This window comes from Bacillus sp. MN7755 (assembly GCF_054771475.1).
The window spans coordinates 1-57,671 of sequence record NZ_BTRL01000025.1 but is presented as its reverse complement, the minus strand read 5'-3'; the positions used below and the strand labels follow the sequence as shown (position 1 = coordinate 57,671).

The 57,671-nt window shown below is 35.2% G+C and carries 48 protein-coding genes, 3 pseudogenes and 1 riboswitch (1 of these 52 running past the window's edge); of the genes and pseudogenes, 37 read left to right on the top strand and 14 right to left on the bottom strand.

The genetic code is table 11. The features are described 5' to 3' along the window. From ACYVEC_RS24580 to ACYVEC_RS24570, 3 genes are all read left to right on the top strand, one after another. On the top strand, window positions 1–696 hold the 3' portion of the coding sequence (locus tag ACYVEC_RS24580; protein WP_063222304.1) for a YitT family protein. 144 nt of this gene lie to the left of the window's left edge; only the last 696 of its 840 coding nucleotides appear in the window; its start codon lies beyond the left edge, outside the window; it ends in the stop codon at window positions 694–696. Window positions 697–842: 146 nt separating this feature from the next. Next, on the top strand, window positions 843–1,520 hold the full coding sequence (locus ACYVEC_RS24575) for a response regulator transcription factor (RefSeq protein WP_000781967.1): 678 nt from the start codon (window positions 843–845) through the stop codon (window positions 1,518–1,520). Window position 1,521: 1 nt separating this feature from the next. Beyond that, a complete protein-coding gene (locus ACYVEC_RS24570; RefSeq protein WP_063222303.1) occupies window positions 1,522–2,898 on the top strand; it encodes a sensor histidine kinase in 1,377 nt (458 codons plus the stop codon). A gap of 183 nt (window positions 2,899–3,081) precedes the next feature. Here the strand turns inward: ACYVEC_RS24570 and ACYVEC_RS24565 are convergent, their stop codons facing one another. Further along, window positions 3,082–4,341, bottom strand: coding sequence for an MFS transporter (locus tag ACYVEC_RS24565; protein WP_063222302.1), 1,260 nt, complete (start codon window positions 4,339–4,341; stop codon window positions 3,082–3,084). 69 nt (window positions 4,342–4,410) lie between these two features. After that, window positions 4,411–5,034 (bottom strand): ArsR/SmtB family transcription factor, encoded by a 624-nt coding sequence (locus ACYVEC_RS24560; RefSeq protein WP_460508798.1) that lies wholly within the window; start codon window positions 5,032–5,034, stop codon window positions 4,411–4,413. A gap of 184 nt (window positions 5,035–5,218) precedes the next feature. On the opposite strand from ACYVEC_RS24560, the gene ACYVEC_RS24555 reads away from it, so the two are divergent. Together ACYVEC_RS24555 and ACYVEC_RS24550 are read left to right on the top strand one after the other, a co-directional pair. Continuing rightward, window positions 5,219–6,283, top strand: coding sequence for an ABC transporter permease (locus ACYVEC_RS24555; RefSeq protein WP_098556327.1), 1,065 nt, complete (start codon window positions 5,219–5,221; stop codon window positions 6,281–6,283). Further along, window positions 6,283–6,954 carry an ABC transporter ATP-binding protein gene (locus tag ACYVEC_RS24550; RefSeq protein WP_063222299.1) on the top strand — a complete coding sequence of 224 codons (672 nt, stop codon included), beginning with the start codon at window positions 6,283–6,285 and terminating at the stop codon, window positions 6,952–6,954. The genes ACYVEC_RS24555 and ACYVEC_RS24550 overlap by 1 nt, the downstream gene beginning before the upstream one ends. A 64-nt stretch (window positions 6,955–7,018) precedes the next feature. On the opposite strand, the gene ACYVEC_RS24545 is transcribed toward ACYVEC_RS24550, so the two are convergent. Continuing rightward, complete coding sequence (locus ACYVEC_RS24545) at window positions 7,019–8,137, bottom strand: LPXTG cell wall anchor domain-containing protein (RefSeq protein ID WP_460508793.1); 1,119 nt, start codon at window positions 8,135–8,137, stop codon at window positions 7,019–7,021. A 150-nt stretch (window positions 8,138–8,287) separates the two neighbouring features. After that, window positions 8,288–8,869: an ATP-binding protein gene (locus tag ACYVEC_RS24540; protein WP_063222297.1), complete on the bottom strand. Its 582-nt coding sequence runs from the start codon at window positions 8,867–8,869 to the stop codon at window positions 8,288–8,290. A 356-nt stretch (window positions 8,870–9,225) separates the two neighbouring features. On the opposite strand from ACYVEC_RS24540, the gene ACYVEC_RS24535 reads away from it, so the two are divergent. The 5 genes from ACYVEC_RS24535 (at window position 9,226) to cuyA (ending at window position 15,350) form a co-directional block, all read left to right on the top strand. After that, complete coding sequence (locus ACYVEC_RS24535; RefSeq protein WP_063222296.1) at window positions 9,226–9,699, top strand: DUF4188 domain-containing protein; 474 nt, start codon at window positions 9,226–9,228, stop codon at window positions 9,697–9,699. Window positions 9,700–9,889: 190 nt separating this feature from the next. Beyond that, the gene (locus ACYVEC_RS24530; protein ID WP_080468419.1) at window positions 9,890–10,810 is read left to right on the top strand and encodes a class I SAM-dependent methyltransferase; all 921 of its coding nucleotides are present in this window, start codon (window positions 9,890–9,892) and stop codon (window positions 10,808–10,810) included. 214 nt (window positions 10,811–11,024) lie between these two features. Beyond that, window positions 11,025–12,566, top strand: coding sequence for a serine hydrolase domain-containing protein (locus tag ACYVEC_RS24525; protein WP_063222294.1), 1,542 nt, complete (start codon window positions 11,025–11,027; stop codon window positions 12,564–12,566). A 196-nt stretch (window positions 12,567–12,762) separates the two neighbouring features. Further along, a complete protein-coding gene (locus ACYVEC_RS24520; protein ID WP_063222293.1) occupies window positions 12,763–13,995 on the top strand; it encodes a DUF4073 domain-containing protein in 1,233 nt (410 codons plus the stop codon). A gap of 359 nt (window positions 13,996–14,354) precedes the next feature. Then, on the top strand, window positions 14,355–15,350 hold the full coding sequence (cuyA, locus tag ACYVEC_RS24515) for a D-cysteate sulfo-lyase (protein ID WP_460508786.1): 996 nt from the start codon (window positions 14,355–14,357) through the stop codon (window positions 15,348–15,350). A gap of 170 nt (window positions 15,351–15,520) precedes the next feature. Here cuyA and ACYVEC_RS24510 read toward each other — a convergent pair whose 3' ends face one another. Further along, window positions 15,521–15,811 (bottom strand): hypothetical protein, encoded by a 291-nt coding sequence (locus tag ACYVEC_RS24510; RefSeq protein WP_063222291.1) that lies wholly within the window; start codon window positions 15,809–15,811, stop codon window positions 15,521–15,523. Window positions 15,812–15,911: 100 nt separating this feature from the next. Between ACYVEC_RS24510 and ACYVEC_RS24505 the strand changes: the two genes are divergently transcribed. The 3 genes from ACYVEC_RS24505 to ACYVEC_RS24495 all read left to right on the top strand — a co-directional run bounded on the left by ACYVEC_RS24505 (window position 15,912) and on the right by ACYVEC_RS24495 (window position 19,289). Further along, window positions 15,912–16,331, top strand: coding sequence for a hypothetical protein (locus ACYVEC_RS24505; protein WP_063222290.1), 420 nt, complete (start codon window positions 15,912–15,914; stop codon window positions 16,329–16,331). A gap of 933 nt (window positions 16,332–17,264) precedes the next feature. Further along, window positions 17,265–18,710 carry a L,D-transpeptidase family protein gene (locus ACYVEC_RS24500; RefSeq protein WP_063222289.1) on the top strand — a complete coding sequence of 482 codons (1,446 nt, stop codon included), beginning with the start codon at window positions 17,265–17,267 and terminating at the stop codon, window positions 18,708–18,710. 363 nt (window positions 18,711–19,073) lie between these two features. After that, the gene (locus ACYVEC_RS24495; protein WP_063222288.1) at window positions 19,074–19,289 is read left to right on the top strand and encodes a hypothetical protein; all 216 of its coding nucleotides are present in this window, start codon (window positions 19,074–19,076) and stop codon (window positions 19,287–19,289) included. Window positions 19,290–19,481: 192 nt separating this feature from the next. Here ACYVEC_RS24495 and ACYVEC_RS24490 read toward each other — a convergent pair whose 3' ends face one another. After that, window positions 19,482–20,855 (bottom strand): sensor histidine kinase, encoded by a 1,374-nt coding sequence (locus ACYVEC_RS24490; RefSeq protein WP_460508780.1) that lies wholly within the window; start codon window positions 20,853–20,855, stop codon window positions 19,482–19,484. Further along, complete coding sequence (locus ACYVEC_RS24485) at window positions 20,852–21,526, bottom strand: response regulator transcription factor (protein WP_063222286.1); 675 nt, start codon at window positions 21,524–21,526, stop codon at window positions 20,852–20,854. Before ACYVEC_RS24485 ends, ACYVEC_RS24490 begins: the two co-directional genes overlap by 4 nt. A gap of 176 nt (window positions 21,527–21,702) precedes the next feature. Here ACYVEC_RS24485 and ACYVEC_RS24480 point away from each other — a divergent pair, with 176 nt between their 5' ends. The 7 genes and pseudogenes from ACYVEC_RS24480 to ACYVEC_RS24450 all read left to right on the top strand — a co-directional run bounded on the left by ACYVEC_RS24480 (window position 21,703) and on the right by ACYVEC_RS24450 (window position 28,843). After that, entirely contained in the window at window positions 21,703–22,173 is a 471-nt protein-coding gene (locus ACYVEC_RS24480; RefSeq protein ID WP_063222285.1) for a hypothetical protein, read from the top strand. 20 nt (window positions 22,174–22,193) lie between these two features. Next, a complete protein-coding gene (locus tag ACYVEC_RS24475; protein ID WP_063222284.1) occupies window positions 22,194–22,517 on the top strand; it encodes a PepSY domain-containing protein in 324 nt (107 codons plus the stop codon). Between the two features lie 882 nt (window positions 22,518–23,399). After that, window positions 23,400–23,657 (top strand): annotated as a pseudogene (locus ACYVEC_RS24470) (serine hydrolase domain-containing protein); the annotation flags it as partial. A 90-nt stretch (window positions 23,658–23,747) separates the two neighbouring features. Then, a complete protein-coding gene (locus ACYVEC_RS24465) occupies window positions 23,748–25,823 on the top strand; it encodes a serine hydrolase domain-containing protein (protein ID WP_063222283.1) in 2,076 nt (691 codons plus the stop codon). A 415-nt stretch (window positions 25,824–26,238) separates the two neighbouring features. Continuing rightward, entirely contained in the window at window positions 26,239–27,525 is a 1,287-nt protein-coding gene (locus tag ACYVEC_RS24460) for an APC family permease (protein ID WP_199678011.1), read from the top strand. After that, on the top strand, window positions 27,509–28,105 hold the full coding sequence (locus tag ACYVEC_RS24455) for a bifunctional transcriptional activator/DNA repair enzyme AdaA (protein ID WP_063222281.1): 597 nt from the start codon (window positions 27,509–27,511) through the stop codon (window positions 28,103–28,105). The genes ACYVEC_RS24460 and ACYVEC_RS24455 overlap by 17 nt, the downstream gene beginning before the upstream one ends. A 264-nt stretch (window positions 28,106–28,369) precedes the next feature. Continuing rightward, a pseudogene (locus tag ACYVEC_RS24450) lies at window positions 28,370–28,843 on the top strand (DUF1203 domain-containing protein). 332 nt (window positions 28,844–29,175) lie between these two features. Here ACYVEC_RS24450 and ACYVEC_RS24445 read toward each other — a convergent pair. After that, window positions 29,176–29,553: a hypothetical protein gene (locus ACYVEC_RS24445; RefSeq protein ID WP_063222280.1), complete on the bottom strand. Its 378-nt coding sequence runs from the start codon at window positions 29,551–29,553 to the stop codon at window positions 29,176–29,178. 284 nt (window positions 29,554–29,837) lie between these two features. On the opposite strand from ACYVEC_RS24445, the gene ACYVEC_RS24440 reads away from it, so the two are divergent. Continuing rightward, window positions 29,838–30,224, top strand: a complete 387-nt coding sequence (locus ACYVEC_RS24440; protein WP_063222336.1) for a DUF1259 domain-containing protein — start codon at window positions 29,838–29,840, stop codon at window positions 30,222–30,224. 242 nt (window positions 30,225–30,466) lie between these two features. On the opposite strand, the gene ACYVEC_RS24435 is transcribed toward ACYVEC_RS24440, so the two are convergent. After that, window positions 30,467–31,069 carry a hypothetical protein gene (locus ACYVEC_RS24435; RefSeq protein ID WP_063222279.1) on the bottom strand — a complete coding sequence of 201 codons (603 nt, stop codon included), beginning with the start codon at window positions 31,067–31,069 and terminating at the stop codon, window positions 30,467–30,469. Window positions 31,070–31,509: 440 nt separating this feature from the next. Between ACYVEC_RS24435 and ACYVEC_RS24430 the strand changes: the two genes are divergently transcribed. From ACYVEC_RS24430 to ACYVEC_RS24400, 7 genes are all read left to right on the top strand, one after another. Then, window positions 31,510–32,988, top strand: coding sequence for a DHA2 family efflux MFS transporter permease subunit (locus tag ACYVEC_RS24430; RefSeq protein ID WP_199678012.1), 1,479 nt, complete (start codon window positions 31,510–31,512; stop codon window positions 32,986–32,988). 496 nt (window positions 32,989–33,484) lie between these two features. Further along, complete coding sequence (cypD, locus tag ACYVEC_RS24425; protein WP_460508770.1) at window positions 33,485–36,682, top strand: bifunctional P-450/NADPH--P450 reductase; 3,198 nt, start codon at window positions 33,485–33,487, stop codon at window positions 36,680–36,682. A gap of 295 nt (window positions 36,683–36,977) precedes the next feature. Then, on the top strand, window positions 36,978–37,397 hold the full coding sequence (locus tag ACYVEC_RS24420) for a MarR family winged helix-turn-helix transcriptional regulator (RefSeq protein ID WP_098556335.1): 420 nt from the start codon (window positions 36,978–36,980) through the stop codon (window positions 37,395–37,397). A gap of 327 nt (window positions 37,398–37,724) precedes the next feature. After that, on the top strand, window positions 37,725–38,075 hold the full coding sequence (locus tag ACYVEC_RS24415) for a DoxX family protein (RefSeq protein ID WP_000153831.1): 351 nt from the start codon (window positions 37,725–37,727) through the stop codon (window positions 38,073–38,075). A 188-nt stretch (window positions 38,076–38,263) separates the two neighbouring features. Continuing rightward, window positions 38,264–38,569 (top strand): monooxygenase, encoded by a 306-nt coding sequence (locus ACYVEC_RS24410; RefSeq protein ID WP_000323771.1) that lies wholly within the window; start codon window positions 38,264–38,266, stop codon window positions 38,567–38,569. A gap of 652 nt (window positions 38,570–39,221) precedes the next feature. Next, the gene (locus tag ACYVEC_RS24405; protein WP_098556336.1) at window positions 39,222–39,626 is read left to right on the top strand and encodes a BlaI/MecI/CopY family transcriptional regulator; all 405 of its coding nucleotides are present in this window, start codon (window positions 39,222–39,224) and stop codon (window positions 39,624–39,626) included. Further along, on the top strand, window positions 39,626–41,485 hold the full coding sequence (locus tag ACYVEC_RS24400; RefSeq protein ID WP_199678014.1) for a M56 family metallopeptidase: 1,860 nt from the start codon (window positions 39,626–39,628) through the stop codon (window positions 41,483–41,485). The genes ACYVEC_RS24405 and ACYVEC_RS24400 overlap by 1 nt, the downstream gene beginning before the upstream one ends. Before the next feature lie 145 nt (window positions 41,486–41,630). Here the strand turns inward: ACYVEC_RS24400 and ACYVEC_RS24395 are convergent, their stop codons facing one another. Together ACYVEC_RS24395 and ACYVEC_RS24390 are read right to left on the bottom strand one after the other, a co-directional pair. After that, a complete protein-coding gene (locus tag ACYVEC_RS24395) occupies window positions 41,631–41,828 on the bottom strand; it encodes a hypothetical protein (protein WP_063222273.1) in 198 nt (65 codons plus the stop codon). Window positions 41,829–41,963: 135 nt separating this feature from the next. Continuing rightward, complete coding sequence (locus ACYVEC_RS24390) at window positions 41,964–42,356, bottom strand: VOC family protein (RefSeq protein ID WP_063222272.1); 393 nt, start codon at window positions 42,354–42,356, stop codon at window positions 41,964–41,966. A 113-nt stretch (window positions 42,357–42,469) separates the two neighbouring features. Between ACYVEC_RS24390 and ACYVEC_RS24385 the strand changes: the two genes are divergently transcribed. Both ACYVEC_RS24385 and ACYVEC_RS24380 read left to right on the top strand, forming a co-directional pair. Further along, window positions 42,470–44,779, top strand: coding sequence for an AAA domain-containing protein (locus tag ACYVEC_RS24385; RefSeq protein ID WP_063222271.1), 2,310 nt, complete (start codon window positions 42,470–42,472; stop codon window positions 44,777–44,779). Between the two features lie 75 nt (window positions 44,780–44,854). Beyond that, window positions 44,855–44,956: riboswitch (SAM riboswitch) on the top strand. An 88-nt stretch (window positions 44,957–45,044) separates the two neighbouring features. Next, window positions 45,045–46,250 carry a M20 family metallopeptidase gene (locus ACYVEC_RS24380; protein WP_063222270.1) on the top strand — a complete coding sequence of 402 codons (1,206 nt, stop codon included), beginning with the start codon at window positions 45,045–45,047 and terminating at the stop codon, window positions 46,248–46,250. A gap of 169 nt (window positions 46,251–46,419) precedes the next feature. Here ACYVEC_RS24380 and ACYVEC_RS24375 read toward each other — a convergent pair whose 3' ends face one another. Then, window positions 46,420–46,860 carry an Lrp/AsnC family transcriptional regulator gene (locus ACYVEC_RS24375; RefSeq protein ID WP_001178571.1) on the bottom strand — a complete coding sequence of 147 codons (441 nt, stop codon included), beginning with the start codon at window positions 46,858–46,860 and terminating at the stop codon, window positions 46,420–46,422. A 168-nt stretch (window positions 46,861–47,028) separates the two neighbouring features. Between ACYVEC_RS24375 and ACYVEC_RS24370 the strand changes: the two genes are divergently transcribed. The 7 genes and pseudogenes from ACYVEC_RS24370 to ACYVEC_RS24340 all read left to right on the top strand — a co-directional run bounded on the left by ACYVEC_RS24370 (window position 47,029) and on the right by ACYVEC_RS24340 (window position 56,562). Next, window positions 47,029–47,793, top strand: coding sequence for an SDR family oxidoreductase (locus ACYVEC_RS24370; protein ID WP_142332800.1), 765 nt, complete (start codon window positions 47,029–47,031; stop codon window positions 47,791–47,793). A 238-nt stretch (window positions 47,794–48,031) separates the two neighbouring features. Continuing rightward, window positions 48,032–48,628 (top strand): TetR/AcrR family transcriptional regulator, encoded by a 597-nt coding sequence (locus tag ACYVEC_RS24365; RefSeq protein ID WP_063222269.1) that lies wholly within the window; start codon window positions 48,032–48,034, stop codon window positions 48,626–48,628. Window positions 48,629–48,690: 62 nt separating this feature from the next. Next, window positions 48,691–49,833 carry an MFS transporter gene (locus ACYVEC_RS24360; protein ID WP_063222268.1) on the top strand — a complete coding sequence of 381 codons (1,143 nt, stop codon included), beginning with the start codon at window positions 48,691–48,693 and terminating at the stop codon, window positions 49,831–49,833. 358 nt (window positions 49,834–50,191) lie between these two features. Continuing rightward, a complete protein-coding gene (locus ACYVEC_RS24355) occupies window positions 50,192–50,758 on the top strand; it encodes a TetR/AcrR family transcriptional regulator (RefSeq protein WP_063222267.1) in 567 nt (188 codons plus the stop codon). Window positions 50,759–50,816: 58 nt separating this feature from the next. Continuing rightward, window positions 50,817–52,673 (top strand): alpha/beta fold hydrolase, encoded by a 1,857-nt coding sequence (locus ACYVEC_RS24350; protein WP_460508758.1) that lies wholly within the window; start codon window positions 50,817–50,819, stop codon window positions 52,671–52,673. Between the two features lie 552 nt (window positions 52,674–53,225). Beyond that, complete coding sequence (locus ACYVEC_RS24345) at window positions 53,226–55,007, top strand: M60 family metallopeptidase (RefSeq protein WP_063222265.1); 1,782 nt, start codon at window positions 53,226–53,228, stop codon at window positions 55,005–55,007. A 138-nt stretch (window positions 55,008–55,145) separates the two neighbouring features. After that, a pseudogene (locus tag ACYVEC_RS24340) lies at window positions 55,146–56,562 on the top strand (IS4 family transposase). 250 nt (window positions 56,563–56,812) lie between these two features. On the opposite strand, the gene ACYVEC_RS24335 reads toward ACYVEC_RS24340, so the two are convergent. Beyond that, a complete protein-coding gene (locus ACYVEC_RS24335; RefSeq protein WP_460508755.1) occupies window positions 56,813–57,199 on the bottom strand; it encodes a DUF5412 domain-containing protein in 387 nt (128 codons plus the stop codon). A gap of 55 nt (window positions 57,200–57,254) precedes the next feature. Beyond that, window positions 57,255–57,434: a DUF4083 family protein gene (locus tag ACYVEC_RS24330; RefSeq protein ID WP_016113507.1), complete on the bottom strand. Its 180-nt coding sequence runs from the start codon at window positions 57,432–57,434 to the stop codon at window positions 57,255–57,257. Window positions 57,435–57,671: the final 237 nt, after the last annotated feature.

The following is a 57,671-nucleotide window of genomic DNA, read 5'->3' as shown; positions in this document are numbered from 1 at the left end:
TGGTCACCAGGTTTAGTCAACTTAATATTAAATGCGATTTTGTTAATAGCTGGTTATAAATTTTTAAATAAGATTACAACAATTTATACGATTATCGCTGTAGTTACAAACTCGCTATTTCTTCATTTAACAGAAGGATGGACGATTGCTTCTGATGAAATGCTCGTAAATGCCATTTTCGGTGGAATATTTATCGGGTGCGGGATTGGTCTCATCATTCGCGTTGGTGGTACGACAGCAGGTACTACCATCTTAGCGAGGATGACACATAAATACTTAGGCTGGAGCATTAGTTATGGTCTACTGTTCTTCGATCTAATCGTTGCGTTTTCATCTTATTTCATCATTGGTGCAGAAAAACTGATGCTGACAATTATTATGTTATATGTAGGAACGAAAGTGATGGAATTTGTAATTGAAGGGTTAAATCCGAAAAAGGCCATTACGATTATTTCTGATAATCCGGATGAAATTGCCGGGAAGGTGACAACCTTAATGGGCAGAGGGGTTACCGTGTATTCAGGTCATGGCTATTACACGAAAACGCCGAAGGACATTCTTTATGTTGTTATTAATAAGCAAGAAGTAGTGAAGCTAAAGAGGATTGTTCAAACTACGGATCCGGCTGCGTTCATCGCTATACACGATGTTCGTGATGTGTTCGGAGAAGGGTTTGTTGATATTTCGAAGGCTTAAAAATTGTTTTTGATTAAAATAATCTAAATACTAAAACGTGAGAATCTATTTTGAATCATCTTTTTTCAAAATAGATTCTTTTTCTTGCAAAAAATCCAATTGTTTCTTAATGTAGTGATGTAGAAGGATGAACAAGAGAGGGTTTAATGAAGATGATACATATTTTATTAGCTGATGATGATAAGCATATTAGAGAGTTGCTACATTACCATTTACAAAAAGAGGGGTTTAAAGTTTTTGAGGCTGAAGATGGAAAGGTAGCTCAAGAAGTATTAGAGAAGGAAAATATTCATCTTGCGATCGTAGACATAATGATGCCTTTTGTTGATGGCTATACGTTATGTGAAGAAATACGGAAGTATCATGATATTCCTGTTATTTTATTAACGGCGAAAGATCAGTTAGTGGATAAAGAAAAAGGATTCATTTCTGGTACGGACGATTATATTGTAAAACCATTTGAACCGGCTGAAGTAATTTTTCGTATGAAAGCTTTATTACGTCGTTATCAAATGCTGAGTGCTGACATGATTACACTCCATGGAACGACAATTGATCGTAAAGGTGTTGAAGTGAAGTGTAACGGTCAGACGATTTTGCTTCCATTAAAGGAATTTGAGTTATTATCACAACTTGCTAGCTATCCTGGAAGAACATTTTCAAGAGAAGAATTAATTGAGCTGGTGTGGGGAATGGATTTTGAAGGGGATGAACGAACAGTTGACGTTCATGTGAAGCGACTAAGAGATCGTTTCTCAAAACGAACGGATGATTTTCAAATTACGACAGTGCGCGGACTCGGTTATAAGTTGGAGCTGAAATAAAATGAAATCACTATATTCTAGATTTGTATTTATGACAGTCGGTATTATGATTCTTAGTAGTATTATCGGCTTTTTATTAACGAACGTATATTATCAGGTGAAGTTAAAACCATACAATAGTGAAAAGATTTTAAAGTATGCTGAAGAAGTTAAATCGTTATATGAAAAGCAAAGCGAAGAAAATCAAGAGGCGTACTTACAATCTATTGCGAAGTTAGGGTATGAAATTTATATTGTCGATGATCAAAAGAATGGAAAGCGTATCGGCAATGCGTTTCGTAAGACGACGATAAGTGATGATACCGTCCGTAAAGTGTTGAATGGCGAAACGTTTAATGGTGTTTCCACATATCCGACTCGCCTATTTATTACTGGTTTTTTCGATAATGAATTAATAAATAGTGTCGGTGTACCAGTGCAACACGGTGATAAACAGTACGCTTTATTTATTCGTCCCGACATTCAGAACCAATTTGGCGAGATGAGAATTTTCTTAGCGGTATTACTTGGGTTTATCGTACTATTAAGTATTATTTTTATAGCGATTGCAGCAGGGTATATCGTTCGTCCAATTCGTAAATTTACGAACGCTACGCAAAAAATTGCGAGTGGGGAATATGAAATTGAATTAGACGTAAAACGAAAAGATGAGATTGGTACGTTATCTACAAGCTTCCAAAAGATGACGAAAAGTATTAAAGAACTAGATGAAATGAGACAAGAATTCGTTTCGAACGTTTCACATGAATTCCAGTCACCGCTTTCTTCCATACAAGGTTTTTCGAAGACGTTGCAAACAGAAAAGATGAGCGTGGAAGAAAGAAACCATTACTTACAAATTATTGAGGGCGAAAGTAAGCGAATGTCTAGTTTATGTAAACAGTTACTTACGCTTGCTTCATTAGATAAAGAGGAAAAGGTTCTACAAATAAGAGAGTTCAATCTACAGAAGCAAATTAAAGACGTCATTTTTATGCTCGAATGGAAATGGCGTGAGAAAGATATCGCCGTTGAATTTGATGTACCGGACATTACAATACAAGGTGATGAAAACTTACTTCATCAAGTATGGAGTAATATTTTCACGAATAGTATTAAGTTTTCAAACGATGCTGGGATGATTGAGTTTTTCGTCGAAGAGTTAGAGTCTAGTGTCATTATCTCTATATCTGATAACGGAATCGGTATGGAAAAAGAAGAAATGGATCGTATTTTTGACCGTTTTTACAAAGTAGATACAGCAAGGGCAAGAAACGTAGAAGGTAGTGGTTTAGGATTATCGATCGTGCAGAAGATTGTTGAACTGCATAACGGAAATGTTTCAGTATATAGCACAAAAGGGGAAGGGACGACTGTTCGGGTGGAACTTCCGAAATAGATGGAAGAGGCTGTTTGAAAACGGCCTCTTTTTTGTCGTTTTTTGTTGGTAAGTCGATATAATCGAAAAATCGCTGATATAATTCGAGTTGCGCCGATATATTGTGAAAATCGCCGATATAATTCGAGTTGCGCTGATATATTTAAAAAATCGCTGATATTAATTTCATGTACTGTATTTCTGCTATAAAGCCGCACCTTTCCCGCGCTCTTCCTTAAACCGAACTCCAAAAGTATCCGCTGTAATTTCATCAGCTTTCGGCAATGAACGTAATTTCGGATGAAGTAGCCATACGAGAGAAATGAATAAAATCCCGATGCTAGCGAGCGCGAAAATGAGTTGGCTACTAAATACATTTGCGGTGTATCCGCCAATTAAAGAACCGAACGGCATAGCAATTGTGCCCATACTTCGCATGACTGAATTGATCCGTCCAATATATTGATTTGGAATTACAATTTGGCTAATTGTCGCAAATAATATGTTGGTCGCACCAATTGGAATCCAAGCTAGGCCGAATAAGAAAATAGATAGCCATTGAAACGGTACAATCGTAGAGAGAAACCAAAAGAAAGCGCCAGCCGCAAAGCTAATAATGGAGACGTGGCCAACATTACGTTTGCCAACCCATGAACTGAATAGTGCTCCAATTAAACTGCCGGCGGATATAGCTGCTAAAAAGAAGCCATATGATTTCACGCCTCCTAAAGAATCAGCGAAAGAAGGGAGTATCGCCATCGTCATACCAATTGAAAAATTGGCAACAACTGAACCGATTAAGAATACGCCCATTAATGAACGAAAGACGATCGAAAAACCTTCTTTTAAATCAGAGAAATATTGTTTAGTTGAAAGTGATGTGCCCGTTTCGGTTTGCGTTGGCATTTTTAATGAAAAGAACAAAAGGGCAGTAATCGCGAATGTTAAGGAGTCGACCACATATAAAGTAATGGCACCAAGTAGTGCTACTAATATTCCAGAAAGAGTCGTACAAATTAAATCAATACCTTGATACGCAAATGAAAAGAGAGAGTTTCCTTTTAATAATTGTGTTTTATGCAGTAGAAGTGGTAAAGCTTTCGATTGTGCGGGATAGGCGAATTGTTCGATAAAGGCTACGATTGGCATAATGATGAGTAGTAGTTGGACTGTTAATAGGTCGAAGTAGTGTGTAATAGGAATGATTAAAATAAGAATGCATTGCAAAACTTGTGTGATGACGAGGGTGTTTTTGATTGACCATCTATCAACGAATGGACCGGTAAGAAATTGTAATGCAGAAGGTAATAACGTAAGGAAACCAGCTAATCCAGAATAAAAAGGACTGCCACTCATTTTATAGACGAGCCACATCGCTGCTACATAATACAAGCTATCCCCTATGTTTGTAAAAATTCTCCCTAAAAACAATAAGAGGAAATTCCGGTTTTTCAATATGTCCATTTAATCTACTCCTTTATAATAAATTTATTCGGTAAAATAAATTTGACCGTTTATGTAAAAAAAATCGTATTACGATTTTTCTTCTTTTTTCACAAAGCGCTGCATTGCTCGTTCGTCGATTTGTAGTGCAGTAGTAGAAATGTAATAAGATTTACTATTCGGATCTTTATCCGCGTCTTTTGCGAGCTCATTTAATTCAGCCATCAATTCATAAAACTTTTTCACCCACACTTGAAATTGTTCTGGCGTAGCATCAAACTCCCAGCAGGATGAAACGTAATTCCACTCAGCCGGGTCTTCGCTTTCTTTTCTTAATATAAAAGCTTCTTCAGGAGCAGCGAGAATATGGTTTTTCGTTGTTTCTGCCATTTGTAAAAAGATTTGGCGACCTGATTCACTTAATATTTCTAGATGAGGTAATAGTTCTGCAGCAGGGGTAAAGCCTCTAGCGACAGATTGATAAAACTTTTGAACGATGCCATTTTTTTCTTCTGTATATACGATTTCTATAAAACCATTTTTCTCTAATTCTTTTAAATGATAATGAATTTTCGCCCTTGAAATGCCGAATTTCTCAGATAGTAGTTGTCCTGTATAAGGACGTTCGCATAGACGCATCATCATTTCGACACGTAGTGGATCGCTCATTGCTTTTAGTTGGCTATAAGTAGTTAGTGTGAACATGGGCTTCAAAATGATCAACTCCTTGAATAAATTTACTCGGTCAATATTATTTGACTGAATTGTATCAAGGATTCTATTTATTTTCAATACTTTCCGAAAATTTAATCTTTCTTCTGTAATCTTCTGTTCATATTCCGTTCATATTTCTTTTTTATGATAAGTGCATAGAAAGAAAGAGGAAGGAGCGAGCGAAATGTTTTTAGCTCTGCGTGAATTGAAACAATCAAAATTAAGATACGGATTAATCGGACTTATCATGGTTTTATTATCATTTTTAGTCCTCGTTATTTCAGGATTAGCAAATGGATTATCATATGATAATGCGTCATCGATTCAAAATATGGAGGCAAATAAGTTCGTTTTAGCAGATGATGCGGAAAATAAATTACTCCGTTCACAAATTAAGAAAGACGATGTAGATAACGTAGTCAATCAAGTAGGCGAGAAAGAGGCAGTTCCGTTTCGTGTGAAAGTTTCAACGTACGAAAAGAAAGATAGTTCGAAAAAGGTTGATATTGCTATTTTCTCGAGTGAACGCGATACATTTTTAGAACCGAACATTGTAAAAGGTGAGAAATTAAGTACAGCCAATAATGAAATGGTTGCTGACGAATCAATTAAAGAAAAAGGAATCGATATTGGAGATACAATTATTGATCCTGTTTCAAAAAAAGAATTTACAATCGTTGGATTTACGAAAGACCAAATGTTTAGCCATACACCAGTCGTATATGTAAATGAAGATGTATGGGGGGCTATCTCACAACCAAACCAAAAAGATTATAGTGCAATTGTGCTTAATACAGATAAAGAGATTAAAAATGCTCATGTTATTGATAAAAAAGAAGTACTACAAAGTATTCCAGGGTTTAAAGAAGAGCAAGGAACATTAACGATGATCATTGCGTTCTTACTTGTAATCGCTGCGTTATTAATCGGTGTATTTTTCTACGTTATTACACTACAAAAAACACAGCAATTAGGCGTATTAAAAGCAATCGGTACAAAGAACTCTTATTTAGCAAATAGCTTAGTCGTACAGGCGTTATTTTTATCAGTCGTTGCGATGGTAATTAGTATTGTTCTTGTACAAGGGTTAGAAACAATTTTACCAGCAGGTATGCCGTTCTTATTAACAACACCGATGATTGCACAATATGCAGCAATCTTTATCGTCATTAGTATTTTAGGAACACTTATTTCGTTATACCAAGTATTAAAAGTTGATGCATTAGAAGCAATTGGAGGCGGGATGTAATGACTTCATTATTAAAATTAGACAAAGTAAGTAAAGTGTACGGAGAAGGGAATACAGAAGTAACAGCCCTTCATCCGATATCGCTTGATGTGAAAGCCGGAGAATTTATCGGAATCGTCGGTCCTTCTGGATCAGGGAAAAGTACGTTATTATCAATCGCGGGTGCTTTATTATCGCCGTCAAAAGGGGATATTTACATTCGTGAGCAAAATATTACACAGTTATCGGAAAAGGAAATGACAGACATTCGTTTGAAAAAAATCGGCTTCATTTTCCAGTTCGCAAATCTTGTTCCATATTTAAATGTGAAGGAACAATTGCTTTACATTGCTAAGCTGAAAAAAGAAAGTAAACAAGAATCAGAAAAGCGTGCGGATCATTTATTAACGGCATTTGGATTAGGAGAAAGAAAAAATCATTATCCAAATCAACTATCTGGTGGGGAAAAACAAAGGGTAGCAATCGCTCGTGCATTCATGAACAATCCAGATTTAATATTAGCAGATGAACCAACTGCAAGCTTAGACTCAAAACGCGCACGTGAAGTTGTTGAAATGATGAAACGCGAAGTGAAAGAGAGCCAAAAAGCAGCCATTATGATTACACATGATGAAAGAATGCTTGATGTATGTGATCGTATATTGACGCTTAGAGATGGACAGTTAATATAAAGAAAAAGGCCAACCGTATATGCGGTTGGCCTTTGTATAATTGTTTTTAAGAAGTATAATGGCTTTATTTTGAGAATAACGTTTTAATTTTATTTCGTGTTACTAATAAAATCCCGCCTAATACAGATAACATACCTAAAGTCATATTATTTGATTGCTCACTACCAGCGTTAGGAAGTTCTCTAGCATTGTTGTTTGTATTTGCAGTACCAGTCTTTGTTTCTGTTTGTTTTGATTGTGATACTTCATTGATCTTGTTATCTACATTTTGCTTCGTTGTATGTATCTCAGCTAATTTGTCATCAATTTTTTTCTCAGTGTGTTTAAAGTCGTTGATTTTAATATCTAAGTCTTGTTTTTTCTTTGATAAATCGTCTGAAACAGTTTGTTTTGATTGTTTAATTTCGTTAATTTTATTGATTAAATCTTGTCTAGCTTCTTGTAATGCAGCTAGTTTGTTTTTCACATCTTGTTTAGCTAGTTCTAAGTTAGCGGAAAGACTATCTAAATTGCCTTTAATTTTCTTAAGTTCCTCTAACGTGTTACCAGTATTCGGCTTGTTTTCTTTTAGCTCAGCAAGTTTGTCCTCAGCAGTTTGTTTCGCTTTCTTTAACTCAGCTAATTTTTCATCTACCTGTTTTTTAACTTCCTTAAGTTCATTAACCTTCTGATCAATGTTTTCTTTATGTCGCTTAATTTCATTCACTTTTTCATCGACAGTTTGTTTATGTTCTTTAATCTCATTAACCTTATTATCGATATTTTGTTTATGTTCTTTAACTTCAGCAACTTTATCTTCTACTTGTTTTTTATGCTCTTTTATTTCCGCGATTTTATCTTCGGCGATTTGTTTGTCTTGCTGAAGTTTTGCATCTAACTCTTGTTTATGTTGTTTAATCTCGTTAATTTTTTCATCAGCAACTTGTTTACGTTCATGTAGTTCATTCACCTTCGTATCAACATTTTCCTTAACCTTGTTAAGTTCATTCAATGTTTGATCAACATTTTCTTTGTGCTGCTGCAATTTCGCATCTAACTCTTGTTTATGTTGCTTAATTTCAGCTAATCGATCTCCCGTACTTTGCTGAGGAGTAGCATCAGTTACTTCTGCATGAGCAGAGTTTGCGCCAGCAATCATCGCTAAAGCTAGTGTAGACGCAGCGATTGTTTGTTTTGTTTTCATATTTTTGTACCTCTTTTCTTTCATATGCATGAGCTGTTTTGTGTAAAATTGAGCATATAGAAGTAGATTATCTTATCATTATATACCATGTTAGGCGCTTAGAGGAAGGATTTGCATAATAATCTATGATTATGTAATTTTTAAATTCTTTTATTTTGGAGTAGGGGACACATCTTTAGCTAGATGAACAATTTCTTCGATAGTAGAGTGTACATCTTTATTATTACGAATAACAAACAAATAATCAGACTCGTTTTCTACAGGATCTACGACATCTTCGTGAAGTGATTCAGCTTGTTGCCAATTCAGAACTTCTTTGAAACTAGAATAGCTACCTCTAAAAATATTTGTACTTCGCGTGCTTCGAGTCACTCTTTCATAAAGTATATCATCTGGAATGTCAAAGTGAACGAGTATGCGTACATATTCATTTTGTGGAAATAATTCGTTTAGTAAATATAACCTTCCATTTTTACTGCGATTGGAGTTACTAATAATAAGGTGTAAATTTGTATGTTCTTTTGCATAATCAACAATGAATTTTGAAAGGCCGTGCTTAAATGTATTAGGACCTTTAGCCGGCTGTAATTTTTCGTAATGCGTGTTAATAAATTCAGCTTGGTTATCTTGATCCATAACGAAAGAGTAGGGTAACTCTTTTTCTAAAGCTTTTGCAAATGTAGTTTTACCGCTGTGTGTTTTTCCTACTGTAATAATGACGAATCGTTTCATATTGGCCTCCATATATATTGTTATAATTTGGAGTATTCTGTGTGAATCGACAATTTTCCTGCCGGAGAATATACAAAGTTGTTGAGTGGTAATGGGCTGGGAATTTTGCGGAAAAATTTCTGTTTAGAAGGGGGGCGGCAATGCTATCGTTATTGAAATATATTATTAAAATGTTCCTGGTAAAAAGGAGATTTAGAAAAAATATTAATAATAAAAAGGTAGGAAACATATAACCTTTATTGTTAAATGAAGCCTTTCATAATCTACGTTAAAGTAATTGGAAAATTCATGGGAAAATGTTATGGTTTATTTGGGAACTGCACATTATTTATGTTCAGTAAAAAAGGGGGATTAAAGTGGGGGCTAAAATTTTTAACGGCAGGCATATAGCCAATAGCAAGGATCAAGAATTTGTTGTTTTTATTATTGGTATGCGTATTAATAACCTATTAAAATTTTGGAAGTGGATACCAGTTTTCAATGCTATGGGACCTATGATTAAAGAATTGTATCAAAACCCACAATGGGGTTTCTTACATACAGAATTTTTCTTTAGTTGGAGAAAGGTGGTCTTAATTCAATACTGGAAGGGATTCGATGAATTAGTAAACTACGCTCACGGAAAAAACCATTCATATGCTTGGAAATCCTACAATAATATGATTAAAGATAATGGAAGTGTCGGTGTTTTTCACGAGACATATCAAATAGAAAAAGGTGCTTCTGAAGCGATCTATGTTAATATGCCAAAAATAGGTTTATCTAGAGCTACCGACCATATACCAGTATCTCAAGATACTAATACTGCTCAAAAAAGAATGGATAAATAATTCGGGAAATTATGTATATAATTCTGATTTCTCTGCCAAAGAATATACAAAGTGTCGATGTAGAAGCAGACTGAAAACTTGACAAAAAAACTTATTTATGCTATAATTTACCAAAATAAAAATAAAGTGTATAATAGGGTTCTCCTGGCCAGGGGAACCCTATTTTTGTTGTGAAAATGAAGGAGAGTGTATGTGCGTGAAAAAAGGTGAAGCAAGTGTAACGTCATTAGTATCAGCTTTTAGCAGGGCATATCATAGTGAATTTGATAGTTCTAAAATCTTTGATGATTATGTAGCTAAAGAATTCATTTCGCCAAAAGAACGAAGCGATATTGAAACGAATATGGTTCAAGGAATACATTTTTTCAATAAAGACATTGCAGAGCAGTTTCAAGATAATCCAACAGAAATATTAAAATGGATTACACAAGTTCAATTATCACCAACACCTTTAGCACGTGCGGCATATTGTGAAAGAGTATTACTACATGAAATTACATTGGGAGCAAAACAATACGTCATACTCGGTGCAGGCTTAGACACGTTTAGTTTTAGACACCGAGAGTTAGAGGATAAAATAGAAATATTTGAAATAGATCATCCTTCTACGCAAAGATTTAAGAAGGAGAGAATAAAAGAAGCAGAATTTGAAATTCCAAACAACCTTCATTTTGTTTCAATGGATTTTACGAAAGGATTTTCCAATGAACAGTTACGGAATGAAGCATTTGAAAATAAAAAGACTTTCTTTAGTCTTTTAGGTGTTACGTACTATTTAACGAAAGAGGAACTTTCTAGTTTAATAGAATACTTATTCGAGATGGTTCCGGTAGGGAGTTCTATCGTTTTCGATTATCCTGATGAAAACTTATTTACGGAAAAGGGATTGTCCAATCGAGTTGAAAACATGGTAAAAATGGCTGCGGTAGGTGGAGAACCGATGAAATCATGTTTTTCTTATGCCGAAATGGAAGCACTGTTAGAGAAGGCGGGCTTACTCATTTATGAGCATTTATCGCCAGAAGACATAAATAAATTATATTTTGAAGGACGAAACGATTATTTAGAAGCTTTTGAAACAGTGCATTATGTACATGCGGTGAAGAAGTAGAGGATTAGTAGGCATGGGGAGGAATCTCTGTGTCTTTTTTTTCGTATTAAATTCATTGCCCTTGGATAAAGAACAGTAAAACCCCTAAGTATTTAACTTTTTGATTTTTATTACAATTTTGTAAGGTTAAGTAATAAAAATCGATAGAACTAGATAAACGAATGGGATATTCTGAGTGACGGAGAGAATATTCTGAAAAAAGGGGGTAGGACAAATGAAGAATAGACAAAAAGCGTCGATAATATGCAAAGGTATTTTATGTTTAATTATTTGTATGCTAATTACGAATGAAGTGTGGTTTATGAAAGTAGCGAGGGCAGAATCGGGTACATTGACTGATAGGAATATAGAAAACTTTAAAAAAAAGATGGATGAACAGGTACCAAAATGGCAAGAAAATTATAATGTACCAGGGGTTGCAATAGGGATTGTACATGAGGGGCGTATTGCTTATACACTTAACTACGGTTATGTAGATAAAAAGGCAAAAAAAGCGGTGAGTGATGATACTTTGTTTCAGGCTGGTTCCATTTCTAAAAATCTTACAGCATGGGGAATCTTGCATCTTGTAGATGAAGGGCGTTTAACACTAGATGATCCCGTTGGAAAATATCTGACCAAATGGAAATTACCTAATTCAGAGTTTAATAATAATGAAGTCACAATAAGAAGATTGTTAAGTCATACTGCAGGGCTATCTGCACATAAAGGATACCTCGGGGTTGCACCAGGGAAACATCTTGACTCTATTGAGGAATCTCTGTCTGGAAAAGGATGGCTTAATGAACCAGTGGAGGTTACTAATAAACCAGGTTCAGAAACAATTTACTCTGGTGGCGGATATACAATTTTACAACTTGTAATTGAAGAAGTTACCGGAATACCGTTTGATCGTTATATGGAAGAACAAATTATGAAACCTTTAGGAATGAAATCTAGTTCATTCTTACAACGTCCTGAAAACCATAACCTTTCGAAAGCTTATGGATATTTTGGAGAGGAGCTCCCTAGTTACCAATTTACCGAACAGGCTGCTGCAGGTCTTAAGACAAATGTTACCGATATGATGACATTGATACTTGCAAGTATGGATGCAAATAATAAAGGTAATGGTGTCATCAAAAGTGAACGTGTTGAGGAAATGCAAAAGCCGGTATTAGGGGAGAATGGTTTAGGTATATTTGAAAAAAAACTATCTAATCAATGGAAATTAATTTATCATTCTGGTGACAATCGAGGTTGGCATTCTTTTTATGGTTTCATTCCTAATACAAAGGATGGATTGGTAATTCTTACGAATAGTGAAGGGGGTATAGACTTACGACAGGATATTTACCACGCATGGATTGAATATGAAACTGGAAAATTACCTGAAAGTTACTTCGCTCTAGCTGAGCAGAGAAAAAATAACGCCATTACATCAATTGTTATTGGAGCCACACTTGGTATATACTTGCTGCTGTTTGTGATTAGATTGTACAAAGGTAGAAGAACTTTCATTCTTAAGCAAGAGAAGAAATCTTACATCGGATTAGTAGTTAGGACATTTTTACTTGTTATTACTGCTGTTCTCGTTTTTTGTGCTGCCTATTTGTGGAGAGTTTTCAGTTTGAATTCCGGTAATACAATAAATTTTATTCTAATAATGGCATGGATTATAACTCTATTAATTAGTGGATTTTTCCCGAAAATTAAAAGTAATAAAAAACAACGTATGAAACTAAGAGATTTAACATCAAAATTTACATTTATGTAATGTTGAAAGCTAGAAAGCTAGATTGGTGCGAATCGCTAATTGCGGAGTGCAAAAAACGACAAAATCTCTTAAAAAACACTTAACTTTTAATGCCATCTATCTTTACAATCCCTCCTTATAATGTGAATTGGACAAGCACCTAAGAGAAAGCAGAACATGTCAGTTTGTACATTCTATTATTAGGGGGAGAATTTGTATGAAAAAGGCAGTTGCTTCATTAGCTGTTATGGCGGCATTATTACCGACATTTTCAGCACATGCGGAAGGGAATGAGCAAGTTCGAAAGTCAGCTACAACTTTTAACGTTATTAGTGACATTCAAGGGGATTTAGGAGATTTTGATCACGTATTAAAAGATATGAACAAAGTGACGCCACTTTCTAGAGCGCTTATTATGAATGGGGATATAACGTCAACTGGACAACAGTCCCAATATGATGATGTGAAGCGTGTATTAAACAAAAATAAGCATCCAGAGAATGTATGGTCAACTGTTGGGAATCATGAGTTTTATGCTGGTAAATGGACAGCTGATGGGAAGCTCTCTCAAAGTACATGGCCAAATGGTGTAACGGAAGAAACGCTATTTGGTCGCTACTTACAATTTAGCGGACAAGAAAAGGTATATCATAAAAAAGAATTAGACGGTTATCCGCTTTTATTTTTAGGAACTGAAAAATATATGAAATACCACGATTCAAAAATGTGGGATGAAGTATATATGAGTGATGAGCAATTAGGTTGGTTAAAACAAAATTTAGAAGAATATAGTCAAAAAGATAAAAATAAGCCAATCTTCATTTTCTCTCATCACGTTTTACCTGATACAGTATCTGGATCAAGACAAAATCCGTATTTACAAGATTATTTAAACGTTGATAAGTTGTACGATATATTAAAAGACTATCCGCAAGTTGTTTTCTTCACGAGTCACACGCATTGGGATTTAAACTTACCAGACTGGGCTGGTAAAAAGAAAATTACAGGCGGAGATAATAAAGGATTTACGGTTGTAAATACGGGCGGGATTGAAACGGGCTGGATGTCGGCTGGACCAAATGGCGGAGAGAAGACTGCTCCTGATGGCTATTCATTTAAACAAGGGTTGCAAGTGAAAGCATATGGTAGCGATGTAATGGTGACAGCTTACGATTACAAACGTGATAAGGAAATAAAGAAATTATTAATTAGTGATTCGAAAATTGCACAAATGGCACCCAATGTAACCGCTGATGATAGTAAAAATGTAATTGTCGGTGCAACAGAATACATGGAGTACTCTATAGAAGGAACGAACGAGTGGCTGACGTATAATCCAGGGAATCCTCCGAAATTTGATGGGAATAAGATTGTATATGTACGCCATAAAGGCGAAATGAATTTAGAGCCAGGATTAACGCAGCTTCTTCGTTTTTCGGCAAATAAGTGATTGGTAAGGGCCTACTTTTTAACGAGTGGGCTCTTTTTGTTTTGCCGCTTTTTGTCGGTAAGTCGATATATTTGAAAAATCGCTGATATAAATTAAGAATCGCTGATATAAATTAAGAATCGTTGATATATTTTGAAAACCGCCGATATAAGTTAAGAATCGCTGATATATTTGAAAAATCACTGATATAAATTTCATGCACCGTATTGAAGTCTACAGTACTCGTATAATTTCATGTACCGCAATGGAAATTGAAAATCCAATACATTTTTCCCCTAGAAAGATGACTTCACCATTTTTACATGCAATAATAGTAACGTTACATACATTGTGAAAGAAGTACAAAAGGAGCGTTATTTATGAATTTAGCTAAATTCCCGAGAAAAAAATATACAGAATCATATACACCAATTGAAAAATTAAATAATTTTTCTGAAGCACTTGGTGGGCCGACTATTTATTTTAAACGAGATGATTTACTTGGTTTAACAGCTGGTGGAAATAAGACGAGAAAGTTAGAGTTTCTAGTTGCAGATGCACAGGAGAAAGGTGCGGATACGTTAATTACAGCTGGTGGTATTCAGTCGAATCATTGCCGCTTAACACTTGCAGCTGCGGTAAAAGAGAAAATGAAATGTATCCTTGTATTAGAAGAAGGACTTGAGCCAGAAGAGAAGCCAGACTTTAACGGAAACTATTTCTTATATCATTTATTAGGTGCTAAAAACGTAATTGTTGTACCAAACGGAGCAGATCTTATGGAAGAAATGCAAAAAGTAGCGAAAGAAGTAAGTGAGAAAGGTAGTACACCATATGTAATACCAGTTGGTGGATCAAATCCTACTGGTGCATTGGGATACGTTGCTTGTGCGCAAGAAATTATGGCGCAATCATTTGACCAAGGAATTGATTTCAGTTCAGTTGTTTGCGTAAGTGGTAGCGCTGGTATGCACGCTGGTTTAATTACTGGATTTGCAGGAACACAAAGTAACATCCCAGTAATCGGAATTAACGTAAGTAGAGGAAAAGCAGAGCAAGAGGAGAAAGTAGCAAAACTTGTAGAAGAAACGTCGGCTCACGTTGGTATTCCAAACTTTATCCCGCGCGAAGCGGTTACATGCTTTGATGAATATGTAGGGCCAGGTTACGCGTTACCAACGCCAGAAATGGTGGAAGCAGTTCAATTACTTGCGAAAACAGAAGGTATTTTACTTGATCCAGTGTATACAGGTAAAGCAGTAGCGGGACTAATCGATTTAATTAAAAAAGGTACATTTAATAAAGAAGACAACATTTTATTCGTACATTCAGGTGGTTCACCAGCGTTATATGCGAATACGTCTTTATTTGCGTAAGTGTGAAAAAGCATTGGGTATCCAATGCTTTTTTGTTATATAATGGAATTGTTATGAAGCGAGAAGGGGGAGTATATGAGTTCAAATGTAAAATGGATTATATACACAGTACTCGGCATTTCTATTCTATTCATTTTATTTGTGGCTTATGGAGTTTATTTATATTTCACTTAAGCGAAATGGTAACCAAACCAAAGGAAAAATAAAATAATTACTGTGTTAAATAGAGTAAAACATAAACCGATAATTGATAAAACTTTCTTTTCAGTGCGGCTATAGAGTGAAATAACAGCCAATATAAGCGTTATAACAGCAGAAGCTAATATGAAGTAGGCGAAAGGCACGACATATTCTACTCCAACTCTGTCTAAAATAGGTGTGAAGAGAAAGAGATTAATAGTAACGAATATACTTACAATAAGAAACGTATAACTTTTCCAAGTGTATGTTTTTAACTGCATGAATGGTGCTCCTTTCCTGATATTTTTTATATTTCTAACCATAAAGTAATTACCTTTATTTTACAATATTCTAAATTTTTATGAAATGAGGTAGATGAATATGAAGGGTAGAAATTTATCTGTGGTTTTTATTGCCATAGTTATATTCATAGTAACGGGCTGTTCGAATATAATAGGAAATGAAGAACAAACAATTAAAGTGCAAAAACATGTTGATGATAAATATGAAGATTTGAAGGTAGTTACAGATAATAAGCAAGTTCGGGAAGTAAAGAAAATATTAAATGATACTAATTTTGAGAATGAAAAAGTGGAAATGTCTCGTCCGGCTGATTATCACTTTATTTTTCAATCTAAAAATCCGAAAATAGAGGCGAAAGCTGCTTTGTATCAAATTTGGGTAAGTCCCAATAAGGATAAAATAGAAATCACGGTGGGGGGGATTGGGTACGCTCAATTAAATGGAAAAAATGCAGCTACTTTGTTTTGGATTGTTACGGGAGATAAGTTAGCTGAATAAACATATATGGTTATAGAAATTCAGTTCGTATTTTTCATTTTGAGAGATAATTAGTTTTCAACAAAATAGCTATCTTTTTATATTGGAATAAATATTGAGAATCGGATAAAATGGAAATTGGAAATTGACGGATTATGGCACTTTAAGGTGCCTATTAATCCGCTAATGTATAATAAAAACAGGAAATATATTGTTTTTACAAAGGTTCGGTGTTATGTTTAATTTTCTCAATATAATATTTCGCTTATATAGGAGTGGCTATTTGAATAAATTAATGTTATTGGTTTTATTGGCTACATGCTGTCTCATGATTGCAGGATGTTCTAATAATATAATTACACCAAAAAATGAGTCTAAAACCTCAACACCTGTAAAGATTAGTCGTATCAACAAAGCGTGGTACAAACATATATAATAGTTTAAAGAAACTTAAAATTGTTGATGATCAAGATCATAAAGTGAAATTAGTTAGGTTGATAGTAGATGTTGTGAAACGTGGCGAAAAGCGGGAAGCATTTATATGTAGTGAAATAGGGGATTATAACTTTATAAAATATGCTACATTAAAATATTCACAAAAAAGAGTCTAAAATTAGAACCTTTTTTGTGGATATTTTTCATAAAAGAAATTCTACGGTGCCTTCCTCTAACTTGAACCTTCTAAAAATTATTTCACTAAGTTAAAGTGTTCATTGAGAGTATAACCCTTCAAAATTTGGGGAATGCAAGGGGGCTGTAATAGTTCGATTGGTGCCTCCCTTTTTCACTTTATCTACCATCTTTATATATCTTTCTATTAAAAAATCTAACTTTAATCGATTAAATGAGATAAAATCTAGTTAAAAATAATGAAATTTCAGGAAAAATAAGGTACACTAATCAATGGTTTTGGTTTAAAATCGATTGACGTTAATGTATACGGGGGAAAGATTGATGAATAACAATACAGTAAATGAATCAGTTGAAGAAGTTGAGAAAAAACGGGTAAGATCGAAAAAACGTTTTACAAATTGGAAGCTTATCGCAGCGGGTGGCGGTGTAATTGCACTTCTCATTGGGGGAATGAGTTATTACCAGGCAACTCACTTCAATTCAAATGTTACGATTAACGATACAAAAGTCGGTGGTATGAGCGCTGATGAGGCAATACAGAAATTAAAAACATCTGGACTAGCAAACAAAGTCTATATTGATCAACAACAAATTTTAGATGAAAAAGAGACGAAAACGGAACTGACGGAAAAAGATTCGCCGCAAGTTAAGAAACTATTAAAAAGCCAGTGGACATTTTTCCCTTCTGCAAAGGAAAAAAATTATTCACTACTACCAGAAAAGGCAGAGAAGTACCGTAGTGAAACGATGAAAAAACTTGTAGAAGAAAAGCTCGTCTCTATGAATGAAAAATTAAAAGCACCTCAAGATGCTATGGCGAAGCTTGAACAAGGGAAAGTTGTTATTTCGAAGAGCGTTGATGGGAAACAGTATGACGTTACGAGTTTACTAAAAGATTATGATAAGCAGAAGCATAAAAGCGAAATTCATCTAAAGTCTGCATACATACAGCCTATTAAAGAAGACGATCCGATTATTAAAAAAGAAGAAAAAGCATTACAGAATCTTCTTGGGCAGTCTGTTGATTATAAAGTGCAAAATGAAGTGTATTCATTAAAAGCGAAAGATTTAATTCAAAATGCCTCTATGTCAAAGGATATGAAAGTGACAATCGATGCGAGCGATATTAAGAATAAGATTACTGAAATTAATAAGGCTAAATCTACATTACATAAAGACTTCGCTTTTAAAACACATTCTGGTTCGGTCATATCAGTAAAAGGACAAGGATACGGCTGGGCATTAGATGTTGAAAAAGAGACAAAACAAGTTCAACAAGCCTTTGAGAAAGGCGAAAAATCACTTTCTGCTTCTAATATTCACGGAAATGGTTGGGAGAAGGAAGGTATCGGTTATAAAACAACATCGAATAATGGCATCGGAGACACATATGCAGAAGTTTCAATTGCAGATCAGCAAATTTGGATTTATAAAGATGGGAAATTAGTCGTTACAACAAATGTAGTAACGGGTAAACATAGCACGGGTGAAGATACATCACCAGGTGTGTGGTACGTCCTATACAAACGAACACCATACACGCTAAGAGGTAGCGCAGTAGGTAAAGCTGATTATGCAGTTAAAGTAGATTACTGGGTTCCATTCACAAATAGCGGTCAAGGATTCCACGATGCCGGCTGGCGAAAAGACTGGGGAAATAATGCTTATGTAACAGGGGGATCAGGCGGGTGTGTGAACCTTCTTCCTAATGTTGCAAAAACTGTGTATGATAGTTTGAATACGTATGATCCAGTTATTGTGTACTAGAAAATAGCTACGTATCAAAAACTTAAACGAATAAACAAAGCAGGAAATCTTACTTGATGGTACATGAAAAAACACCTCTTGAATTTGCATACTAAGTGTGGGAATTCAATGGAGGTGTTTTTTGTTTGAATACAAGAGTTAATTGCTTATAAAAAACAAATTAAAAAGAGATTAAAATAAAGAATAAGTATTCAAATAGTCAATAAAATTGACAATGAATATCATTTTCACTTATTATAGAATCGTCGTATTTAATTAGACATGACTTTTTTGTTAATATAATAGATTTCTATTAAGGTATCACATTCAAGAACTATTACTAAATCTTTTAAGAACTTAAAAGCAGGAAAGGGTAATATAAAAATGAACTGGAAAAAAGGCGGATTATGGGTTATTATTTTTTTCGTTGTAAAAGGCACGATTTCTACGCTTTTAATAGTTACAGGTGCTAAATATTTTGATTTGTCATTTATGCAACTTATCGTATTGATCCTGACTTTATTAGTGATTTCTCTAATAAGTCGAAAATTGCTGTATAAACATAAACAAAACAAAAAGCAAAAAGAGCTAAATATATAATGCAGCCCCAGAGACCTTTGGATTTCTGGGGTTTTATTTCGATCGTTTTTTCCACATGTATATTAACTTAACGGAACAGGTTGTCCAAAACGATAAAATCGATGATGCTTAAAATGCGTCAATTACTTTTATATAAGGGTTGAAGAGAGCTATTGAATCAATCTTTATTCTGAAGCTACAGACGTGCATAAATTATGCTTGTTTTTCAATTGGTAGTTTAAATGTAAAAGTACTGCCTTCTCCTAATTCACTTTCAACCGTAATGTCTCCTCCGTGTAGTTCGACAATCCATTTTACCATCGACAATCCTAAACCTGTGTTTCCGATGTTTGAAGATGTTCGTGCTGCGTCAACTCGATAAAATCTGTCCCATATTTTAGTAATGTGTTGCTCGCTGATGCCTATGCCATTATCGGAAACTTTACCTATTATGTTGGTTTCATCGCGGAACAGTTGCATATGAACAGTTCCGTTCGCTTTGCTATAAGCAATCGCATTCGTTAGTAAATTCATTAATAAACGCATCATCAATGTTTGATCTGCTTTCATAAACAGGTCTTCCTCTATATTAGTTGTTATATCAATTGAAGCTTCTTGAACCATTAGTGAAAGCTCTTCTACAACAATTTCCGTTAATTCACTCATATTAATACATTCAAATTGGAAAGTATTATGGTTTCCTTGGTCAGCTCTTGCTAATAGTAAGAGTTGTGAGATTAGCGAGGACATCTTACGTGATTGCTTTAAAATTACTTCTAACGATTCTTCCATTTCTTTCGGATTATTTCTCTGCGATAAAGCGTATTCGCATTGCGAAATAATAACAGATGTTGGTGTTCTTAATTCATGAGATGCGTCAGATGTAAATTGTTTTTCACTTTCAAATGATGTCTCCAATCGCTCAAACATTTTGTCAAAAGTTTGTGCTAAATGATACATTTCGTCTTTCGGTGAACCTTTTAAATTAATTCTCTTCGAAAGGTCTTTACCATCACCAATTTTACTGGCTGAATCACTCATTTGTTGCACAGGTCGAAACGCTCTTTGCGTAATAAAATATCCTCCCACTGCCGCAATGAGAATAAGTAATGGAAATGAGATGAGTGTTACTACGATAAGTGTATTCATCGTTGATGATAATTGGCTCATGGTCATTATTCCACGAACCCAGACTTGCTCATCGCCGCCTGTATTATGGAGAGAATCATATACGATCCATTCTTTATTACCATCTTTAATGGTTTGTATTTCATCGGATTTAAGCGATATCTTTTTATTAAAGCTTGTTGGACTATTTCCTACCAGCAGCTCACCTTGTTTACTATAAATGATGATATTTACTCCATCTTCTAAGGTTTCAAAATCATCGTCCATCTTTAATTGTCCATGCTTATACTCGATATCCTCAATGCTTTCTTTTACTGTGCTCTTCAATTGATCTTTCATATTAAAAAGCAAAACTTTATCTGAAGAAGTTAAAATAAAAGCTAACACGAGTGCCATAATAATTACAATTAGCCCCGTATACCACAGGGTTACTCTCATTTTTATTGATAGTCTTTTCATGATTCTACTCGCAATACGTAACCAGTTCCTCGTACTGTATGAATTAACTTCGTTTCAAACTGGCTATCAATTTTTTTACGAAGATAGCGGACGTAAACATCAATAATATTCGATCCACCTTCATAGTCGTAATTCCACACATGTTGCTCAATTTTATCTCGTGTCAACACAACTTCTTTATTACGAATCATATATTCTAAAATAGCAAATTCTTTACTGGAAAGAGTGATAACTTGGTCTCCTCTTGTTACTTTATGCATTTTGCAATCTACTACTAGGTCAGCGATTTCAAACACATTAGATGCATTACCTGTTTTTCTTCGCATTAACACTCGAATTCTTGCTAACAGTTCGTCAAAAGCAAACGGCTTTACTAAATAATCGTCCGCACCTAAGTCGAGTCCTGTTACGCGATCATCAATTGTATCTTTAGCTGTAAGAAGCAAGACCGGAGTTGTATGATTGTCCGCGCGTAATCTTTGTAGTACTTGTAAACCATCTATGCGGGGAATCATAATGTCAAGCACAATCAAATCGTAGGCAGCCATGTTTATATAATCCAGGGCATCTTCTCCATTCCCACATGCATCGACACTATAATGTTCTGCATTTAATCGTTTTACCAATATATTTTGTAAATCTTGTTCATCTTCGACAATAAGAACTCGCATTAACATTCTCCTTTTCTTCTTATTAATATGTATCACTATAATTCCAAAACATTAAAGAAAGATTAGAAACCATTTAATTATATCATTTTATTTTTTGTTATATTAATCTTCCTTTAATGTTTGTTCAGTAATATAAAGGCAAGGTTAAGGTGCACATGTAAAGGGAGGAAAACAGAATGAGAAATCGGATGTTGATTGGAGCAATGTCTTGTTTATTCTTAACAGCTTGTTCTACTCAAGCTGATAACAATACAGAAGTACAACAACTGAAAGTGGAAAATGATACATTGCAAAAAGAAAGTTCTCAACTACAACAAGAACCACACAAAGCACAAGCTGCTACGAATGCTACGAAGCAAATACAGGATTTTAAAAATGAAGTTACATCTATCGTTGAAAAGACAAATAACACGAAACCAGTTGGAGTAAAAGAAGAAAACTTAAATACGTACTTAGCAGTAAAAAAAGAAATTGATCAATTAGATGACAAGATAGACCTATCTGATAATCAGCTTGAAGCAGATTATCGCGCTGGAACGATAACGATTGAACAATATAAAGCGCAAGAAAGAGAACACGATATACTGGAAGATCAATTAGAGCAAGCAGAAAATGCACTTGAAGCAAGATTTGGAATAGATGATTAATCATTAAGGAGTGGATGGAAATGTTAAAACATAAAAAGAAAATAATGATAAGTGTAATTGCTATTTTAGTAAGTGGTATTGCTATTGTTGGTGGATATTATGGTATGGGTTACAATTATGCCAAAAAGAATGAAAACTACACAGAGAAACAAGTTCGTGAAATTTCTTTAGCGCATACAAATGGAGAAATTATGAATGTGAAAAAAGAATTCGAATTAGAAGATGACAACTTAATACAATCTACATTTGAATATGAAGTGGAAATCAAGACACCTGATAATCTGTTAAATATTTTAAAGGTTAGTGCTAGAACAGGTACAATAGAAATCAATAATGAAGATTAAAAAAATATCAACAAATAAAATATCGTATATTTGAAAAAATCCAGGCTAAGCAAACATAAAATAAGCTGCCCATATGGACAGCTTATTTACACAATTCTTGTTATCGGTAGCGAAGAAAAAGACGAATCCCTAATTTCACAAGGGAATCGTCTTTTTTGTTCTATGGATACATGCATTTTCTTATACATTTCGATCCTGCTGCGATTTTAGGTTTCTTGTCTGTTATTGGATTAACCGAAAAACTGTATAAAATCTTGTATACTCTTAGTGTGGTTTTTCCGAAATACTGACGGTACTCCATCGCTATCAAGCTAAGCTCATACAACGTCAATTATATTAGAGGTTGTTTCTTTTTTCTAAAAGCTAGGTGTAGAATATTTGCATGCCCATCAAGCTAAGAAAACAGATTAACCCCAAAACAAAAAAATCCTTCGTATAATATGTGAGAGAAAAGGAGAGATAAAGGTATTTTAACCTTATCTCTCTTTTTCTATATTAATTTATTTTCAGGTAAGGAGTTGATTAGTTATTACTATTTATAAGAACGTGAAGAAGTGTTGATGCCGGTTGGAACTGTTGTAAAGGTTGAGGGGGGGAATCCAAGGAAATATGAGAGATGTGCATGATGATTTGGCGCATGGTTATTAATCCATCTTCTATGAAATCGTGGGATTATATAAGCATTTATTATCCTGGAGATTTTAAAATAAAACCTACCTAATTATAGAAGTGATTTGAACGTAAGGAAATTGTAAGAAATGGATAAGAAAAAAGAAATTTTTATTGTATAGGATACAAATATAGAGAAGCGTAAAAGAGGGGGGGTAAATAGGATACATTTATACGAAAAATAAACTAGTAATAAGAGCATTCTATTGGTGGCAATTACTGAAAGAACAGCAACTAAAACAAATACTCACTACAGTTCCTGCAGGAAAGGGAGGAATCAATGGATATGGTCTAGGAATCTATGAAATTAAACTTCCTAACGTTGTCTCGATATGGGGACATACAGGTGTTATTCCAGGATTTGATACTTTTGCTGGAGGGGCATATGTTGACGGCAATTTGAACAGTATGGGTAGAGCCGAGAATCCTGGTCTTTTTAAAAGTATTTTACTTGTTGAATATAGACAGTAGGGATAAAGCCAGAATAGTAGTTTATGTGATGTTTGTAATTGAACAAATAAAAGATGAAATCGATCATTTGTCTAAGGAGGAATTTTTCTTATGGAAAATAAATTATCTGGAGTGTTAGCCGCTACCTTAGCTCTAACGATGAGTCTACCAACAGGAGCGATAGCGTCTTCTAGCAGTAAGACTCCGGTTGTATCTAGCCAAGAAGTTGCTAGCAAAGATTTGGAGAAGATTGCTGCAGAGAACGCTGCACTGCTCACGAAGTCCTATGAGACGACTAGTGTACAGTATGCGCTGATTGATAATGGTAAACTTATTTTGTCGGGGCAGACAGGTAAGAACGACATAGAAGGGAAAGAGCCACTAACCAAAGATACTCTATACGGAATTGGTTCAACCAGTAAAGTATATACAGCTGCGGCTGTTATGAAACTGGTAGACGAAGGAAAAGTTGATTTGGATGCTCCTGTTGCCCGCTATATTCCTGATTTCAAAATGAAAGATAAACGATATAAGCGTATTACACCGCGTATGCTGTTGAATCACTCCTCGGGTTTGCAAGGTTCGACGTTCAATAATGCATTTTTATTTAAAGATAATGATGCTTATGCCCATGATATATTGTTGCAACAATTGTCCAACCAAAACTTGAAGGCAGACCCTGGTGCGTTCTCAGTATACTGTAATGACGGTTTTACACTGGCTGAGATCTTGGTAGAAAGAGTCAGTGGTATGAGTTTTACTGAATTTCTACATCAAAAGTTTACAGAGCCATTAAAACTGAATCATATGATAACATCGCAAGACAAATGGGAAGACGAAAAGCGGGCTGGACTGTATTCTCCGACATACCAGGGACAGCTACCAAGTGAAATGGTGAATGTGATTGGTACGGGAGGAATCTCTTCTACTGCAGAAGATGTGGTGCGATTCTCACAAATATTTATGGGACAGGGAAAAGAAATTCTCTCTAATAAAGCAGTCAAGGCGATGGAACAAGAAGAATATAAAAAAGGAATGTGGCCGGGAGATAGCGGAAATGTGTTCAACTATGGTCTTGGCTGGGATAGTGTGAAACTATACCCATTCAGTGAATATGGGATAAAAGCGTTGACTAAGGGTGGGGATACGATACTGCAACATGCTACATTGGTCGTGCTTCCAGAACAGAAGATGGCAGCAGCTGTATTGTCCTCCGGCGGCTCCAGCATGACAAATCAACTGTTGGCAAACAAATTACTGCTAGCCAGGCTTAAAGAGAAAGGGACAATTAAGGATATAAAACCAGATAAATCCTTCGGCAAGCCAGTCAAGGCTAAAGTGCCCCAAGACGTGGTAAAAAAAGCAGGATTTTATGGAAATAGCTACAGCCATTTCAAAATAGAAATTACGAAGAAGGGAGAACTGTTTTTACCAACTAAACCGGAAGAAAAATATGTATATACGGCGGATGGAAGCTTTATAAATGAGAAGGGTACTTCCAAGCTTAACTTTGTCACTGAGAAGAATGGAAAAGTTTATTTGAGAGAGAGCACATATGAATTATCACCGGGATTAGGGCAAAATGTGCTGACTCACTATTTAGCCCAGAAATTAGAAAACAATGTGTTACCGAAGAAAACAGCTGCTGCATGGGCGAAGCGCGAGGGTGGAAAGTTCTACCTCGTTAACGAAAAATTTAATTCTATGAACTATCTAGGACAACTAATGCCTCTTAACACACAAATTACGATCAAGGATGGGTATTGGGACGGCAAAAAAATTACAGGTCCGAATACGGCGACGCATCAAATTCAGATTCCTGTGATGAATGGGCGGGATACAAAGGAAGCCCATTTCTATACAGAGGATGGTACTGAATATATGGAGATGGCCAGCTTTTTATACGTCAGTGAATCTAACGTAAAACCCCTTGATACAGGTCAATTATCGAAAGTTACATTGCAAAAAAATGGGCATGCGAAATGGTTTACGATCCCGCAAGAGGCAGCAGGGAAAACGATGAATGTGGAGTTGACATCAGGAAGTTCATTCGCGGTGTATGATGAGAATGGAGTATGCGTCAATTTTACCGTTGTTAGTGACAATAACAAAGTGAAACTACCAGAGAACGGAACGGTTGTATTTGCTGGCGCACCGAACTCAGAATTTACAGTCGCATTGAACTAGCTACAACTCGGGGTAGACTTTAATAAAACAGTACGACATGGAAAAGCTATTTTATTTGTATCTTAAGTATTCCCTTAAATGATATTACACTTAAATTCTTAGCTTAATAGCAATGGGATCCCGCCCACGTTTTAACGAAAATATACGCTAAGCAAATCCCAACATAAAGCGAGCCGAATTTTCTACTCTTAAGAAAAATTTCGGTTCGTTTTATGGTTTCATGACAAGTTGTTTACTGAACAATAAAGTTCTTTATTGGAACAGGCTACTTTCTTCAACAATCGGGCCAGATTGTTGAAGAAGAAATATAATAAAAATGCTTTTGATTGTTTTATTAAACGAATTAAACCGCAAAAAACAAGAAGAATTCTCCCCTTTTTACTAGTACACTAAATCCTATAAAAGGGGGGAGATCATGAACAATAAAGCCATTGGATTATTTCAAGGAATTGCGTTATACATTTCAGCTATTCTAGGATCCGGTGTCCTTTTTTTATCGGGGGTAACGGCCTCAATAGCGGGCCCTGCATCTATTGTATCCTGGTTTATCGTTATTATAATTAGTTTTCCGCTTGCTTATTCCTTTGCTAGTTTGGCACGGATATATCCTGATTCCGGTGGAGCAGCAACCTTTGTTAGAAATTCTTTTGGATATCATCTTGGCAATATCGTTGGGTGGTTTTATTTTGTAACAGCAGCAGTTGGTCAAACGATTGTATCTTTAACTGGTGCTTTTTATGTCAGTCAGGCATTTGGATTTTCGCATTTTGAAACAATTTTAATTGCCGTCTTTATTTTGGTAATTGCAGGTGTTTCCAATTATTATGGTGTAAATGTTAGTGGTAAAGTTGCATTGATTTTAAGTTCTTTATTACTGATTCTTTTAGCGTCAGCTGTATTTGTGGCGTTTCCAAGAATACAATGGGGAAATTTTAATCCCTTTGTTCCAAATGGATGGTTTTCTGTCGGGAACGCTATAACGGTTATCTTTTGGGCATTTTTCGGTTGGGAGGCGATTTGCAATCTGGCTGAGCACTTTAAAAGGCCAGAAAAAGATATTGTCAAAGGAGCAGTTATTAGTGCAGTTGTCATTGGACTATTATTTTTAGCGCTAAGCCTTGTCACTATTGGAACGGCCACATATGGCAGTCAAGAAAGCAACCTGTCTCCTATTGGTGTTATAATGGGAGATACAGTAGGCGGAGGTGCCAAAGTCGTTACAGCTGTTTTAGCTTTAATTATTTGTACAGGGACAGCGAATGCTTTTGTAGCCAGCCTAACGCAATTAGGATATTCATTAAGCAGAGATGGTGCTTTCCCAAAATTTTTCTCAAGGCTGCATGCAACTACTCAAATTCCAAGACAGATGGTATTGTTTGTTATCTGTTTTTCGGTAGCAGGTGTGTTAGTGACAAAAGCTTTGTCACTAACGTTTGATGATATTTTGTTTATACCGACTTCTCTAGGGATTCTAGTTTATGTTCTTTCAATGGCAGCAGGCGTTAAATTATTTAGGAAGAACACACCGGCATGGTGGGCATCGTTAATCTCTTTCATTTTATGTTTGCTGGTGATTCCATTTTTTCAATTGTATATATTTGTTCCGTTAATTGTCGTGGCTATATATGCGAGTTATCTGATTTTGAGTAATAAGATTTTCGCCTACAAGGGAGGATTAAAATCTAATGAAGGATCAAAATAACCTTTCCAGAGATACCATGTGGAAAGCCACAGTATCATGTGATTCAGCGTATGACGGGATATTCTTTTACGCAGTCAAGACAACTGGAATTTTCTGCCGACCTTCTTGCAAGTCTAAGGTTCCTAATTATGAAAATGTATCCTTTTTTTCAAATGCGCAAGAAGCTCAAAGGTCAGGCTATCGCCCATGCAAAAGATGCCGATCAGATCTAAATATAAAAATATACGATCCGTTCGAATGCGTTTTGGAAGATACTATGCGATTGATAAAAAATAATTATGTTCAAAACATGCCATTAAATGAAATTGCATCAAGGGTAGGAGTTAGTCGTTTTCATTTAAATCGGATTTTCAAAGAAAGAACAGGGTATACTCCTCGAATATATTTAGAAAGGATCAGAGTTAAGAAAGCAAAGGAACTTCTCTTGACAACGGTCTTTAATAGTACAGAGATTGGTTATCAAACAGGCTATCAAAGTGTATCTAGCTTTTATAATGCATTTAAAAGAAATACAGGATTTTCACCGAGTCAATTCCGTGCTTTCCATAGTGGAAATACCGTAAACCAAGAACTTGACTGAATTCACGTTTTTTAACAAAAGATAGCATGAATTAACAAGAGTGCTTTGTACTCATCGTATTTTTCGATAAATCATTACTGATTGATTAAAAGTAAACAACTTTGTATTGAACAATAATAAGCCATTTTTTCTCTGTTATAGAATTGTAAGCTTTTTAATTCAATCCTCAACAAACGGGCAAGATTATTGAACAAGTTTTATGAACTTTAGTGGTAGCATTATTAGTAAAATGCTTTATAACAACTAATTAAGGAGGGATAGAATATGAGAAATAACTTTCAAATCGTTGCGTTGCAAGAGAAGGAGTTTAATAACCTATTTCTAATGAATGAAGAAGTATTAAAAAGTATCGGGGCAGTCAAAATAATAGCAAATAAAAATCCTGGATATCCTTGCAGGATAAGTTTGAAGGATGCAGAGGTAGGAGAAGAGGTAATATTACTGAATTACCAATATCATAGTGTTAATTCGCCTTATAAAGCAAGTGGTCCTATATTTATGCGAAAGGGAGCAACTACTGCTAAGCTAGATGTAAATGAAATTCCGCATATGTTACATCATAGGTATCTATCTGTACGCGGCTAAAATACTGATTCAATGATTGTAGAAGCAAGGGTTACAGAAGGTGTAAATTTAAGAGAAAATATAGATGAAATTTTTGATAATAAAGAAGTAGAATATATTCACATTCTTAACGCTAAACCAGGATGCTATAACTGCCTTGTTAATAGAGTGTGAAAAAATTAAAAATGCAAACTTCTATTATCCTATAAGGGATACCACCAATCGCTATCAAGCTAATTCAACAAAACCCCCCCTAAATTGAAAAAAATACGCTATTCTTTTTGTAGAATCATAGGAAAGGATAGCGTTTTTGTATGCCTATTTCTGTATCTGATGAATTACAACTATTTGCTCAAGAGATTCAAAGTTTTTTATCTCCAAATACCTTACGGGATCTTGCTAGAGATGTTGGTTTCGCAAGAATTGATGCGTTCTTTGAGCTCTGTATGGTTATACAGTGTGGTTTTACTCACTCCGGCTTCTTTCTGTCACACTCTTGAAGTTAATTATATTTTTCTACGTACTAAATAAAAAGATAAGGCCCCCATAATAACAGGTACAACGAAATCAAAGAAATGGGAAAAATTAAAAGGAAAAAGAAAAAGAAATGGTATAAGTGTATAGATAACTGCTTGTCCTATAAATACAGGAATTCCGAATTGAAATTCTCTACATCGTTTGATTTTCCTGTATAACACTTCCCCAATTAGACAAGCTACAAGAGCTGGAATACTACCATAAGTGATGATCGTTTTAATGAATCCTAATACAACGTTCGGGTGAATAAAGCTAGGATGAGAAATATATGAAATCAAGAACCATCCAAAAATAAAAGCAAACAGACTTGCAGCATAACTAATTGCAAATTTTATCAACGTAATCATCCTCACAGTTTTCTAATATTAACTCCATTGTATGACATAACGTCCTATTAACAATAGTCAATGATGCATATAATTTTTGTTTTTGGGGGTAGGTGCCTTTCTTAGCTTGATAACGATGGGATGAGTCCTCAATAGTGGCAAATATCCATACTTCTATTAACTCGTTAGTTAAAGAAGAATTTCTTCCACAACTCTTAAGTTATTATAAATAGAATAGATTCATTACCGTTTCAGACCTAAGTATTCATTCATAACCTAACAGTAAAAGGGGGATGATTCAAGGTATGGCGTTTAATGATGAATTAATTTGTCAACAGTTTGCAAGAATTATCGGTGGCCAAGAAGGATTCGCCGGTGGGAAATGCGTGGCAACAATAAATCGAGATGGAATACAAGCGACAATCTTAGGAAAACGTTTCAGAGTAACAACTTCCTTCTCATTCGAATCACGAGATAATAAAACTGGACGAGCATTATGTCTAGGCCGGGTAGCGCTATTGCAAAAAGAAGTCAATGGATTTGTTGCTACAATTATTAAACAAGGAATAATCGTTTCGTCTATACACAATGAGTGGTTATGTGATGAACCAAATTTGATTTACGTTAATATTGAAGACGTTGATGATCCACTAAATTTCGCAAGGAAAGTTAGAAGAGCATTATGTAATTAACCGATTTTTTTAGTTAAATGAGTGAGTATGTCGGTTAGAATATTTTAGATTGTTGAATGGTTTTATAAAGTGAAAGAAGACGTTCCATATTTGGAATGTCTTTTCTTGATGTTTTTATAATTTGAAAGACGAGGAAACGAACTTGGAGGGAGTATTGGGGCCGTGTTTGAGAAGAGTAAATCAATGAAAAAGGAAATTGTTTTTAAGTTTGGGCTACGGATCTATCCTCCCGTTCTAATTAACTAAAAGAAGAACTTCCCCATACCGATTAGACTACTAATCATTCCTATTCCATTCATGCTGCTTTTTCCTACTGCAAGTAAGTTTCCAAGCATTCCTGGCTGACCGATCCCTCCGTTATTCCCCCATCCCATGGGATTTACCTGTCCTCCCCATCCTGGAGAGTTTCCGAAAGCACCCCAGTTATTGGTACTAAATTTAAAAGCTTTAGCTGGCGGCGATAGTAAAGCGGCAAGATGACCTTGTGCGAACATCCCTGCATGATTGAATGGTTGGGCCCAGGGGAAGGGAGGTTTTTGAAAATGAAAACCTGCATGGCTTGGTAATGGAGTCCAATTAGCAGGATATCCTTGGGGCATCATCCCTGCATAATGGATTGGCTGTCCCAAAGAGAAGGGTTGGGGTTGGGGATTAAAACCCGTATAATTGGCTGGTGAATTCCAACCAAATGGATAGACTCGACAACTCCAATTCTCAGAAATATTCAAACCATTCATTCCCTCAGCTTTAGTTATTTGGGGCTGTGAATATAATGATGACATTGAAATTTGGTTATTATATTGTTCCCCGTTTCCCTTTGAATTCAAATGCCAATATTGGTACATAAGCTTATTCCCCTCACTTTAAAAATCTAATGTTAGACTTAGCCTATGTAATATTCCTTGTTATGGATGGTTACATAACTAGATTTACAAGCCTGTATTTAAAGGAATGGGTGTGTGGTCTTCTTGATTTATCCCGCTATTTTTTGTGGGCTGCCTGTAAAAGCTCCACGGATTAAAGTTTCACTTTATTTTAGAAGGGTATGTTCAGTTGCTCCTTTTATTTATTTCACCCTAATTTAATTTCGATTAACAAACGTGTTTATAAAGGTTTAATCAATAAAAAGATTTTAAAGTGTTATGTTGAGCAAGTAGAATTGCTAAAAAGAGAATATCCATTCGAAGAGTTTGGCAAAATACTGCAAGGATAATGTATTTTTGTGCAAATATGCAAACGATTTAAACGAATCAATGGAATTTATAATGAAGGGGCAAATAAATATATGAATGAAACATTACATAAAAGAAAACCACCATATTTAATGCTTGTAATCCTTTTTATTGGGGCATTTGTTTCATTTCTAAATAACTCCCTTTTAAATGTAGCCTTGCCATCAATAATGAAGGATTTAGACATTAAAGATTATTCAACGATCCAGTGGCTCTCTACAGGGTATATGCTTGTAAGTGGTATATTAATTCCGGCATCAGCATTTTTAATAACCCGTTTCTCTAATAGGAGCTTATTTATTACATCTATGGTGATTTTTATTCTTGGTACAGCCTTAGCGGCTGTAGCGCCGAACTTCGGTTTATTACTTACTGGTCGGATGGTTCAAGCAGCAGGTTCTTCAGTCATGGGACCTTTGTTAATGAATATTATGCTAGTAAGCTTTCCAAGAGAAAAAAGGGGAACAGCAATGGGGATTTTTGGATTAGTTATGATTACAGCTCCAGCAATTGGACCGACACTATCAGGTTATATTGTAGAGTACTATGACTGGCGTTTGCTGTTTGAAATGATTTTACCGCTAGCAATCATTAGCTTACTGTTAGGGATTTGGAAATCGGAGAATGTCATGAGACAAAACAAAAATGCAAAGCTTGATTATCTCTCATTACTATTATCTTCTGTCGGTTTTGGCGGTTTGTTATATGGATTCAGTTCTGCAAGCTCCGATGGTTGGACGAATAAAGTTGTCTTAACAACCTTAATCATAGGCGCTATTTCCCTAATTGCTTTCATTATCCGTCAATTAAAAATGAATGAGCCTTTATTAGATTTACGTGTTTACAAGTACCCAATGTTTGCACTTGCGTCTGTAATTGCAATTGTCAATGCGGTGGCTATGTTTTCGGGGATGATTTTAACACCAGCTTATGTACAAAATGTCCGCGGTATTTCGCCGCTGAGCTCTGGGCTGATGATGCTTCCAGGTGCGGTAATAATGGGGGTTATGTCACCAATTACAGGTAAATTATTTGATAAATATGGCCCTAGAATTCTTGGCATAGTAGGACTTTCCATTACAGCTGTTTCAACTTATATGCTGGCAAACCTGCAACTCGACTCTAGTCACACACATATTATTCTTATTTACACTTTGCGGATGTTTGGGATGGCAATGGTGATGATGCCACTTATGACAAATGGCCTTAATCAATTGCCGACTCGCTTAAATCCGCACGGTACGGCTGTTAATAATACAGCTCAACAAGTGTCCGGTTCGATTGGTACTGCTATTCTTGTTACGATTATGAATACTGTAACAAAAACAAAAGCTGAAAGTCTAATGTCTGAATTAGATCCAACAACCTTCACAGAAGCTACGAAGGCAATAGTAACTCAGAAGGCTTTATTATCCGGAATTCAATATTCATTCTATGTAGCGCTTGGGATGAATGTTGTTGCACTACTATTAGTTTTTTTCGTTAAACGTGTAGATACAAGCCCGGAAGCAGTCGAGAAGTTAAATCGGTAGAGTAAAATAAAACTCTAGATGATGATTCCTACAAGTTTTTTGCTGATTAGTTAGACTATGAAGAAATGCAAATTTCTATTGCTAAGAAGCTGGTATTTAAAACGGCAAAAGAACTGAAAGAAACAGTGAAATAATTATATATAGTAAAAAGGATCTGATACTCATATCAGATCCTTTTTCATTCGTAACATAGTATACTTGCTTATCGTATTTGTTGGCATAGACATTAGAAACTACTGGATTTCCCAATGCTACAATCTTTAGCTTTCAATTTCTGATAGACATTATAATAATACGCTTCATTTTAATTTAGTATTTTTTCTACAAGTTATAAATCTAATTACCAACCTTATAAGCAATATCATAATCATGAATAGTTAGGGAAAAGATAAAATAAGGTAATCAATTACATATCTTTATCCCAGGCGATTCATTGCTATCTTCTTTTTATTGAATGGGATATTTTATTTCATGCTTTTTTGAAAGGGTGTTTTTAATGGATAAAAAAGTATCTGCCATTCCTCAACCGAAAACATATGGACCGCTGGGTAATCTCCCATTAATCGATAAAGATAAACCGACCTTATCCTTTATCAAGATAGCGGAAGAGTATGGTCCCATTTTTCAAATTCAAACTTTAAGTGATACCATCATTGTCGTTTCTGGACATGAACTGGTAGCAGAAGTCTGTGATGAAACACGGTTCGATAAAAGTATAGAGGGTGCTTTAGCAAAGGTTCGTGCCTTTGCTGGAGACGGATTATTTACAAGCGAGACTCACGAGCCTAACTGGAAAAAAGCTCATAATATTTTGATGCCTACATTCAGCCAACGGGCAATGAAAGATTACCATGCCATGATGGTCGATATTGCCGTACAACTCGTTCAGAAATGGGCAAGACTTAATCCAAATGAAAACGTGGATGTTCCAGAGGATATGACTCGCCTTACATTAGATACAATTGGTCTATGTGGTTTTAATTACCGATTTAATAGCTTTTATCGTGAGACCTCTCATCCTTTTATCACTAGCATGACCCGTGCTCTAGACGAGGCGATGCACCAATTACAGCGATTGGATATAGAAGACAAACTCATGTGGAGAACGAAACGTCAATTTCAGCATGATATTCAATCCATGTTTTCTTTAGTAGATAATATTATTGCTGAACGTAAAAGTAATGAAAATCAGGAAGAAAATGATTTACTTTCCCGTATGTTAAATGTGCAGGATCCGGAAACTGGTGAAAAATTAGATGATGAAAATATTCGTTTCCAAATTATTACCTTTTTAATAGCTGGACATGAAACAACAAGTGGCTTGTTATCTTTTGCAATCTATTTTTTATTAAAAAATCCGGATAAGTTGAAAAAAGCCTATGAAGAAGTAGATCGGGTATTGACAGATCCTACTCCAACATACCAACAAGTTATGAAACTTAAGTATATACGGATGATTTTAAATGAATCGCTACGTCTATGGCCTACTGCTCCAGCATTCAGTCTCTATGCAAAAGAAGATACAGTGATTGGTGGGAAATATCCAATTAAGAAAGGAGAAGATCGCATTTCTGTTCTTATTCCACAGCTACATAGGGATAAAGATGCGTGGGGAGACAATGTGGAAGAATTCCAACCTGAACGATTTGAAGAGCTGGATAAGATCCCACATCATGCTTATAAGCCATTTGGAAATGGTCAGAGAGCATGTATCGGTATGCAGTTTGCACTTCATGAAGCAACACTCGTAATGGGAATGCTGCTTCAACATTTTGAATTCATCGATTATCAAGACTATCAGCTGAACGTAAAACAAACATTAACGCTAAAGCCTGGTGATTTTAAAATTAGGATTCTACCCCGAAATCAAACTATTAGCCATACTACTGTTCTTGCACCTACAGAGGAGAAACTGAAAAACCATGAAATTAAGCAGCAAGTTCAGAAGACTCCTTCTATTATTGGAGCCGATAATCTTTCGCTGCTTGTTCTGTATGGTTCGGATACAGGGGTAGCAGAAGGTATTGCAAGAGAACTAGCAGATACAGCTAGTTTAGAAGGTGTTCAAACGGAAGTGGCAGCTCTTAACGATCGAATTGGAAGTCTGCCAAAAGAAGGAGCGGTTCTTATTGTAACTTCTTCTTATAATGGAAAGCCGCCAAGTAATGCAGGACAGTTTGTGCAATGGTTGAAGGAATTAAAACCGGACGAGCTAAAAGGTGTTCAATACGCAGTTTTTGGTTGTGGAGATCATAATTGGGCTAGTACTTATCAGCGAATTCCAAGATACATTGATGAGCAAATGGCGCAAAAAGGAGCAACAAGATTTTCTACACGTGGAGAAGCGGATGCAAGTGGTGATTTCGAGGAACAACTCGAGCAATGGAAACAAAGCATGTGGTCTGATGCGATGAAGGCATTTGGATTGGAACTTAACAAAAACATGGAGAAAGAACGCAGTACATTAAGTTTACAATTTGTCAGTCGTCTTGGAGGATCTCCTCTTGCGCGAACATATGAAGCAGTTTATGCGTCTGTATTAGAAAATCGTGAACTCCAATCATCCAGCAGTGATAGAAGCACTCGACATATCGAGATATCCTTGCCAGAAGGCGCTACGTATCAAGAAGGAGACCACCTTGGGGTGCTGCCAATTAATAGTCAGAAAAATGTCAACCGAGTTTTAAAACGCTTTGGATTAAACGGGAAGGATCAAGTCATACTGAGCGCAAGTGGGCGCAGTGTAAATCACATACCTTTAGACAGTCCTGTTAGTTTATTTGACCTTCTTAGTTATAGTGTCGAAGTTCAAGAAGCAGCTACTCGAGCACAAATACGAGAAATGGTGACATTCACAGCATGCCCTCCTCATAAAAAGGAATTGGAATCATTATTGGAAGACGGAGTTTATCATGAACAAATATTAAAGAAACGTATTTCAATGTTGGATCTTCTTGAAAAGTATGAGGCTTGTGAAATCCGATTTGAACGTTTTTTAGAACTTCTTCCTGCGCTCAAACCGCGTTACTATTCTATTTCAAGTTCTCCACTCGTTGCACAGGATCGTCTGAGCATTACGGTTGGTGTTGTTAATGCGCCTGCATGGAGTGGGGAAGGGACATATGAAGGAGTCGCTTCTAATTATTTAGCTCAGCGTCATAATAAAGATGAGATTATCTGTTTCATTCGAACGCCACAATCAAACTTTCAATTACCTGAAAATCCAGAAACACCAATTATCATGGTTGGACCAGGTACTGGAATTGCACCATTCCGTGGATTCTTGCAAGCGCGTCGTGTTCAAAAGCAAAAAGGTATTAACTTAGGACAAGCACATCTATACTTTGGTTGTCGTCATCCTGAAAAGGATTATCTCTATCGTACAGAACTAGAAAATGATGAAAGAGATGGATTAATCTCTTTACACACAGCTTTTTCTCGCCTAGAAGGATATCCAAAAACATATGTACAGCATTTAATAAAACAAGATAGAATCAATTTAATTTCATTATTAGATAATGGAGCTCACCTTTATATATGTGGGGATGGAAGTAAAATGGCTCCTGATGTAGAAGATACCCTGTGTCAAGCATATCAAGAAATTCATGAAGTCAGTGAACAAGAAGCAAGGAATTGGTTGGATCGTGTGCAAGATGAAGGGCGATATGGAAAAGATGTTTGGGCTGGTATCTGAATTTTTCTTAATTAGATATGTAATATGTAACGAATGAATTGCTTTCGAGTAAGTGTTAATTTAAAAAATAAACTTATTGATAAAAATCCCGTATTTTTATTGAATACGGGATTTTCTTATTTTTAAATAAGCTGGACTGATACTGTAGAAAAATAATAGGTAATTCATTTGACAATTAAAATGACCTAATTTAATATGTATGTCATAGCATATAATTAGTGAAACAAATACATTTACTGTGAATAATTGACTGGTATGCTATATCCTTTTATATCCTAATTTATAGAGGTGATACATGAACTTACATGATTTAATAGGCTATCTTGTTCATCGTACTGATGTGAAAATGACTAATTATTTTACGAAGAAATTAAAGCCTTATGGAGTTACGCCAGAGCAGTGGGGGATTATTAGTGTTCTTTGTAGCCACAGGGCTACTACTCAAAAAGAGTTAGCAGAAGCTATTGATAAAGATCAAACTACTGTCGTAAGAATGATACAGTCAATGGAGAGAAAAGGAATTGTAAAGAAGGCTTTGAATAACCAAGATAGACGTTCACACAACCTGTTTTTAACTGAAAAAGGTGACGAATTAAAGAAAACAATCTTGCCTGTAGTGACAGACGCTCACCATTTCGTTACGAGTAATTTGAGCGAAGAAGAGATTAAAGTATTACAATCATTATTAAACAAATTGTATGATACACGCTATTAATACTTGTTCCTTATTGATTCTATTCATAAGGAACAAACTTTATTTTATGTATTATATATGCTATAGCATATAATTTGTTTATTTCGAAGACTGATGGAGATAGCTTTATTTCTTATAATATTTAATTCAGGATCACTTTTTTGCCTAGTACCAGTCAAATTTTTTTGTATTATATATGCTATATCATGCAATTGTTATCCCTTTCATATTGAAAAGGGTAATGTAAATTGAAGCGAATTTCATATGGTCAATCTCAGGAAATAGGGTTCGGATAGTGACTTTTATCTGAACAATACTGAGTTTTTATCAAATAATAAGAAAGGTGTGATGACTATTTTAATTTTCATCAATATTGTAAAAGTAGTATTGTTTCTGTTCTTTTTAATGACAGGAACGAAAATTATATCTGGGAAAATGGCAGATGAGTTTAAGCGATTTGGTTTACCTTCGTTTTTTAATTTCTTAACTGGAGCTTTTGAGATTGTAGGAGCAATTGGAATGTTAATAGGAATTTGGGTTCCAATGGCAGCTTTATTGGCAGGATTGTTGTTAGGCGGTACGATGCTTGCAGCTGCATTAACTCTTATTGTATTAGCGAGAGATCCCTTTAAGAAAGCAATACCTGCGCTTGTTTTGTTTGTCCTTAGTTTAGGGATAAGTTTGTATCACATTTTTTAAACATAATTTAAAACTGTTTGCGTTCAAATTGCTACCGTTTTATGGGTATTTTACAAATAGTAGGATTTTCAAATTAGTGGTGGAATAATAGCAATACGAATGTAAACAGTATCATCATTAGAATCAAAAAAATTATAATTAGTAAAAGAATGGCAAGAATTTTATATTAAAAATAGGAGTGAGTGAAGATGGCATATTTATTACAAGTGGATTTTCCGTTTGAAGGTCCTTTTGGTGAAGAAATGGAAAAAGGATTTTGGGATTTAGCAAACAGTATTAACGAAGAAGAAGGATTCCATTGGAAAATATGGACTGAGAATCAAGAAACAAAAGAAGCTGGAGGCATCTATGTATTTGAAGAAAAACAAGATGCTGAAAAATACGCTGAAATGCACAAGAACAGACTGGAAGCAGCTGGTGTTAAAGATATTAGAGTAAGAATTTTTAATATCAATGAAAAGTTAACGGAACTGAATCGTGGGTACATTAAATAATTTCGACAGTCGGAGCAAGCGTAAAAGGAGGGGATATTCCCCTTCTTTTTTAATTCTTAAATTGATGGTGAGGGGACTCGTACAAAAAAATCCCTATATAAATAGGGATTTGTGTATCGGTATATTGTTCATTGGAAAAGGTTGTATGAAGTCTAATATATGAGAATTTTTACATTTGTGAAAATGATGTGGGGAAAATTGTATTGAAATAATATTTATAAAAGGGTACGCCCCTTACTGGGAGGTAAGGGGCACAGGAAATGCAAATTTATTTGTAATTTGCTAAGTTGATTAAAACATATATACCTGTCTATACATGTTACGAAATTGTGAACATAACTAATATTTAGTAACTAAGAATAGCGAATTCTGTTTGAGTTATGATTTTTTAAAGGAGTTTAACAAAAAAAGAATTGATAACAAGTCCATTTTTGTTATTGTTTTGGAGAATAATAATTAATGTTGTTTCTCGCGCATCGATATGGGATGAATAGAGGAATATTTGCTATGATTCTACAGAAAGAATAGCTTATTGTATTATTTCTGAATATTACCTTTATATTGATTGTTCTAAAAACAGTTGACGTTTTAGGATTACACTTGTAATATTGAGTTGTAGATTACAAGTGTAATATAAAAGGTGGGATTTTAAATAATGAAAGAATTACCTAAAATATCGGAAGCTGAGTTAGAAGTTATGAAAGTTCTTTGGTCAAGATCTCCTCAAACAGCAAATGAAGTGATTGAAGCGCTAGAAGTAACGATGGACTGGAAGCCGAAAACGATTCGAACGCTTATTAATCGATTAGTCCAAAAAGAAGCGGTTTCTTACCATCAGGATAAAGGGCGTATGTATGCTTATTATCCTTTAGTGTCGCAAGATAGTTATCTACATGTAGAAACAAAATCGCTTCTCAAACGTTTCTATGGTGCAGCATTTAAACCTTTACTTGTGAATGTCTTAAAAGAAGAAAAGCTGTCCTCAGAGGATATTAACGAACTCAAACGTATTTTAGATGAGAAGAATGAGGAAAATCAAAGGAAGGATAAATCATAATGATAGATATGTTTGTAAACGTCTATCTACCTGGCTTTTTTGATTGGGTGGTAGAAACCTCTATTATGGCAAGTATATTAGTTGGTCTAATCTTATGTATCAAAATCTTTCTTAGAGATAAGTTACCCCCACGATGGCAGTATCTATTATGGATAATATTAATTGTAAGACTTTTATTGCCATGGTCACCAGATAGTTCCTACAGTATCTATTCTATTCTTTCGTACAGTAATGGAATTCCAGTTACTTCTCACCAAGACTTCGCAGATCGTCGTATACAAGAATCGACAGCTATAGGTGGTACAAAGACCTATACATATGGTTCTACACAAACAGCTAAAAAAGATAAGAAACAAATGCATAATAATGAAAAGCAAAATGATGAAACGGTTTCATTTTATACAATCGTTTTATATATTTGGCTTGCTGGGGTTATCATTCTATGTTTTGCCACCATCATTATGAATAAGCGTTTACTTTTCTATATAAAAAAGCAACCCGTTATTACAGATGAAAAGATTAGTAAAATTTTTGAGAGTTGTAAGAAATCTATGTCCGTTAAGCGAGATATTCCACTTCTCTCAGCTGGGAAAATTGCGAGTCCAACTGTTTGCGGATTCCTTAGACCAAGGTTGTTATTGTCAAGTGCACATATGAAAGTATTAGATGAGCAACAGTTACGATATATCTTTCATCATGAACTAGCTCATATTAAACGAAGAGATGTTGGTGTAAATTGGCTTATGCATATGTTACTAATTCTAAATTGGTTTAATCCAATTCTTTGGTATGCCTACTCATGCATGCGTGAAGATCAGGAACTGGCGTGTGATGCATTAGCTCTTACATATATAGATTCAGAGGAAAAACTTGCATATGGTCATACTATTATTACCCTTTTAGAACACTACTCAAGTTATTATCAAGTACCAAGCTTAGCGAACTTAAGTAGAAATAAAAGAACATTAAAAAGGAGAATTCTTATGATTAAAAAATTTAAAAAGAACTCGTATCGTTGGTCTGCATTTGGAGTTGTTGCTATTCTTGCTGTATCATCTGTATCTTTATTAAATGCACATGCTGATATACCAACTAACCAGCAGAAAGAAACAACAGAAGTGAAAAATAATTTTAAAACAGCAAAAGCACAAACTGAAGTTCCTATTCAGCAAATTGTAGAGAAGATGATTGGTACAAAAGAACAAGCATTTGCAGAATTTCATGTTTCAGAAGGGCGATATGAATATTTACTTGAAGAAATGGAAGTGGCACAGAGTCTGTTAACAAAAGAAGAATTTGATAAATTCATCAAATTGCAAACAGAGGGATATATTATAGACAAGAAGATAAGGTCAGTAGGGAAACCTGAATATTTAGAACGAGACGATCAAAAAAAAATAGAGGAGAATAGTAAAGCTATTGAACCATTATGGGGGAAAATTTATTCGCATTTCACATCTCGTCCATTTGATTTTCCAATTAAGAAACCTAATTATGTAGCAAAAGGTTATGAACTGAAGAGGGAAAAAGTTGAACCAGTCGTTACAACAAAAAAGCTGGATCCTATCATGAGCTCAGAATATAGAGCTGGGGAGTTTGGTTATACAATTTATCAATCTTCCATTTTAGAAAGAGTAAGAGATCCATTTTATCAATGGATTAATGACAATGACAAGATAGAAAATTATGAACTGGAAGGAGCACAATTCACCTTTGGTAAAATGACTGGAAGTAATATAAAGGGCATGAAAATGATTGTTCCTGCAAAAGGAAAGGACAGTTCTTATCAAGTTGTAATTATTGATGATGTGTTAAATAAGGCTGAACTAGAGAAAATTATGATTTCTTTTTTGAAATAAAAACAAAGCCTCAAGAAAAGAAATAGGGAAACACCCTATTTCTTTTTATTTATATAATGAAATGTAATTAGTAAGTCAAAAATGACGATCATACTAAAAAGTAATACTTCTATAAGCGCATCAGTTTTCTCATGTTGCAAAGACTTTATAAAGAAATCCCATTTTGTTTCATAGGGAAGGTTCTACCTAACACCATTCCATTTATAAAATAGACAATACTTAATAGAATTCTTCCAACAAATAAGGCAGCTGTTTTTATATTCCAATCCTTTATCTTGATTACATAAAGGATTGGAAATAGTATAGGTATCCAAAAAACAATAATAAAGACTGTATTTACCATTCTCTCCTCCTAACAAAATGATTATGTTTTTAACCTTGGTGAATTCTCAGGTTGGAGGTATGTTTCATTGTTACTGGTTAAAAACAAGGGCCGGAATTCCGGCTCCTTTTCTATCCCGCAACATAAAGGTTTACTTTATCTCTTGGTTTCAAAAAACTCAATCCATTCCCCATCAGGACCCGCGAAGAATATGTAACGTGTTCCATCCGGTAATGTTTCGATTTCTTCTCCTAGTAAAAAGGTTACTCCATGTTTCTTGAGTCTTTCAATTTCTTCTTTTAATGAATCTACTTTAAAGCAAATGTGATGTACTTTTCCTTCTGCCGGAAGAGAAGAGTTATAACCTTCAATGAGTTCGAGTATCGTTTCCTTCGATTCTTTCACCCCTAAAAAAGCGAGTTTTAAGTCTGGATTTGGGTGACCCATACGTTTAATAAGCTGTAAGCCAACTACTTTTTCATAAAAAGTAATAGATGTTTCTAAGTTTGCAACCATAAGTCCAACGTGTTCTATTCTTCTAATTGGCATGTAGATTCCTTCTTTCTGAAAATTTTATACGTAAAATAATATTGAAAATTAAGAAAATAAGCAAGATAAAAACCTTACAAATTTTAGCGTGTTATATGGTATAGTGAGAAAGTATGTTTGGGGAGAAGGAAGGAGATTATACGATGAATACACCTACTCAAACTCCTTCATTATCGGAAACGATGAAAGAGTGGCATTATGCATTAGCGTATGAAATTAAACATTGGAAAACGATAGGTGGTAGTAAAATTTCTATCATGAACGGTCGTTTTTTATATACAGATTATGAAAGTACAGTATATGTATTTCAGCTTATTTCGGAAGTAAGCTTACCTGAAGGTTCACCCATTCGAATTGAGTTCGATGGTGAGGAAGCGACAGGAGAAGTATTATCTGTACATGGATTAGAAATAGAACTGAAGTTAAATGATTATATACAAGGCGAAATAAGAGAGGCTGTTTTATATAGTGAACCGTGGCAGCTTTTAGAGCAACTGCAAGAGCGATTGAAAGAGGCGCATAAAGATAAGCTAAAACGTAATCGTATAAAGCGTCTTGTTGATGGGACGAGCAGTCCGAAACATATTGAGAAGATGAAAAATCCGAAAAATGAATTGGCGTATCGTTCGTTTTACAATCCGACAACGTACGTGTGGGGACCGCCTGGAACAGGGAAGTCTTACAATTTATCACGTATTATTTCGGCTCATTATCAAAAAGGAAAATCGGTACTTGTGTTAGCTCATAGTAACGCAGCAGTGGACGTATTAATGAGTGAAGTAACGAAGCAAATTGAAAAGAAAAAGAAATGGACGCCTGGCGAAATTGTTCGTTACGGTTATAGTCAACATGAACATATAAGAAATCATGAAACGCTACTTGCGTCGAAGTTAGTTGAAACGACGAACGGATCTTGGGGAGAAGAAAGACTCTATTTAGAAGAGACACGACAAGATCTTCGTGAAAAGATTTTATCATATAAAGCAACATCTGCTGATAAGAAGCGTATACAAGAGATTGAAAGTGATCTTCGAAAGCAAAAAGCGAAAATTAAAGAAGTAGAAAAAGAATACATTGAAAATGCGAAAGTAATCGGCGCAACTTTATCGAAATGTGCCATTGATTCACTTATTTACGAGCGTACATTTGATTTAGTTGTTGTAGATGAAGTGAGTATGGCATATGTTCCGCAAATTGCATTAGCTGCTTCACTTGGAAAACGTATCGTCGTTTGTGGAGACTTTTTACAGTTACCTCCAATTGCGATGGCAAACCATGAACTCGTTCGCAAATGGCTCGGCGAAGATATGTTTTACCATGCTGGGATTGTTGAGTCTGTTAATAAATCAGAAGCACATCCGAACCTGTTTATGTTGCAGGAACAAAGACGTATGCATGCGAATATATCTAAGTTTACAAACTCATTTATTTATAAAAATAGAGTATACGATCATCCGTCAGTTTCAGAACGTAAAGAACTTGCGAAACTACAACCGTTCGCAAATGAAGCGAGTATTTTATTTGATACGAGCTTAATGGGAGCTTTTTCGTTAAAGGATGCTGCTTCAGGATCGCGTTTTAATATTATGTCTGGTTTAGTAGCGATGCAAATGATGTTAATCGGACTGTTAGATGGTGTGCAATCGATCGGTGTTGTGACACCTTACAGGGCACAATCCCGCTTTTTATCAACATGTATTAGAGAAATGTTACAGAGAACGAAATATCAACACATACCTGTTTTAGCAGCAACGGTTCATAAGTTTCAAGGGTCTGAAAGAGATATGATGATTTTTGATACAGTTGATAGTTATCCGCAAGAACGCCCTGGCGTGTTATTCTTTGACCATAAAAACCATCGCCTCGTCAACGTTGCAGTGACAAGAGCGAGAGGGAAGTTCATTCAATTATCGGATTGCCATTATATGCGTAAAAATCTTTCAAGAAAACAAGCGTTATCACAATTAACAGCTCATATAGAACGTCATGGAGATGTGTATGATCGTACGACATCAAGGCAATTGTGGGAACGAAAAATATCGAAACGATTACGCTGGTTTATGGAAATGAATCTTGAGGAAACGAAAGGGCTATTAAAAGATATTTTAGCCGCAAAACGAAAAATCATTATTTCACTTCCAAGTACAAAACAAGTAGATAAACGAGTATGGCAAGCGTTAATGCGTACAAATGCGCAAATAACAGTGTATAGTGATGGACCAGTTCCACTGAAAAATGTAAAGTTACAAAGACAAAATAAAGCCTTCCCATTTATCGTAATCGATGATGAAATCTTCTGGGCAGGGGCACCGCTTACATCTCAAATGATGTTTGAAGGTAGTACGGAATTCCCGTACATATGTGCAAGATTGCAAGCACCTGAGACAATTGGTGTATTAAAAGGATTTTTAGATATTCGGTAAATTTGGATAGGAATTCCTTGACTTTTATTTGAAATGAACTTAGAATGAATGTAATTTAATATAATTTTATGAAAATTCTTATCACGAGAGGTGGAGGGACTGGCCCTACGATACCTCGGCAGCGGATTCTTTATGAATACTGTGCCAATTCCAGCAAGGTAACTTGAAAGATAAGAAAGAAGCTCATTTTGACTGTATATACAGAAGCCTCTTTCTATCTTTTAGAAAGAGGCTTTTTTACGTGAAAATAAAAGGAGGAAGAAAAATGGGAGCGACTGGAGTAACGTCACAAAGAAAAACAATTGAAGAGAGTATCGAAAGAAATAAGGAAAAGTACATAGAAACAAGTCATGATATTCATGCGAATCCGGAGATTGGTAACCAAGAATTTTACGCATCTAGAACGTTAAGTTTATTGCTAGGTAGTGCAGGATTCCAGTTGCAGCACAATATAGCTGGTCATGAAACAGGTTTTATCGCACGAAAAAGTTCAGGGAAACAAGGACCAGTTATCGCATTTTTAGCTGAGTATGATGCTTTACCAGGACTTGGCCATGCGTGTGGTCACAATTTAATCGGCACAATTAGTGTTGCAGCAGCAATTGCATTATCAGAAACGCTTGAAGAAATAGGCGGAGAGGTTGTCGTTTTCGGAACACCGGCAGAAGAAGGCGGGCCAAACGGTAGCGCAAAATCGAGTTATGTAAAGGCAGGTTTATTTAAAGATATTGATGCGGCACTTATGATTCATCCGAGCGGAAAAACAGCGACAACGAGTCCTTCACTAGCAGTTGATCCACTTGATTTTCATTTTTACGGAAAAACAGCTCATGCTGCAGCTTCACCTGAAGAAGGGATTAACGCATTAGATGCGGTTATTCAGCTGTACAACAGTATTAACGCACTTCGTCAACAACTTCCGTCAGATGTGAAGATTCATGGCGTTATTACAGAAGGAGGAAAGGCACCTAACATTATTCCTGACTACGCCGCAGCAAGGTTCTTCATTCGTGCAGCAACGCGAAAAAGATGTGCGGAAGTAACAGAGAAAGTGAAAAACATCGCACAAGGGGCAGCGCTAGCAACAGGTACGAAAGTAAAAATCCATCAATTCCAAAATGAAATCGATGAATTACTCGTAACAAAGACATATAACGACATCGTAGCGGAAGAACTAGAATTACTAGGTGAAGAAGTAAATCGTAAAGAAAGACTTGGCATTGGTTCAACCGACGCAGGAAACGTAAGCCAAGTCGTACCGACCATTCACCCGTACATTAAAATCGGCCCAGATGACTTAATTGCACATACGAATGAATTTAGAAAAGCAGCACGCTCAGAATTAGGAGATAAAGCATTAATTACATCCGCAAAAGCATTAGCAAATACAGCGTATCGATTAATTACGGAAGAAGGGCTGTTAGAGAGGGTGAAGGGGGAGTTTAGAGAGGCGCAGAAGAATCAGGGATAAGGGGATTAAGGTGCTCTTTTCGAAGCACAATCTAATTAATAAGTAGAGATATAAAAAAGAACATTGAAATATCAATGTTCTTTTTTTGTTTACTAATCATTGATTTTGTTGGTTTTTCTCATAAAGGAAAAACTTTTACTGTTAGCGGGGGATAATACGTATCCCTTTATCAGAACGACAATTTTTCCTCAAACTCACTCTTTAATACAATTAAAGGAGATGATAAGCCAAATTGCATTAAAGAGTCTAAAAATGTAGCGAGAGAATCCATCGAATCGCTCATGACCTTCATCATATAATTAAACTCTCCGCTAATTCGATATAAATCTGTTACTTCAGGAGCGGCATTACAATATTGGATAAAATCAGAGCATTGGCTCGTTTTAAACATGATGAATGCTTGAATGTTCTTATTAATTTTGGAAGGCTCAAATTTCGTTCGGTAAGCCGCTATAACTCCTTGATCTTCAAGTTTATTAATACGCTCTTTTACAGCAGGCTGCGTCATGGATATAATTCGTCCTATTTCTGAAACGGAAATTCTCGCATTTTCATACAATAAGTTCATTATTTTATGATCAATTTCATCCAGTTTTACAGCGTTTTGCATTGTGTAGCCTCCTTATTTTGTTTTCTAAAGTAAATCATGAATTATAACTATAATATCATAAGCCAACGAACTGAATTACCTATAAATCTATATTTAAAATTATTGGTGTTTACATGAAAATATAAGTATAGGTTTTTATCAAACGGAAATTTAGGAAGGATGGAAGAAATGAAGAATCTTGATGGGAAAGTCGCGTTAGTAACAGGGGCAAGTCGCGGTATTGGTCGTGCGATTGCGATGAGATTGGCAAACGACGGTGCATTAGTAGCGATTCACTACGGCCGAAATAAAATAGCTGCAGATGCAACGATTCGTGAGATTGAATCCAATGGAGGAAAAGCGTTCTTAATTGAAGCAGATCTCAATTCAATTGATGGTGTCAAAAAGCTAATAGAACAATTAAAGAATGAATTACAAATAAGAGTTGGTACATCAGAGATTGATATTTTAGTAAACAATGCAGGGATAGGTACACAAGGAACGATTGAAGATACGACAGAAGAAGTTATTGATGAAATTATGGCAGTAAATATGAAGGCACCGTTCTTTTTAATTCAGCAAACATTACCATTACTACGAGCAGAAGGGCGCGTTATTAACATTTCATCAGCTGAAGTAAGACTTGGTTTTACAGGGTCCATTGCATACGGTTTAAGTAAAGGTGCACTAAATACGATGACACTTCCTCTAGCTAAACATCTTGGAGAAAGAGGTATAACAGTGAATACAATTATGCCTGGATATACGAAGACAGATATGAATGCGAAATTGCTAGATGATCCAGAAATACGAAGTTTTGCTACGAATTCATCTGTGTTCGGACGAATAGGGCAAGTTGAAGATATTGCAGATGCAGTCGCATTCCTTGCTTCTTCTGATAGTCGCTGGGTAACAGGGCAAATTTTAGATGTTTCTGGAGGGTTTTGTTTATAGGCGCACTACTCCATACCCATCAAGCTAATCAAGTAAATTACTAGATATGAAACGATCCTCGTTTCATAACTAGTAATTTATAGAAAGGTAGGCATGCTAAAGAAGCCTATTTTTAATTATTCGTAATCTAAAATAATCAAATTTTATTTTACAGTAACAATAAAATAAAATTATTGACCGCGCGGTACAAAAAAGAGTATTCTATTAATGTTATCTTTAAAATGAGAGGAGGATACGATTGAATAAACGCGGCAGACCTCGAGAGTTTAATTATTCCTCAATTGTAGATGTTGCAATGAAAACATTTTGGTTAAGAGGATATGAAGGGTGTTCTACACAAGATTTATGCAGTGATACAGGACTTGGAAAAGGAAGTTTATACAATACTTTCGGTAGTAAACATGAACTGTATAAACAAGTATTAGAACGCTACCATGAAATTGGGATTAGGGAACAAAGGAAATTGTTAGATACTCCAATTCCAGTTAAAGAACGATTAAGTAATTTTTTTGAATGGGCATTGAAAGAAGACTTTGAGAATATTGATCAAAAAGGATGTTTATTGATTAATGCCAGTATAGAACGTGCTAAAAACGATTTAATGGTACAAGAAATTTTCTCGAAGCATGTTGAACTTCTTAAACAAGCTATTGAAGCAGTGATGGAGGAAGGATTGCAAACAGGTGAAATTTCAAAGAAGCAATCAGCTGAGGAATTAGCTAGTCTGCTTTTAAGCAGTTATTACGGATTCCGTGTTCTTAATGTATCGATGCAAAATCGGATGTTGTCTGAACAAGTTATCAAAGGAACAATGGAGTCTATTTGTGGCGCTTAGTGCGCTCTTTTTTCGCACTATTTTTGTACCAATCATTACAATAATGAATAAGGAGTGTTTTTATGCCATCGATTATTTATTTATTAGCTTTAGCAATCTTTTGTATGACTACATCAGAATTTATGGTTGCAGGTATGATGAATGAACTTGCTCTTGCATTCCAGGTTTCTGTATCATCCATTGGGTATTTAATTTCAGCTTATGCAGGAGCAATGGTAATAGGAGGCCCCATTTTAACTGCAATCCTCTTACGAATGCGCAGCAAACAAGCATTATTGTTTTTAATGTTCGTATTTTTAATTGGTCAATCGCTCGGAGCTATTGCTTGGAACTATAATATTATGATGATTTCACGTATTATAACTGGTATTGCTTCAGCTTCAGCTTTTGGAGTTGCGATTTCCTTTTCTGCAGCATTGGTTCACTCTGATTCAAGGGGGAAAGCTGCATCAATTGTACTTGCAGGTTTAATGTTCGCAACTGTATTAGGTTTACCTATAACAACCGTTATTTCCCAATCTTTTGGCTGGCGTATTAGTTTTGGGGCTGTTTCTGTTCTTGTGCTAGTATCAGGGATTATGATTCAACGGTTGTTACCATCATCTTCAAATAAAGAGCAATTAAATTGGAAAGACGAACTTCTGCGATTTAAGAATATTCATCTTTGGGCAGCGTACGTAACAAGTATGTTCATTATTGGTGGTACGTTTGCAGCATTTAGTTATTTCACTCCGATCTTTACAAATGTTACAGGATTTTCAAGCACAAGCATTCCATATTTACTTGCTCTCTATGGTAGCGCGACGGTAATTGGGAATATAATAATTGGCAAGTTCGCTGATAAATTTACAATGAAAATACTTATGGGTGGATTAATTATATTAATCATAGCGTTGTCTTTATTTGCTTTAAGTGCAGAGAATAAATACATTGCTGTTATTTCTACGATTTTTATTGGTTTAACTGGTGTAGCATTGAATCCAGCTATGGTTGCGAGGGTGATGAAAACAGCTAGTAATGGAATAATGATAAATACCGTTCATAGTTCTTTTATTACGCTAGGTATTGTTATTGGTTCGTCACTAGGTGGTCTTGGGATCAGTAAAGGATATGGTTTTGTATCTCCGCTATGGATTGGAGCTTGTTTAGCTATCCTTGGGGTAATTTCATTATTTCCATATTTACATAAAGGGAAGGCAGATTAAGATGTTTAAAATTTCTTTATATGGGGGAGCACCACATCACCATCAAGCTAATACTTTCATATCCCCCTAAATTAAAATTTTCTTTCTCTACAGATAGCTATTCTGAGAAGCCGCTCATTTTTTCGTTTTGGGGGCATTTCTTTTTCTTAAGTTGATGGGCATGTATGGTGACCCCTATTAGACGATAGTGAATTAACAATTTCGGGGTTCAGTTCAACTTTATTCAAAATAAGATTTTTTTGCAGTAAAATCAATGTTAGTGGAACTTTTTTAATCAAAATTTTTTCTAAATTAACATAAATACTTGCAACTTTTAAATTAGTACTATATAGTTCTAGTTATGACAAAGGTAAAATTAATGAATCAAAAACGTGTGATTGAAGTAGCTGCAACATTATTTTTAGAAAAAGGGTTTGCTTATACAAGTATGGATGAATTAGTACGTGTAAGCAAAGTTTCAAAGTCTAATGTGTATTATCACTTTTCTAATAAGGAAGTATTATTAGAAGGGGTCGTTGATTATTGGATTGAAATGTATCAATCTGCAATTGATGACGTACTTTCTCAGAACCAATTTTTAGTTGAAGATCGTATCCAACTGTTTTTAAAGCAATTATCACAAGGAGTTCAGTCGAGAGAGTATAAGGGGAGCTGTCCATTTATTACTCTTTATATTCAAAGTCCTACACAGGCCACGCAAATAAAAGAAAAAATAGGTCTTTTTTTTACAGAATTACAAAAGAAAGTTTCTCTATTACTTAAACAAGGGGTAGAGAATGGAGAATTCAGAAATACGATTAATATTGATGAGGTTGCATCACTTTTTATTACAAATCTTGAAGGAGCGTTATTTATTTCAGAAACATTGAAGGATGCAACTGTAATTACGAAAACAGCAGATCATTTTTTAAAATTGCTTCGATAAAAGAAGCTTTTTTTTTACATCAAATTAGTACTAAATAGTACTAAAAAGGAGACTTTATATGAGAACAGTATTTTTAATTGGTGGAACAGGCTTTATTGGAAAGCAATTAGTGAAAGAATTAGCCAAAGAGGATGTTAAAATTCTTCTTTTAGTAAGGTCGAAAAGTAAAGCAATACGCATTTTTCAAGAAAGAGGTATCTTAAAAAAGGCATTTATGCACTTTATTGAAGGTGATTTGACGAAAATAGATTTAGGTCTAAGTGCTGAAGATAAGGAGAGGGTATTGAAAACGGATGTGATTATTCACGCAGGAGGCCCCATGGATATTCAAGCGACAAGTAAAGAGGCAGCTTCCGTATTTTTAAATGGCGCCAAACATATTAGTGAATTAGCTAAAAGTATTCATCAATTGAAGGGCTTGCAACAATTTATTCATGTTGTAGGTTATATGAGTCCCTTTGATGATAAAAATAGCAAGATTGCAATTGATGTGTTTAAAGAAGGAAACAATTATTTGAAAATAAAAAATCCATATGAGAGAACAAAATTTTTAGCAGATCTTTATATCCGTCACCAGGCATCAGCAGTAGGTTATCCGCTTTCTGTAATTAATCCGCCAACTGTAGTCGGTAGTAGTAAAACAGGGAGTACAGAGCAGGTAGCAGGATTAGGTTTGCTTGTGATGAGTATGCGAAGAGGGCTCATGCCAGTGATTCCTGGAGGTAAGGGATATAGGTTACCACTTATTTCAAACGATGAGCTTGCGAAGTTTATTGTGCAGGTTTTCAGATTGGAGCAACCGACTATTCAAACATATACACTTGTTGAAGACAAACAGCACGATCAGAACATTGCTGAATTATTAAGTATTATGTCGGAAAGTATGAATATGAGGGCACCAAAAATCTCTGTCCCAATGCCACTTATGAAAACAATTATGAATAGTGGAGTAAGTAAAATAACAAAAATTCCTTCTGATGGACTGAATTTTATTACAAAACGAAAATTTTCAAATGTTTCAGCGAAAAAAATTATGGGAGGAGATTGGTTTAAGAAGACGAGTGTAATGAAATTTTTCCCTGCCGTAGTAGCTGATCTGGATTATCGAATGATGTATCAAAATGGCCAGCATAATCATTTATTTAAACGAACACTATGCGATAACACTACCCTTTACCAATTACAAGGAGAGGGTAAACCGTTTATTTTATTACATGGTTTATTGAGTGATGGAGAGGATTTATTTCCTTTAGCACAAGAGCTTCATGAAAAAACTGGTCAACCTGTATGGATCTTGGATCTTCCAGGTTTGGGACGTTCTCCTTTTAAACAAGAGAAAAATCTTCTAGATATCTATTTGAATGTAGTGAAAAAGTTATTGGAGAAAGCTACTAATGGTGCACATCTAATTGGCCATTCATTCGGTGCGTTTATTCTTCTGGAAGCATTGGTACAAGAGTACATAGATAAGAAGTATTCAATCACTTTACTTCAGCCACCTGTTGCTAAAAAAAATGCTAAATCGCTAAATGTTCCTCAATTTATGAATAAATGGACATTAAAATTGGCAACTACTAATTTGATAGGGCAATATTTATTAAGTAATGGTTTGTTTGAAAGTATGGAGAGTATCCCTGAACATTATATTGAAAAAATAAGTAAAAGTTTTACTTCTCCTAGAATTTTAAATACTACGGTTCAGCTTAACAGTTTACTACTGAAAAACGATCAAGGCGATTTCAATGAAGTAACAAAGTATAATCTTCACATTATTTGGGGGGATTATGACAGAGGCTATTCTGCTCCATCGCATCTTGGTAAGGTTGATTTTGTTCCATATGGCCATCATTTTCCTCTTAGCCATCCGAGTGAAACGGCAACATTAGTAATAAAAAATAGTAATACTAGCAGATGAGAGTGTGAGATAAATAAAAAGTATGTAGTAAGATCGTTGTGTCTTTGAAATAAAATCGTACTGTTTGGGGTCCCACCACATCGCCATCAAGTTAAAATTTTATAATGCTCTAAAACGAAAAATTTGAGTCTTTTATAGCAATGAAGTTCATTTTATCGTTTTGGGGCAACCTAATATTTTACAGTACCCCCAAAATGAAATTTTTATCTCTTGATAGTTATTTATGTAAGTTCGGCTCATTTTAAAACAACTGATATCTCAATTTGATGATTATGTGACGGTACTCCATATCTACCAACTTAAGAATACTAACTCCCTCTAAGTGTAAAAATCATTATTACTTTTAAATAAGCTAGATTATTAGAATAGAAGACGTTTTTTCTTTACAGTTCATAGTCAAAATCAAATTATTCCTCCATTAAAAAGCCCTTAAAATAAATTATTTTTCTCAATACCTATTTTTTCTAAAAAATGTATATTTTATACAGATGATATCTTAATTCATCTAAAATATTTATTTAAAAAAACGGGAATGAGAAAGGATTGATTTATATGAATAGAAAAAAGAACGGCAGGTTACAAAAGCCAATAAAGGTGCTTGCGTCATTCGCTATTTTGACACCTATGTTATTTACACCTATTATGACAAACCCTCTAAGTGTATATGCTGAAAAAGCTTCTGTACAAATTGCAACGCAATATGAACAAAGAGAGTTTGACTTGCCAGGTACAGGAAGTTTTTGGGATGAAGCAAAAAGAGAAAAAAGAGGTGAGCAAAAAAATTATATGCCAACAGGAATTTATGTAAAACCTAATGAGCAGGTCACTATTACATTATCAGGAACGCAAAAGATTAGAGCCATTATTGGGACACATCAATATGATAAAGAATGGGGAAAAGAAATTGACCTTTCTCCTGGCTCTAATACTATCTCTTCTCCAAACGGTGGCGTATTAGGATTTGATAATTATCAAAGTATAGGAACAGTTAAAGTGCAGGTAACACAAGGCGGTAGTCCTATTCCATTCTTTGAGTTGGGGAAACACACCAAAGAAGATTGGATTACTATGATGAACAAATATCCAGATGCACTTGCGGTACAATTGAAATCAGAACGTGCAGTATTAACTGTTACTCGTGATAGTGCCAATAAATATATTGTAAATCAAGATCCTGTTCCTCTATTAAATAAATATGATGAAATGATTCGGGCACAAGATAGGATATCGGGATTATCTGAAACAGATCCTAATCCTTTACATCGTTCAACTCGTCGTATATGGGCCTTTGTAGAAAACCCTAACGCACAAAGTTGGGGCATGTATGCAAGTTGGGATGGAGCCGTCTTTACGACTGCTGGTGAAGCAATCAAAAGTACGTTAAATGTAAATGAGTTTGGATGGGGACAAATGCATGAGGCGGGACATGCAAGGCAACAATATCCATGGACGTGGAATGATTTTAGAGGTATGGGTGAAGTAACTGTTAATCTATATTCTTTAGCTGCATTCAAGAAAATATACCCCAATAAACCAACACGTTTAGATACAGAGGGAGATTATAATAGAGCTTTTGCTTATTTAAAACAAACGAATAAAGAATATAAAAATATTGACGACCTGTTTGTAAAACTTGTTATGCTTTGGCAGCTTCATTTGGCATATGGGGATGATTTTTATCCAAATCTTCACAAATTATATCGTGAGATACCAGAAGATCAACTTCCAAAAACAGACGAAGATAAAATACAAGATTTTATTTATAATACATCGAAAATAGCAAAACAAAATTTACTTCCATTTTTTGATCAGTGGGGATTGAAGGCGAACCAAGAAACGAGACAAAAAGTAGAAGCTTTAAATAACCCAACATTAATTGCACCTATATGGGAAGCAACGGATGCTAAACCTGTTAAACCACTTGCTGTATTGTCTAAAAAAATAATGAAGGCAAGTGCAAATAGTGAGGAATCAACAGGTTCAGCTAGTAAGGCGATAGATGGAAAAACAGATACATTTTGGCATAGTAGTTGGACACCAAATCAATATCCTTACAATTTGATACTAGAACTTGGCGATACACGTACCATTTCACAATTGGCATATCTTCCAAGGCAAGATGGGTCAGAAAATGGCCGTATTTTAACTTACAATATTTATACGAGTGTAGATGGCGTTAAGTATGACAAAATATCATCCGGAACATGGGAAAATAATAGTAATAAGAAAAATGCAACATTTGATCCTGTTACTGCAAAATATGTAAAAGTAGAAGTAACAAATGGACAGAATGGATTTGCTTCAGCAGCTGAAGTAGATATTTGGGGATATTAATTATTTACACAAACGGCTGAGGTTCTTCAATTGATTGAGAGACATAAAACATCGGTATCAGGCTAAAAAAGTGTATCCGTAAAGCAAAAAAAACGCTATTCTTTTTGTAGAAATACATAAAAAGGATGGCGTTCTTTTATGACTCTATTGATTCAGGATGAATTTCAGTTGTTCGCTAAAGAACTACAGCGATATCTATCTCCACATATTCTTCAACAACTTGCACAAGAGACAGGTTTTGTAAAACGTAAAAGTAAGTATGGCGCACGTGATTTGGCTGCTTTATGTATCTGGATTAGTCAACATGTAGCAAGCGATTCTCTTACTCAATTATGTAGTCAGCTCTATGCAAATACAGCTACACTCATGAGTCCAGAAGGACTGAATCAACGTTTTAATCCAGCAGCTGTCGCATTTCTTCGAAAAGTCTTTACTTCTCTTCTCACACAAAAACTCTGTTCAAATCACTCACTTTCTGCACAAATAATCTCTACTTTCAATCGTATTCGTATTCTAGATGCAACAGTGTTTCAACTGCCTGACCAATTTGCTACTGACTATCAAGGTTCAGGTGGGTGTAGTAATAAGGCAGGCGTGTAAATCCAATTGGAATATGATTTACTTAGTGGTCAATTCCTTAACCTGCTTCTACGGTTTCAAGACATATGGTACCATCTGTCTTGAAACCGTAGAAGCAGGTGATTTGTGTTTACGTGATCTTGGCTACTTCGATTTAGGAGATTTACAAACCATTCATGATAAAGGGGCTTACTATATCTCGCGGTTGAAGTTGAATACACGCATTTATATAAAGAACCCTGAACCAGAATACTTCAGCAATGGTACGTTAAAAAAGCAAACAGAATACATCCAGCTTGATATGACAAAAATGATGTCTGGTCTAATCCCTGGTGAAACGATAGAAATCTCCGAGGCATACATTGGTCAAAATCAGAAACTTCCAGCCCGTGTCATTATCCATCGTTTAACCGATGATCAAACGCAAACACGCCTGAAAAACCAAGCGATACGTGAAAAGAAAAAAGGCATTGTCATGAAGGATAAAAGTAAACGTTTAATGGGCATGAATGTATATATCACGAATACGTCGCTAGAAGAAGTACAGACAAACTACGTGCATTCATTATATTCACTTCGTTGGCAGATTGAGATTTTGTTTAAAACGTGGAAGTCATTCTTTGAAATTGATGAATGCAAAAGTATAAAAAGAGAACGCCTAGAGTGCCATTTATATGGGCAACTCATCAGCATTCTCCTCTGTTCTTCTACGATGTTTCAAATGCGCCAGTTTCTGCTTGAAAAGAAAAAGCAGGAGCTGAGTGAATACAAAGCGATTTATATGATTAAAGATTACTTTCCGTTACTGTTTCAAGCGATAGCTTTTGGCACAGAAAAACTTTTAAAAATTCTGCATGGCCTTTATCAACTGCTCAAAAAGAACGGTCGTAAATGTCATAGACATAAGAAGATGACCGTCTTTGATATCCTAGGGATTGTGTATAAAACGACATTAAAGCATAGACAAGCTGCCTAGTGAAAAAATCGCGTTTTAATAGGCTTCTTTAACATGCCTACTTTTTTATCACTTGCTAGTTTTGAAACAAAGATGATTTCTTACCTAGTAAATTACTTGGTTAACTTGATGGACATGGGATACCGCCAACAAGACGCGAATTTTGCACGCTAAGCAAAAAAATAATAAGCTGTCCACATGGACAGCTTATTTACATAATTCTCGATATCGGCAGTCAATGTATCTATAAGCCTACAAAAAACCCCTACAGTTAATCGTCTCTGAAATCGTATGTCTCTTCAGGAACATTTAGTGTATGTCCGTTAATGATTACTGTATCATTGTCTTTCCAGACAATCTTTGCCGTATCCTCTCGATAATTCCAATACACATTCTTTGTTTTGAAATATTTACGATGATTAAATACTAACTCTCCTCTAACAGCAAAACTGGTTGTTGCTCCGCCGTTTGTTATGTAAGCTTTGAATGTATATGTTCCGTCAGGAGACTGTTTTTCGGGAATCTTTTCACCTGTAGGTAGTCGATCCATACTGAAAAACGCCCAATATACTCCGTATACGAACAAGCCAACTATACAAAATAATACAATTAAGGATTTTCGTTTGGTTTTTCTAATTTCTCTCTCTGTAAAATTCATGTTTTAGCTCCCATTAACGACTTTCATAGCAAACCTCTTCTGTTTGGAGGGAAGGTTAATCTTTGTTTTGTTTTTCTAACAGTTGAATAACTCTATCTAATTTTTGCTCAACTGGATCTTGCTTTTTGCGATTGCTGGTATGCCGAATTATACGTATAATCCCGCCAAACAGTGCACCGATGATTACTAAAATAATAGCAACTCCTATGTAATAAATAGAGTTTTCTAAAGGCATTATTTAGAACCTCCTTTTTCCCTATTTTACCATTTAAAAGAATTGATATGTTGTTTGATTTTGGTTGTATATTCTATACATGTCTGGTTGACATAACGTCCTATTATCGGTAGCAAGTTTTTCATAGAATCCTTGTTTTTACTAAATTTTTTGTCTCTATGTCTATCTATCTCTTATACAAGATTTTATACATCATTGATATAGCGGGGATTCTAGTGATATGATCCCCTTATAGTA

Coding starts and splice junctions, on each gene's coding strand:
- ACYVEC_RS24330 (WP_016113507.1), bottom strand. CDS start 57,434: ATGCCTTTAGAAAACTCTATTTATTACATAGGAGTTGCTATTATTTTA.
- ACYVEC_RS24435 (WP_063222279.1), bottom strand. CDS start 31,069: ATGTACCAATATTGGCATTTGAATTCAAAGGGAAACGGGGAACAATAT.
- ACYVEC_RS24345 (WP_063222265.1), top strand. CDS start 53,226: ATGAATAGAAAAAAGAACGGCAGGTTACAAAAGCCAATAAAGGTGCTT.
- ACYVEC_RS24355 (WP_063222267.1), top strand. CDS start 50,192: ATGAATCAAAAACGTGTGATTGAAGTAGCTGCAACATTATTTTTAGAA.
- ACYVEC_RS24430 (WP_199678012.1), top strand. CDS start 31,510: ATGAATGAAACATTACATAAAAGAAAACCACCATATTTAATGCTTGTA.
- ACYVEC_RS24520 (WP_063222293.1), top strand. CDS start 12,763: ATGAAAAAGGCAGTTGCTTCATTAGCTGTTATGGCGGCATTATTACCG.
- ACYVEC_RS24495 (WP_063222288.1), top strand. CDS start 19,074: ATGAACTGGAAAAAAGGCGGATTATGGGTTATTATTTTTTTCGTTGTA.
- ACYVEC_RS24400 (WP_199678014.1), top strand. CDS start 39,626: ATGATAGATATGTTTGTAAACGTCTATCTACCTGGCTTTTTTGATTGG.
- ACYVEC_RS24510 (WP_063222291.1), bottom strand. CDS start 15,811: ATGCAGTTAAAAACATACACTTGGAAAAGTTATACGTTTCTTATTGTA.
- ACYVEC_RS24360 (WP_063222268.1), top strand. CDS start 48,691: ATGCCATCGATTATTTATTTATTAGCTTTAGCAATCTTTTGTATGACT.
- ACYVEC_RS24385 (WP_063222271.1), top strand. CDS start 42,470: ATGTTTGGGGAGAAGGAAGGAGATTATACGATGAATACACCTACTCAA.
- ACYVEC_RS24370 (WP_142332800.1), top strand. CDS start 47,029: ATGAAGAATCTTGATGGGAAAGTCGCGTTAGTAACAGGGGCAAGTCGC.
- ACYVEC_RS24565 (WP_063222302.1), bottom strand. CDS start 4,341: ATGGACATATTGAAAAACCGGAATTTCCTCTTATTGTTTTTAGGGAGA.
- ACYVEC_RS24575 (WP_000781967.1), top strand. CDS start 843: ATGAAGATGATACATATTTTATTAGCTGATGATGATAAGCATATTAGA.
- ACYVEC_RS24390 (WP_063222272.1), bottom strand. CDS start 42,356: ATGCCAATTAGAAGAATAGAACACGTTGGACTTATGGTTGCAAACTTA.
- cuyA (WP_460508786.1), top strand. CDS start 14,355: ATGAATTTAGCTAAATTCCCGAGAAAAAAATATACAGAATCATATACA.
- cypD (WP_460508770.1), top strand. CDS start 33,485: ATGGATAAAAAAGTATCTGCCATTCCTCAACCGAAAACATATGGACCG.
- ACYVEC_RS24395 (WP_063222273.1), bottom strand. CDS start 41,828: ATGGTAAATACAGTCTTTATTATTGTTTTTTGGATACCTATACTATTT.
- ACYVEC_RS24485 (WP_063222286.1), bottom strand. CDS start 21,526: ATGCGAGTTCTTATTGTCGAAGATGAACAAGATTTACAAAATATATTG.
- ACYVEC_RS24480 (WP_063222285.1), top strand. CDS start 21,703: ATGAGAAATCGGATGTTGATTGGAGCAATGTCTTGTTTATTCTTAACA.
- ACYVEC_RS24455 (WP_063222281.1), top strand. CDS start 27,509: ATGAAGGATCAAAATAACCTTTCCAGAGATACCATGTGGAAAGCCACA.
- ACYVEC_RS24420 (WP_098556335.1), top strand. CDS start 36,978: ATGAACTTACATGATTTAATAGGCTATCTTGTTCATCGTACTGATGTG.
- ACYVEC_RS24440 (WP_063222336.1), top strand. CDS start 29,838: ATGGCGTTTAATGATGAATTAATTTGTCAACAGTTTGCAAGAATTATC.
- ACYVEC_RS24490 (WP_460508780.1), bottom strand. CDS start 20,855: ATGAAAAGACTATCAATAAAAATGAGAGTAACCCTGTGGTATACGGGG.
- ACYVEC_RS24555 (WP_098556327.1), top strand. CDS start 5,219: ATGTTTTTAGCTCTGCGTGAATTGAAACAATCAAAATTAAGATACGGA.
- ACYVEC_RS24445 (WP_063222280.1), bottom strand. CDS start 29,553: ATGATTACGTTGATAAAATTTGCAATTAGTTATGCTGCAAGTCTGTTT.
- ACYVEC_RS24465 (WP_063222283.1), top strand. CDS start 23,748: ATGGAAAATAAATTATCTGGAGTGTTAGCCGCTACCTTAGCTCTAACG.
- ACYVEC_RS24380 (WP_063222270.1), top strand. CDS start 45,045: ATGGGAGCGACTGGAGTAACGTCACAAAGAAAAACAATTGAAGAGAGT.
- ACYVEC_RS24475 (WP_063222284.1), top strand. CDS start 22,194: ATGTTAAAACATAAAAAGAAAATAATGATAAGTGTAATTGCTATTTTA.
- ACYVEC_RS24500 (WP_063222289.1), top strand. CDS start 17,265: ATGAATAACAATACAGTAAATGAATCAGTTGAAGAAGTTGAGAAAAAA.
- ACYVEC_RS24350 (WP_460508758.1), top strand. CDS start 50,817: ATGAGAACAGTATTTTTAATTGGTGGAACAGGCTTTATTGGAAAGCAA.
- ACYVEC_RS24530 (WP_080468419.1), top strand. CDS start 9,890: ATGTGCGTGAAAAAAGGTGAAGCAAGTGTAACGTCATTAGTATCAGCT.
- ACYVEC_RS24525 (WP_063222294.1), top strand. CDS start 11,025: ATGAAGAATAGACAAAAAGCGTCGATAATATGCAAAGGTATTTTATGT.
- ACYVEC_RS24550 (WP_063222299.1), top strand. CDS start 6,283: ATGACTTCATTATTAAAATTAGACAAAGTAAGTAAAGTGTACGGAGAA.
- ACYVEC_RS24375 (WP_001178571.1), bottom strand. CDS start 46,860: ATGCAAAACGCTGTAAAACTGGATGAAATTGATCATAAAATAATGAAC.
- ACYVEC_RS24460 (WP_199678011.1), top strand. CDS start 26,239: ATGAACAATAAAGCCATTGGATTATTTCAAGGAATTGCGTTATACATT.
- ACYVEC_RS24410 (WP_000323771.1), top strand. CDS start 38,264: ATGGCATATTTATTACAAGTGGATTTTCCGTTTGAAGGTCCTTTTGGT.
- ACYVEC_RS24505 (WP_063222290.1), top strand. CDS start 15,912: ATGAAGGGTAGAAATTTATCTGTGGTTTTTATTGCCATAGTTATATTC.
- ACYVEC_RS24570 (WP_063222303.1), top strand. CDS start 1,522: ATGAAATCACTATATTCTAGATTTGTATTTATGACAGTCGGTATTATG.
- ACYVEC_RS24545 (WP_460508793.1), bottom strand. CDS start 8,137: ATGAAAACAAAACAAACAATCGCTGCGTCTACACTAGCTTTAGCGATG.
- ACYVEC_RS24415 (WP_000153831.1), top strand. CDS start 37,725: ATGACTATTTTAATTTTCATCAATATTGTAAAAGTAGTATTGTTTCTG.
- ACYVEC_RS24540 (WP_063222297.1), bottom strand. CDS start 8,869: ATGAAACGATTCGTCATTATTACAGTAGGAAAAACACACAGCGGTAAA.
- ACYVEC_RS24335 (WP_460508755.1), bottom strand. CDS start 57,199: ATGAATTTTACAGAGAGAGAAATTAGAAAAACCAAACGAAAATCCTTA.